Below are 44,295 nucleotides of genomic sequence, written 5' to 3' on the forward strand. Positions count from 1 at the left end.
TCTCCTGCCAATCCATGTTCCTGTTTCCCATTTTTCAGCGCAGCTGCTTCCTCAATTAGCTGTAAAATCTCTTCCTTAGACAAACTGCTCATTGTCGATAGATCATTCATTTTTCTTCCCCCTCTAGTTTTTCATCACTTTCAGGTTCAAAAAAACCCTAAGCCTTGGCAGCTTAGGGTTCTCCAAAAGAAGCAGCAGCACATTCTGCTCATTTTAGAACCCTTGTCAGCCTCACTGGACTTATTTTAAAAGGTTTTCTGTATTCGATTCATTTGACTCGTCTCCCTCTACCTTTTGATGCGGTAGGATCAGGTTTAACAGGACGCCCGTAATCGCAGCGAGTGCCATTCCGGATAATGTGAGATTGATTTGTTTCACCTCAATGAATGCCCCGCCAATTCCAATAACTAAGATGACAGATGCGATAATGAGATTGCGCTTTTCTTCAAAGTTCACTTTATGATCAATCAGGATTCTCAGGCCGCTCGAGGCAATGATTCCAAAGAGAAGGAACGAAACACCTCCCATGACTGCGGACGGAACTGTACTGATTAATGCTGAAATTTTCCCAACAAAGCCGAAGCAGATCGCAAACACTGCTGCTCCTACGATGACGAAGATACTAAACACTCTGGTGATGGCAAGTACGCCAATGTTCTCCCCATAAGTCGTTGTTGGTGGTCCGCCAATGAGTGAAGCGAAGATGGTCGCCGCACTGTCTCCTAAAATGGAGCGGTGAAGTCCTGGCTTTTGAATAAAATCTTGCCCTACGACCTTGCTTAATACCACTTGGTGGCCAATGTGCTCAGACATGGTCACAAAGGCAACCGGCACCATCACTGTGAGAATGCTCAAGGTGACAGCAGGTGTATAGTCGACAAATGGTACGACAAATTCTGGTACAGCAAACCATTTTGCGTCAATGACCGGCTGGAAATTCACGATGCCTTGTGTTAAGGCAAAGAGATAGCCGCTGATAATACCGATTAATACTGGAATCAGGCTAAGGAACCCTCTGAGAAAAATCATGCTGATAATGGTGACAGCCAGTGTAAAGCCGGCTACCATTAAGTGCTTTAGGCTGTAAACAAGCTCAGTCGCATTCGGATCAACATACATTGCCATGTTGACAGCTGTTCCAGCTAATCCGAGTCCAATAACCATAATAACTGGTCCGACAACGACCGGCGGCAGAAGCTTCATCAGCCAGCCTGTGCCTAACCATTTAATGAATAATGCAATGAGGGCATAAGCCACACCCGCCATGAAGGCACCAACCATTGCAGCTCCTGGGCCACCTGAGGCTTTGACATTCAGTATGGGGGCGATAAAGGCAAAGGACGATCCAAGATACGCCGGAATTTGTCCTCTAGTGATGATTAAGTAAACAATGGTTCCAACACCACTTGAGATGAGCGCAACGGCTGGACTCATGTCAATGATTTTTGGTACAAGAATGGTCGCACCAAACATGGCAAACAAATGCTGGAGGCTAAGTGATAGCCATGTGAACGGTTTTGGGATATCTCGAATGCCTAAATTGGCTTTTGGCTGACTCATGATTTTCCTCCTAGATGTGTCCTTTTTCATTAAAAAAGCCTCTTTGCGAGTATGCGCAAAGAGGCTGGCCTAGAAAAACCATACACGCCATGTAGCCGTGTGAGTGGTGTCTCTGTTATTGTCCTCTTTGCAAACTCTCTGGAATGCATTTAAAAAGGTTATTTTTCATATATAGCGACAAGATCGTTTTGATCTACTTCAACGAGCTGAACCATGACCTTTTCTGCTTTTGATGTCGGAATATTTTTCCCAATATAATCCGCTCGAATGGGCAACTCACGGTGTCCTCGATCGACTAGAACAGCAAGCTGAATGGAAGACGGTCTGCCTACATCCACGAGCGCATCCATTGCTGCTCTTACGGTTCTTCCCGTGAACAGAACATCATCCACGACAATCAGTGTTTTGTCATTAATATCAGCTGGGATGTCTGCACCCTTTACAAGCGGGTCTTGATTGTCTGTCTTTTTTGTCAGGTCATCACGGTATAGTGTAATATCAAGTTCACCTACAGTAACTGGATTTCCTTCAATTTGCTCGATGCGCTCTGCAAGGCGCTTTGCAAGATGAATGCCTCTTGTCTTGATTCCCGCAAGGATGACATCCTTCATCCCTTTGTTGCGCTCAATCATTTCATGTGCAATTCGGGTAAGCGCTCGTCTTATCGCTTGTTCATCAAGAATGACTGCTTTTTGTTCCATCTTTCACACCTCTTTTTGACAAATAAAAAGCCCCTTCTGCAAAGGGCAGAGAGGGGCTTTCATTTGTGCATACACGTGTACAAATGAATCCGTTATCCTTCTCAGCCTCTCTGGACTGTTTTAAAGAATCTCCATTTCTTCGTTTATTATTTCAGAAAAAGAACTGCCTGTCAATCGTTATTTCTTAACGAATCGATAAAAGTTTGCATATCAGCTGGAATTGGTGCTGTGAACTCCATGTATTCTCCTGTTCTAGGATGATCAAATCCTAAAACCCCTGCATGCAGCAGCTGTCCATTGAAATCGACTGTTTTTCTTGGACCATATTTCGGGTCTCCTGCAAGAGGATAGCCAATATATTTCATATGGACACGAATTTGGTGTGTTCTTCCTGTTTCAAGACGGCATTCTACAAGGGTGAAATCTTGAAAGCGTTCAATCACGTCAAAATGAGTGACCGCCTGCTTTGCGTTTCCTTTTGTAACGGTCATGCTTTGGCGGTCTTTTTTGTCTCTACCAATTGGTGCGTCAATTGTTCCTGTATCATGCTGGATGATGCCATGGACAACTGCGGTGTATTTTCTTGTCACACTCTTGGCAACCAATTGATTGACGAGTGATTCGTGCGCCATATCATTTTTAGCAACCATTAAGAGACCAGACGTATCCTTATCAATCCGGTGGACAATTCCAGGTCTCATGACGCCATTAATGCCTGATAAGTCATTGCAATGTGCCATGAGACCATTGACAAGCGTTCCTGACACATGACCTGGTGCTGGATGAACGACCATACCTCGTGGTTTATTCACCACTAGTACGTCTTCATCCTCATAATAAATATCAAGATCCATCGGTTCTGCTTCTACATCAATTGCTTCTGGATCTGGAATCTCCACTTTGATTTGATCTTCAGCCTGGACTTTATAATTGGCTTTTACTTGCTTCCCATTTACTTCGATCTGCCCGTCCTTGACCCACTGCTGGACTTGGGTTCTTGACCATTCTGGTTTTGTCGTGCTTAAAAATTTATCAAGCCGTTCACTCGTATGTTCTTCTGAAACGGCAATGTTTATTTGATTCATGTAGTTGACTCCTTATTTTTCTTTCCATCTAACAGCATTTGAATGAAGAGGAGAATAACCCCTACACATAAAGAAGAATCTGCAATGTTAAAAATCGGGTAATGATAATCCCAAAATACGAAGTGAGCGAAATCAACCACTTCCTGACGGAAAATGCGGTCGATAAAGTTTCCAATCGCTCCGCCAAGCATTAAGGCTAACGCTACACCAAGCAGCTTGTCCTTTTGTCCATGCTTTTGCAAGTAATAGATAATTCCCGTAATAACAACGAGTGTAATCACATAGAAAAACCACATTTGCCCTTGGAGAATGCCCCAGGCGGCTCCTGAATTTCGGTGAGACGTAATATAAAAAAATCCATCAATTACTGGAATAGAATCTCCAAGTATCATATTTTTGACAATGAGCCATTTTGTTAATTGATCTAAACAAATTATAACGAATGCGATTATGTAATAGAACACACACGTTCCTCCATCTTCATACTTTGATCTTTAAGCATTTTATCAAGAAAACAGGAAGGAGTAAAGAAACTTTCATTGACAGACAAAAACCTCCCTACATGTGGAAGGCTTCAAAATGAGAATCATTTGATTCATTAGGATAAGGGGTGAATGCTTTTTTCTCGTATTGCTTATAATATAAAAAGTCGTCAGTTGTGCGGGCTGTAGGAAGAATACGCATTTGTTCAAACGGAATTGTGTGACCTGTTATCTCACATATGCCATAGGTTCCTTGCTCTATTTTTGCAATAGCGAGTGAAACATCTTGCAGTTCTTCTTTTATGTGATAAAGAATCGTTGTCGTTTTCGCTTGATTTAATGTGATATGTTCAGCGGGTGAACGAAATGATGCATATTCAAACAATTTGGATTGCAGTTCTTCTTTCATTTGAAGGAGTTCCATGTAAATCGTGTCTAGATCGCCATTCATGTCGCTATTTCAACTCCTGCCCTGTCTTGATAATCATATTGTTGCCACGACTGTTCACTTTAAAGCCATAAGATTTTTCCTTTCGTTCTAAACACTGTCATTTTCTTAAATAAAAAACGCCCCACGTATTGCGGGGCGCTAGTTGGTGTTGTCACACTGTTAATTCTGGTAATATTTCTCCACGATTTCAGCATTTTTAAGCGACAATGTTGGGTATTTTGGATTTGCACCAACATCTTTTGAAATAATGCGAGAACGTTCGCACAGTTCTCCTTCTGCTTTTTGAACAACAATACGTCCTGATGTGTATTCATGCGCTGATGCATCTGCATTCTGCTCATCTTCTACCGTTAATTCTGATATGATAAAAAGCTGCTTGACATCTTCTTTAATGGATGCAAGAAGGTCTTTTACTTCATCTGTCGCATAAATCGTCACACTTGCTTCAAGTGAACGTCCAATGACTTTCTCGTTACGCGCATTTTCTAGTGCTTTAAGAACATCATCACGTACTTCCATAAAGCGGTCGAACTTCGTTTCTGTCGCTTCTGCTTGAGGAACTGTTACACCTTTTGGCATATCTGTTAACTGAACACTTGGCTCTTCAACAAAGCTTAAGTGACTCCATAATTCATCAGCTGTGTGCGGAAGAATTGGTGCAGTCAGCTTCACTAACGCCATTATTGTTTCGTAGAAAACAGTTTGCATGCTGCGGCGGTCCGGATGATCAGCATGCTCAATGTACACCACATCTTTTGCAAAGTCGAGATAGAATGAGCTTAGCTCAATCGTACAGAAATTGTGAATTGCATGATACACGACAGCAAATTCATAATCATCAAATGCTTTTTTCACTTTATCAATCAATTTGTTTAATTTGATCAAGATATATTGATCCACTTCACGAAGCTCTTCTACTGGCACTGTATTGACAGCTGGATCAAAGTCAAATAAGTTACCATGCAGGAAGCGGAAGGTGTTACGAATTTTACGATATACTTCTGCTACTTGTTTTAAAATATCATCAGATACTGGGTGATCGGCTTGATAGTTAACAGAGGACACCCATAGTCTAAGAATCTCCGCACCTAGCTGCTTAGCCACCTTCGTCGGATCAATCGTATTGCCTAATGATTTACTCATCTTGCGCCCTTCTTTATCAAGCGTGAAGCCATGGCTTAGGACACCTTTATATGGTGCTTTTCCAGTGATAGCAACCGCTGTTGATAATGATGAGTTAAACCAGCCGCGATATTGGTCAGAGCCTTCAAGGTAAAGGTCTGCTGGACGGACAAGGTCATCTCTTTCTTCTAAAACGGCTTGGTGAGAAGAGCCTGAATCAAACCATACATCCATGATGTCTTGTTCTTTTGTGAATTCGCCATTTGGACTACCTGGATGCGTAAAGCCGTCTGGCAATAATTCCTTTGCTTCTTTTTCAAACCAAATATTTGAACCGTGTTCTCTAAATAATTGAGATACGTGCTGAATCGTTTCATCTGTGATAATTTGCTCACCATTTTCCGCATAAAAAACCGGAATTGGTACGCCCCATACACGCTGTCTTGAAATGCACCAGTCACCTCTGTCACGCACCATATTAAATAGGCGTGTTTCACCCCATGCTGGCATCCATTTTGTTTTTTTAATATTGTCTAATAAAGCTTCCCTGAAATCTTTAATGGAAGCAAACCACTGAGCGGTCGCACGATAAATTGTTGGCTTTTTCGTTCTCCAGTCATGCGGGTAGGAGTGTGTGATAAAGTCGAGCTTTTTCAGTGCGCCTTTTGCTTCAAGCTGTTCCGTGATGGCTTTATTAGCATCCTCGTAGATTAGCCCTTCAAAACCAGACGCTTCTTCTGTCATGACACCCTTTTCATCTACTGGACATAACACATCAAGACCGTATTTCATACTGACAATAAAGTCATCTTCCCCGTGACCTGGTGCTGTGTGAACACAGCCTGTTCCTGCATCAGTTGTCACGTGGTCGCCGAGCATAATGAGAGAATCTCTACCGTAAATTGGATGCTCTGCCACGATATTGTCTAATTCTTTTCCTTTTAGTGTTTTCACGACTTCGTATTCATCAAAGCCAATTGTTTTTACCACTTGTTCAACTAGCTCAGATGCGACGACATATCGCTCAACTCCGACTTTGAGCACACTGTACTCTAGGTTTGGATGAACACAGATACCAACGTTTGCAGGAATTGTCCAAGGTGTTGTTGTCCAGATGATGAATTGTTCACCATTTTTAAGTACGCCTTTCCCATCTTTCACTTTAAATGATACGTAGATGGATGGTGAGCGCTTGTCTTTATATTCAATTTCCGCTTCTGCTAGTGCTGATTCACTTGAAGGTGACCAGTTAACAGGCTTTAGCCCTTTGTAAATATAGCCTCTTTTCGCCATTTCACCAAAGACAAGAATTTGCTGCGCTTCGTATTCAGGCTTTAATGTCACATATGGATTGTCCCAGTCTGCTCTTACGCCTAATCGTTTGAACTGATTGCGCTGACCTTCGATTTGTTTCCAAGCATACTCTTCGCATCGTTTGCGGAATTCTGCTGTAGACATTTCTTTTCGTTTCACTTTTTTATTTTTAGTGAGCGCTGTTTCGATAGGTAAACCGTGTGTATCCCAGCCCGGTACGTATGGTGCGTGGAACCCGTTCATTGATTTAAAACGGACAATAAAATCTTTCAAAATTTTATTGAGTGCGTGTCCCATATGAATGTCACCATTCGCATATGGAGGTCCATCATGCAAAATAAAAGTAGGGCGTCCTTTTGTCCGCTCTAAGACCATTTGATAGATATCTTTTTCTGCCCACTGCTCTTGAATTTCAGGCTCTTTGTTTGGCAAGTTCCCTCTCATCGGGAATTCTGTTTTTGGCATTAATAAGGTGTCTTTGTAGTTCATACCCATTCCTCCATATGCAAATTTGTATTAAAAAAAACAATAAAAAAAGCCCTCTCATCCCTAAGGGACGAGAAGGCTTATCTCGCGGTACCACCCTTTTAGACAAGCGATATGAAACAGTCGCTTATCCACTCTAAAATCGTAACGTGATCAGACGCCTTTTCTTACTGATTCATTTCAGAAAAGGAACTAAAGGGGTGATCTCATTGCAGCGCTTCGTAATTTCAGGCTTCCACCATCCCTGATTCGCTTTATTACACATACAACAACTGCGAGTGTCCCTATCAAACGTTTATCTCTTGTTAATTTATGATGGTATTATATGCAACATGAGCACATCATGTCAAGATGATGCGCTTATTCTTTTTCGTCAAAGACAGCGTCAACTTCATATTCCAGCAAATGATCCCAATCATCATTTTTCAGAAGATCAAGCTGAGCTTCGATGAGCATTTGGAAACGAGTTCTAAAGACCTTCGATTGTTTCTTCAGCTCTTCGATTTCCATCGCAATTTTTCTTGATTTTGATAGCGCTTCGTTGATAATACGGTCTGCATTTTTTTCTGCTTCACGAATAATCAATTTCGCTTCTTTGTCAGAATGACGTTTCACGTCTTCAGCTGCTTCCTGTGCAACAAGAATCGATTTGTTTAATGTTTCTTCAATTGTCGCAAAATGACCTAGTCTTTCATCAAGCTCGTTGACTTTGTCTTCAAGTTCGTTTTTTTTACGAAGCACGATCTCGTAATCTTTACGTACTTGGCTTAAAAACTCATTTACTTCATCTTCGTCATAGCCACGAAAACTTTTTGTGAACGTTTTATTATGAATATCATTAGGTGTTAATGGCAACCTCGCCACCTCCAGATTCAAGTTCGTTATGTCAGAAGCTCAAATGTTACTTTAAATTTATCTTTTTTTGTCTTCCCATCAATTGTTTTTAAGTTAAAGCGGCCATATCCCCGCAATGAAAGCTGATCGCCTTCGCCAATCGTGAAGGAAGGGTCCTCAGTGACTTTCCAGTTTACTTTTACAAGGCCATTTTTGACTAAAAGCTGTGCTTTTTGCCGAGATTGCCGGCTGACTGCGGCACATACAGCGTCAAGTCGCAATGAAGAAATGGTATCTTCTTTGATATCGATCTTGCTGATGACTGGCTTTAAATCCGCCTGGCTAATTTCCTCTAATGAAACGGATGCTCTGCCGACATGTGTCAGCTGCACTTGAACAAAATCGGCTACATCGCTTGTACAAATAAACTGCACAGCGTCCTCTGAAAATAACAGATCACCGAATTTTTGTCGCTTCAAGCCTGTCCCAATAAGTGAGCCAAGGAGCTTCGGGTGTTCAATGGAAATAAACTTTTTCGCATAGTTCACCTGAAAATAAGACAGCTCAGAATCCCGAATAGACGGTTCTAAATAATCGGGATAGATCAGGGCTCTTTTGCGCTCCGCTTCCTCATACCCGCCAAAAAACATGATCCCGAGATCATTAGAATGCTTGATCACGGAATGGGTAAGAAACTGCTCACGCGGATTAAGAAAGTCTGTTAATTTCAACCGATATTGATCCAGTGCAATTTTTTTCCAGTCAAACACTTGATCGACAAATGGCTGTTCGTCTTTTCTAAAATGTTGATAAATATCGCTCATTTTGTTCCCCTTTTATGTAAAAGAGCCTGGCAGTTGCCAAGCCCGGCAGCCTGTTTACATGATTCCGGAAATCATCTGATAAAGACCTCTTAATCCATAATCTGAGGCAAAACGGATCACAAGCAATGCCACAATTGGCGAGATGTCAATCATGCCAATTGGCGGAATAATTTTACGAAATGGTTCTAAATACGGTTCACAAATGGATGCCAAAAATCGGCCAATCGTTGTTTCTCTTGCAGAAGGCACCCATGACATAAAGATGTAAATAATAATCGCGAATGAATAAATCGTTAATGCACTCTGTAAAATCTTAAAAATGTAATATAGAATCACTTTGATTTACCACCTCTGAGGTTCTTCCTCTGTTAATAACTCTGATATTGTGCCAGATACATCCACATTATCAGGTGTGCAGAGAAATATATTCGAGCCAATACGTTGAATGTCTCCACCGATTGCATAAACCGTTCCGCTTAAGAAGTCAATAATTCGCTTTGCTTGATCATGCTGAATGCGCTGCAAATTTACGACGACTGCACGCCTGTTTTTAATATGGTCTGCAATCTCTTGCGCCTCTGCATAAACCCGCGGCTCACTTAACACCACTTTAGAGGATTTCTGCATGCTTTGCAAGCTGACGACATTTTGTTTTCCTGTCTGCGGACGCTCTTGAAATGCCGCTTTGTCTTTTGTTCCTTTTTCTTCTTGAGCTGGTTCTCTTTCTTCATCAATGTATTCGTACTCATACTCTTCGTCATCGAGTGTGAAAAAGCTTTTAAACTTATTTTTTATGCTCATGTCACGCACCTCCTGTTTCATTTCCAACAAGTGAAGAGCCAATCCGAACAAATGTCGCACCTTCTTCAATTGCGATTTCAAAATCGTTTGACATGCCCATCGATAAATGCTCACAAGGTGCATTTACTTGGTTAAGATGTTTCACCTCTTCTTGAAGGCTTTTTAATGTTTTAAAACAGTTTCGAATCACAGCCTGATCATCTGTGAATGGAGCCATTGTCATCAGGCCAGCAATTTCAATATGTTTGAAATCTGCGAGCTGTTTGACAAATGGAGTCACGTCTTCGCTTTGTAAGCCGTGTTTTGACTCCTCAAGAGAGGTGTTCACCTGTACAAAACAGCAAACGGTGTGATCCGCTCTTTTTTCAATTTCATTCGCAAGGGACATTCTGTCAAGCGAATGTAAATAGTCAATTGTCTGAATGACAGATTTCACTTTTCGCGTCTGTAGACTGCCGATGAAATGCCAGCTAATGTTTTCATCAGTTATCGCTGCTTGTTTTTCAAATAACCCTTTGTCACGGTTTTCACCAAAGTGCAAAATTCCAGCTTCCTTGGCTTCTAGTGCTCGTTCAATCGAGACATATTTTGTCACAGCGACGACCGATATCTCTGCTGGATTTCTACCTACTCTTTTACATGCTTCGTTAATTTGTTCATTTATTTGTCTGAAATTCTCTCGTACATTCAATTGCAATTATTATGCCTCCTTAAACCCGACATAAGACATCATACGTCCTGTTTTCCCTTGATCACGCCGGTGTGAGAAGAAAAGCTGATCGCTGCAGCTTGTGCACATCGAACTGACATGTATGTTTTCTTCTTTTATTCCTACATGAAGCAATACGTTTTTGTTTAATGTTTTCAAATCAATTTTGTATTGTCCTAGCGAAATCTCGGAATACACATAATCTGTTGAAAAAGGAAGCTTTTTTACTTGATCTATGACAACATCATCTACTATGTAGCAGCAGCTGCCAATTGATGGTCCAATGACCACTTGTATATGATCGACCTTGGCGCCTTCCTTACTGCACCATAAACCAATCATTTTTGCGCCAATTTGCTTGACGGTTCCTTTCCAGCCGGCATGAGCCGTTCCAATCAATCCATTTTGCGGAGCTAGAAAATAAAGCGGAACACAGTCAGCGAAGCAAAGAGCGAGCATCATGTTTAGTTCAGAGGTATATAAGCCGTCGGTTCCAGGCAGTGCCTCATGATAATGAAGACTTCCTCTTCCTCTTTGCTCTTTGGTGACTTTCATTATACGGTCCTCGTGTGTTTGGTCAGCAAACACCCAATCAGAGAGCGGCACAGCATTCGCATCTGCTATGACTTGACGATTCATTTGGACACTAGAAGCATCATCTCCTACATGGAGTCCAGTATTCATTGATTGATATGGAGAAAGGCTAAAGCCCCCATTTTTTGTCGTAAATCCGGCTAATACCTCTTTACCAGAACATGTCATGTTCGTCCAATCATGAATGGTCATTGCATAAGGTGATTTCTGCTGAAAGGGGTCATATTTGTATGTCAAAGCTGCCTCCCACCTTTCATTCATCTCTCTTTATATCGCTCCTATTTTACCACAAGACATGCATAGACAGTTAGTGGAATTCATTAAATATTACACTCAAATGTGCCCTTTCTACAGGATTTTTTTCAAATTGATATGAAAACGTAATCTTTTTATCCGAAAAAGACATTTGCTGAGAGTGGAGAGAAGGTTAATAAGGAAATTTCGATAGAGGGTTGGTATGAATTAAGAAGATAACCGGACAAGGATCACATCTTCGCCAATTTTTACTATATTTCGCCATGGGACGATCATTTCCTCTTCTTTTCCGAAAAATCCCATCATTTTACCTGTACCGCCTATAATAATCGCTTGTATTTTACCGCTCGTGACATTAATATCTATGTCACCAATTGTGCCTAGTTTTTTCCCGCTGGACACATCGACAACATCCTTAATTTGAAATTCAGAAATACTGATCATCTTTCCTTCCCCGCCTTTCGTTTTCTACTATAATATGTATGATGGAAAAGCAGGGATGCAGACCAATAGTTTCTCTTATCTACAATTTACATAAGTGAGGACATCCATTCCCCACATGACTTCAACAGGACATTCAAAAAAGGAAAAAAGCAAGTCAATCTCACCTGACGTTGGAAAGTAATACGAGCACAGCACATTTAATAAAGCGGTTTTCCCCGCACCATTTAATCCACAAAGCATCCAGTGTTCCTGCTTTTTCACCTCCCAGTCGACAGAGACAGAATGACGTAGCCATTTCCCAATTCTTTTTCAAGAAACATCCTTCAAGTCAAGTGATTTTCCCATGGTAAAAATTCTGAATATACAAATAATGAAAGTCTACAGCATATCGGCAAATGCTCATTTCGGTAAACCTTACATAAAAAAAGCTACTCCTTTTTAGGAACAGCTTTTCTGATCTCTTAAGAGATTTCTATACGTACGCCTTCTGTTATATCAGGATACGTATGCGGGGATGCAAAGACAGCTCCCGGTAATACATCATCAAACGGCTCTTGAAAGTAAATCGAAATATGACCAAGCTCTTTAAAGTTGTCATTTGCTTTTTTGCCAAGTGCTGTGATCGTGTAAGTTTGGTCTCCGACTCGAATGGTTCCTCCTAGTTTGAGCGGCTCTTCTTCTATATGTTCGAACTCATGAATAACGGACATGTCTTTTAATTCCTGCGGTGCTGCTGGTCCAAATAAAACAATCAGCTTTTCTTCTTTAAACTGCGGTACTAATATCCCAATTTCTTTTACAACAGATTGTGTGATCATGTATCTCGATTCCTCCTTTAAGACGTTTAATACATACCGAAGCTGGCAACATATGCGATCATAACAGATAGAATCCCTGTAATGAGACGGCTATACAAAACAGCTGGTACCCCATATTGTACCGTTTCCGGCTTCGCTTCACCAAGTGATAGCCCAACTGGAATGAAGTCACACCCTACTTGACCGTTGATAGCAAATAGTGCAGGAAGTGCAAATTGAGGCGGAATGTTACCTAGTGCAATTTGACTACCAATGAGTACACCGATGACTTGCGCAATGACTGCTCCAGGTCCTAAGACAGGTGATAGAAATGGCAATGTACACACAACAACGAGCAGTAAGAGCCCCCATAAAGATCCCGCCAAAGGTGATAGGAAATGAGCAATTAAATCCCCGATTTTTGTATAATTGATAATTCCTATTAACATACTGACAAATGCCATGAATGGGATGATGTTTTTCAAAAGCATATCAACAGAATCACGACCTGCTTGATAGAACGTGCCAGTTACTTTCCCTATTCCTCTTGAGAATCTCATGAGGAAATCACCTTTTTCCTGACGCTCGATATTTTCCTGTTTTAGCTTTGAATACGTTTCTTTAAAATTCTCTTTGTCAATGGACTCACTGCTTTCTTGACCTTCTGGTTTCGCCTCGCCATCTGATTCTTCCGCATAGGAAATATCTTTTTCTGTCACTCCTGATACGAAGATATCCTCTGTAATATGTTTTGCAAGCGGTCCAGAAGGAGAGGATGCCAAAACATCTACAGTTGGAATACGCTTCATCGGATAAAGTCCAATTCGTGCAGTTCCTCCGCAGTCAATGACAACACACATCATTTCATCTTCTGGAATGGAATTTTTAAAGCCATCACATGCTTCTGTCCCTGTCATTTCCGCGATTTTACGTGCAACTGGGTGAATACCTCCCCCTGTAATGGAAACGACCTTTCTTCTTTTACTGTTTGGTTCAAGCTCTAAGCCAGTTCCCCATCCGCCAGCACCTTTTGCAACAAATACTTTGTGGTTTGTCATGTCTAACCCTCCTCTATTATGAATCCGCTTTCATTTTTCCTGCTAAGTATTTTGTAATCCATTCAGTAATGATTCCTCGAAGTAAAATGACGACGATCCCAACTAAAAAGTAACGAACAGCAAGCTCTGACATTGAATATCCAGCTTCTTTAATCCCATTAGCAATTCCTAGGTAGACAAACAGTTCTCCTGCGTTAGCATACGGAAACAGTGATGTCACCGGATGAACAAATGAAACAGCTGAATCATAGAATGCTGGTTTTTGTTTTTCAGGTAAGAAGCGGCCAAACGTATAAGCCATTGGGTTTGTCAAAATAAGAACGGATAAGATCGGCATTAACGTATAGCGTAAAATGGTATATTTTGCTGCAAACTGGATCGCTCTATTCACTCGCTCTTCTCCAATAAACTTCATCACAGCATAGGTGAAAGTAAGCAACACAACAAGCGTTGGAACGATACCTGTGACAAGACCCATGAATTGCTTTCCGCCGGCTTCAAACATTCCGATAAAGTGCTCCCCAAACCATTGAATCCATTCCATGTTTTATCTCCCCTTTCTTTAGTTCACATTTGTTATATTTTTTTCGAAATCGAGACAAGTGCCTGCTCAGCTGCCATTGAGAGTGCTTGTATGACAGCTGATCCTTTTTTGCGTTTATTCAATGTTTGCTTCATCATATGGTGCTCATCTAGCACAGCACCTACATGCTTGCCTTCATATGAAGGGACTTCCTTAAATTTAGACAAAATCGAGACCCCGCCAAGCACATGACATTTTTGAATGATATACGATTCATCCACAATGATGAGCGCAATGGCCCCAGGACCAAATTTGCGCCGCTCCATTCCTGAAAACAAGTGATAGCCTTTCTTCCCTTTGTAGTCATCAATGAGTGTATCCATGCTTTTACGGTAGTACTTGATTTGAAAAAAAGATAAGCCATACTGCACAATGAGAATGATACAAAGTACGATTGCTAATTTTTCCATAGCCTCACGTCCTTATGATTGAAATAGATGATCTTGTAATGAACGCAGCTTCCAGACCGTTGTGTTTGAATCAAGTTCTACATCATCATGAGATAGGAATTGTCCTAATTTAATGTCTTTTTTTGCAACCACTTTCCCGCTGATTAAGCCAATTGGAATGTGACCGTTTGTTTTCATGTCTTGATGCGTTACAAGTACACCTCTTACAGAGTAACCACCAATTCCGTCAAGTGTTTCGCCTGCTTTAATATCTCTTTTCGCAACGGCTACCGTTTCTGAAACTGGTACACCAATTGGATGGATGGAAGAATCATGCTGTAAGACCGCTTTTGCGATGGTAACTGGTGTTTCAAGACTCGCTAAGTGGAACGGACGATAAAGCGTGTAGTGAGGACCTTTTCCAACTTTTAAGTAGCGAAGCTCTTCATCTACTGGCTCAAGCTCACTTTTGACGATGACAAAGACGCCTGGTGCAAGTCCATTTACATATTCAACAACTCCGAAGTTATCCAGCACGCCGCCCTGTTGTTTTTGATTCAATTTATCTGCTACATTCTCTAAATTCGCTTCTACTCCGTGCATGCCCACTTTATCTGGCAAAAGCCCTGTCGCATTACTCAATAAGTTCATTTCTGCCATTGTTTTTGTTCCGTCCTGGAACGCAGCCAACATATGCGTACTCATATGTTTACTATCTGCCTCTACTTTACACGTATCTGGATTCGCTTCTGGGAAGAATGGGTTGTTTTTACCTTTCCCAGCAACTAATACTTCAAGCCCCATTGTTTTCGCAAATTCATATAATTCTAGCGTTGCGGCTGGTTCATCTCCAGCTGATCCAGAGTAAACAAGTCCTGTATTCGTGAATAATTTATGCATCACCAAACCAATTGTAATATCGACCTCCACATTTAAAAGAACGAGATGTTTTTTTGAATTAAGCGCTTCCAAAGAAATGTTAGCTCCGACCTCTGGAACACCTGTTGCATCCACAACAACTTCCACGCCATCTGATTGAATCACTTCTCTGTAATCATTTGTGACAACCATTTGATGAGGCTTTGTATGCTGCTTGTAAAAATTCGCTGCCTTCTCTGCTGCATCAAGCTGAATATCACAGACACCTGCTACAATCATGCCTGGAATTTTAGAAATTTGTGAGATGAGTCCAAATCCCATTTGGCCTGCGCCGATAATCCCTACTTTGATCGGGTCGGCACTGCGTTCTCGTGCTATCAACTGTTGATAGATTGACATCTAAATCATCCTTTCAGTTTTTTATGCTTTACAATAGATTGCTAGAAAAAATCTGAAACTTTTAACAAATGTTATTAAAATTAACAAAAATCGATTTATTGTAACATTTGTTATTTTATTTACCATTTGTTATGAATTCAGTTTATATGATGTGTCAACTTTGTGTCAAGCTAAAATAGATGGAATTTTCATTCTTTTTGAGTCTAAAGACTTAAAAAACTACCTATCATATTAGGTAGTTACTTTAATAAGGCATCTCCAGTTCGTTCATCCGTAATTAATACATGAATTAATCCACCCTCTAATACCGCTCGGATGGCTTCTATTTTTGCTTCTCCTCCAGCGACACCAATGACAAGCGGAATTTCTTTCAGCTTTTGCGGGCTTATGCCCATCACCTGGTCGTTCCATGGATGCGGATAAATTTCTCCTTTATAATCAATAAAATTGTAGCAAATGTCACCGGCCACATCCTTCATTTGGAGTATATCCCCCTCGCCGTTTGTCATGTAAGATTTCACCATCGTTGAATGCTGCGGAACCCCGCCTATTCCGACAACGGCAATATTTGATGATTCTCCTAGCTCAATGACTTTTTTTATTGATGGCTGTCTAATCAATACTTCCTTCGCTTCTTTCGTATCAAGCATGACAGGAACATGTAAAAATTCACATTTTGACTTGAGTGCTTCTGTACATCTCGCAATAATATAATTGGCATGGATATCAACATCTTCATTCCCAACCCCTCCGACAAGCGGAACAAATGTAACGGATGGAAAGTGCTGAACAGACGTAAGCGCTTTCGCCATTTCATGTAAAGTTGTTCCTGATGAAAAGCCGATGACTTGTCCATCCTTCATAACTTTTAATAAAAAACCCGCAGCCGCAGCTCCGATTCGACTTTTTGTTGCTTCTTGACTGAGAGATTCAACACATACGACTTCTCGTAGCCCATATTTTCGCTCTATTTTTCTTTCTAACGACCCGTATTGTTGATTGACTTCATCATGAATAATGATTTCCACGATTCCTGCTTCCCGTGCTTTTGCCAAATATTTCGATATGAGCGAACGGCTAACCCCCACAGCTTCTGCAATTTTAGATTGGGTGGCGCCTTCTTCATAATACATATGCGCAACCTTAATAAGCACCCTTTTTTCATCATGGAATGTCATAATAACCCTTCTTTCCGTTTATGTGTTCCTTAACAAATGATATATGAAATAACATTTGTTAGAAACAGATTAAATGAAAAAAATAACAGAGTCAATACTAGAGGCGTGTTCTCTAGAAGAATGAAAAAAGCCGCACATCAAGTGGCGGCTTTAAAAAATGTTTTTATTCATTTGTTTGATGGCTGCTTTTTCAAGCCTTGATACTTGTGCTTGAGAAATCCCGATTTCTTCAGCGACTTCCATTTGTGTTTTGCCTTGGAAGAAGCGTTTTCGAAGAATCATTTTTTCTCGATCATTTAATCTGCGCATTCCCTCTTTTAAGGCCAATTCTTCCACCCATTGTGTGTCTTTGTTCCGTTCATCACTAATTTGATCCATCACATAAATCGGATCTCCTCCGTCATTATAGATCGGTTCAAACAAAGAAACAGGATCTTGAATCGCATCTAGGGCAAAGACAATTTCCTCATGAGGTACTTCTAGCACTTTGGCAATGTCTTCTGCCGTCGGCTCCTTGCTTGTCTCACTAATTAGCCTCTCTCGGACTTGGAGTGCCTTGTAGGCAATATCTCTAAGTGAACGAGACACCCGAATCGGGTTGTTATCACGCAAGTATCGACGTATTTCTCCTATGATCATAGGAACCGCATAAGTTGAAAATCTGACATTGTGGCTTAAATCAAAATTATCAATTGATTTCATTAATCCGATACATCCTACTTGGAAAAGATCATCAACATACTCGCCTCTGTTGTTAAAACGCTGAATCACACTTAAGACCAACCGCAAATTGCCATTGACTAGCTTTTCTCTCGCTGTATCGTCACCTTCATCTTGCAGCTGTCTGAACAATTTTCTCATCTCTTCGTTTTTCAGAACAGGCAGTTTGGAGGTGTCGACTCCGCAGATTTCAACTTTATTTTTGGACACTTTTTTCCCTCCCTACAGGAGCTGTTGTACAAAGTACAGTATCTCCTTGGGATGGAAAAATATGCACGAGCTATGACGAGAAACATGTGAAAAAATGATGATCCCTTTGACAGCACAGGGAAAGAGCTTTCAAAAATTTTTTTTAGACCATTTTATTAAATTCTTTTTGCAATCGTTTAATAATTCTTTTTTCGAGTCTTGAAATATAGGACTGTGAAATACCTAGCATGTCAGCGACATCTTTTTGCGTTTTTTCTTCACCGCCAACTAAGCCGAACCTGAGTTCCATGATCTGCTTTTCACGGTCATTTAATTGCTCTAACGCTTTTTTTAGTAATTTTTTATCTACATTTGCTTCAATATCCCTGGTGATAATATCATCATCTGTTCCAAGTACATCTGACAAAAGCAGTTCATTCCCGTCCCAATCAATGTTGAGCGGCTCATCAAACGATACTTCTGAACGGATTTTATTATTTCGGCGCAGGTACATCAAAATCTCATTTTCAATACACCTTGAGGCATATGTCGCAAGCTTGATCTTTTTTTCCGGATTAAATGTGTTGACTGCCTTGATCAGTCCTATCGTTCCTATACTAATTAAATCCTCAATATTAATACCAGTGTTTTCAAATTTCCTTGCAATATAGACCACTAATCGCAAGTTTCTTTCGATAAGAATAGCCCTTGCTGTTTGATCACCCTTCGGTAATTTGACAAGCAGTTCTTGTTCTTCATCCTTTGATAAAGGAGTCGGCAGTGCTTCACTTCCACCAATATAATAAATTTCATCACTCTTTAGACCTAGCTTCATGAGAAGTTTATACCAGTAGTAAGTGAGTTTAAATTTTAATTTTTTCATCTTCTTCTCCCTTCTAAAAGTCAAATTGACCTCGTAAGATAAAAGACATCACAAAAAACTACGACACCCCTTGTATGATTTTCCCGTCTAACATATCTGGATGAATGATGGATTGAAATTCCTGATCTACTGATAAGCCTCCGAGGCTCATCCCAACAAAACACTTCGATGGTTCGATGATATGCGTTTTTGAATAAATGACGACAGTATCTGGCTTTAAACATAGTAGAAACCCGTGATCATGACCGACGGCACGATATGGAACAAGTCTTAAACGATCGAGCAGTGGAAAACGATCATCAAGCTTCTGCATCACTTCAACAGGATGACACTGTTTCATCAGCTCTAAAAACGGCTCCCCGCAAATAGACGTTAGCTGATCAAGCTGAACGATCATAACAGGTGTTTTTGTCATAGGATCATACAGACGATTGCCAGAATCAACGAGTCCATTTAAGCGAATGGTCTCTCCATCAATGTGTATCTCCACAAGTACTTGTTCATCATACTGTCTTTTTTTCACACCAACCTCTCCTAATCTTTTCTTTGAAAACAGCCAAATGGCTGGAAAGCCAGTTAAAACGAAAAACCAGCTAACGGGATCACCAAATCCATCATTTTGTGAAATAAACAGTCCGTCTTGAATGATTGTATTTGTTTGCAAAAACGAATGAACCCCGATCATGCCTCCTCCCATTAAAAATGTGACAAAATAAAAAACAAACAAGTTTTGAAAAAAGGAACGAAATCTTTGAAAACCAAAGGTTGCAATCACGATCAAGACAGAAAAGAGTAGCTTGCCTAAAGGGTGTGACGCAAACATCGCAAATGGTGTAAAGAGCAAGAGAACCATACTCGATCCAATCAGAGCTCCTAACATATATCGCCATTTTTTCACTTCTCGTTTGAGAATAAATGCAGTGAGTAAGAGAAGCAAGAGATCAAAACAAAAGTTTAACAGCCCAATTACGTCTAAATAAATGACCACCTTCTGCTCCTTTCATCTGAACCAAAGAATCAAAAGCAGTACTTGCACTTGTTTGTACCAGTATAAAACAGTCATCACAAGGAAGTCTGTCAATTCTTGTTGGGGATGATGGAGAACTTTTGATGGATTGTTATTGTTTTTGTCGAGGAATGAGAGTGAGAGAATTGGGTGCAGTGTTCGGTACTAAAAAGACACGCTCCAAAGAGTCGTGTCTTTTGTTGATGGTTACTTCTCATTAATGTTTACTGTTCCTGATGCCTTTTGTCTTGTGACATTTCCATAATCATCTCGCACAATGACTTCAATCAGCACGCCTTTTGCTTCTGCGGTAGATGTGCCGTACAGTATCCTTTATATGTTCCTTCTGCTACTTCAAGCTTCGGCAGCTTTTTTGTTTTTTGGAGCTTTGATCTAGCGCGTGTCAGGGGCATGACAAAGGTTGCCTCTAGCTTTTTCCTGCTTTTAAATGAATCTTAACAGATTCTCCTGATGATAGCTTGACATCTGTTTTTGGGGTCAGCTCAGAAATGTCAGGTGCCTCGTATTGAACATCGATGTCAACTTTTCTAGTCGTTAGTTTCCTGTTACATCTTTCGCTATGACTTCGTATTCTTCCGTTCTTAAACAGCACTCTTGCGGAATACTTCCCATCTTTCATTGTAGCCTTCTTCCCATGGACTTTAACTTTATCAAGATGATCGTCCGCTACTTTTCCTTCCAAAGTGAGCAATTCTCTATTTGATTTTTCTCCATTTTTCAGTGTATCAATGGTCAAAGTTGGTGCTGTTTGATCGATGACAATCTTTACCGGCTTTGATTATTTCGTTGCACCTTTATCATTTTGACTAGGAAGGTGACCTTGTCTTCCTGTTGAAACTGTTTCATTAAACTAGATGAAATCTTTGCTTTTGTTTCTTAGAAGAAACGGCTTCCCCCTAAATGAGGTGGAAGTCGAATTTGCTTGAAACCATCCCAAAGCTTGTCATCGTTAACGTACCAATCATCAAAACACTCATAAAACGATAGACGGCGGTTTTACGAAACTTCACTTTTAATAAAATCCCTCATCCCCAAATGATAAAGCAGAGTATAATCCTCATGACAAGATTCATGGTGTTCTATTTAATGTAGTCAAACAAAGTTCATCATTTTGTCGTTTTTTGCAAAGGAATCCAAAAATGATTTTTTGTATTAATATGTATAAGTCAAAATACATATAATAGATTGAGTGACTCTCACATATTTAAGACTTTCCGATCAAAAAAACAACAGGCCACTTTATACTTTTAAACATTAAAAAATCCCCTTCCAATGAAAGGGGATGAGCTATGCTCAATTAGCTTTTGTTGCGGTTACGCAAGAACGTTGGGATATCCAGCGTATCATCGGTTGATTGTGTATTTTGTCTTGGCTGAGATGATGTTTGCTGATGTTCCTCACGTTTGAATTCGCGCTTTTGAGGAATGGATTGATTTTGCTGTAATCCTTGTGCTAATGGATTTCTTTGTGGTTTTGTCACTTCTGGCTCTTGCTCAATAAATCCAGTTGCGATTACTGTCACCACAATTTCATCCTTCAAGTTATCATTAATGACAGACCCGAAAATCATGTTTACATCTTCATCAGATGCAGATGCAACAATATCAGCTGCTTCTTGTACCTCATAAAGACTTAGGTTTGTACCACCCGTAATATTCATGATAACGCCTTGTGCTCCGTCAATCGCCGTTTCAAGAAGTGGTGAAGAAATCGCTTTTTTCGCTGCTTCAGCCGCACGGTTTTCACCTGTTGCCACACCAATGCCCATAAGAGCTGAACCTTTATTGGACATGATTGTTTTCACATCAGCAAAGTCAAGGTTAATCAAACCTGGTGTTGCAATTAAATCAGAAATTCCTTGTACACCTTGTCTTAACACGTTATCCGCTGCACGGAACGCTTCAAGCATCGGTGTGTTTTTATCAACGATTTCAAGTAAACGATCGTTTGGAATCACGATTAAGGTATCAACAGCTTCTTTCATAGAAGCAATTCCTTCAACTGCTTGAAGCTGCCGCTTTCTTCCTTCAAATGTGAAAGGGCGAGTGACTACTCCAACTGTCAAAGCCCCTGAATCTTTTGCGATTTTTGCAATAACAGGTGCAGCACCGGTACCAGTTCCACCGCCCATACCAGCTGTAACAAAAACCATGTCAGCTCCTTTTAATACTTCTTCAATTTGTTCCTTGCTTTCCTCAGCAGCCTTTTTACCGACCTCAGGATTCGCACCTGCTCCAAGCCCTCTTGTCAGCTTAGCACCGATTTGCATTTTCGTTTCTGCTTTTGATAAGTTTAATGCCTGTGCATCTGTATTCACTGCAATAAAATCGACACCCTGTACGTCATTTTCGATCATTCGGTTGACAGCGTTATTTCCGCCTCCACCTACTCCGATTACTTTGATTGATGCTAGGCCGTCTATATTTGTTTCAAACTCCAACATGCTGAATCCTCCTAATCCGTCAAAAATCTAATTCTATTCCCAGAACATATTAAATAGTTTTTTCATTTTGCCCTGTTTTTTATTTGTCTCTTGTTGTGCTTTTTGTTTTACTTTCGGTCTTGGCTGCGCTTCTTTTATTTGTGGTGTAGAAGAAACCGGCTCCATAGATGTGCCTACTTCATAAAATGCCTCATCCGGCATTTGGAATCCAACCTGTCTGCCCTGAATTTTTGCATTGCGATAAGCAAAATGGATCAGACCCACTCCTGTCATATATTGAGGCTCTCTCACCCCAATATAATTAGGACTTGCAATTCTTACATTGTTTTGTAAGACCGTTTGTGAAAGTGAAAGGATACCAGGTATGGCCGCCTGTCCACCTGTTAGAACAAAACCGCCAGGCAAATCATGGACACCCATATTTCTTAACTCTTCTGCCACAAACAACAGGATTTCTTCCAACCGTGCCTCAATGATATTGACCGCTTCAAGTTGTGTATACGTCTGTTTTTGGTCGGTACCAATGACGGAAACTTCAAATGTTTCCTCAGACGATGCCTCATCATAGAACGCATGTCCAAATTGTTTTTTGATTCGTTCAGCTTCTTCCGTTGAAGTTCTCAATCCTATAGACAAATCTTTTGTAATGTTCTCTCCGCCCAAGGGGATACTGTGAGTAGAATAGAGATGCCCGTTTTCAAATACTGAAATCGTTGTAGATCCGCCGCCAATATCGACAAGAGCTACCCCTAGATTTTTTTCATCTTTCGATAATGCTGCTGAGCCCGATGCGAGTGACTGCAGGCAAATATCCATAATTTCAATTCCAGCTCGCTCTACACATCGGAGCCAGTTATGTAGAATCGTTTTAGAACCTGTAATTAACGATCCGTCCACCTCTAGTCGAACGCCAAGCATTTTTTTGGGATCTGTAATCTCATCTCTTCCGTCGACAATAAATTGCCTTGGGATGACGTCTACTACGAGATGTTCTTGAGGAATAGATACTACCTGAGCAGCATCTAAGACACGTCTTACATCTTCAGCATGTATTTCTTTGTTTTCACTAGAAACTGCGACCACGCCGCTCGTATTCTGAATATGAATGTGGTTCCCGTTAATTCCAACAATCGCCTTTTGTAAAGGAAAACCTACCATTCTCTCAGCCTGTTCAAATGCTTGTCTAATAGAATGAACTGTCTCATCTATATCAACAATCGATCCTTTTTTTAACCCCTCTGAAGGGACATTTCCAACACCTATAATGTTAAGCGAATCATCCGCCATTTCTCCGACGATGACTTTTATATTGGATGTACCGATGTCAAGGCTGACGTAAATTTCATTGTTGTTCATTCTATGGCACCTCCTCACATATCAATACTTTCTATTCTATTATTTGCTGAACAACAATACAATGAATGTGTTTTTACAAGTGTGTAACAGAACTTAAAAAATCAACATTTTTTATTAGGATTACTGAAAATATTCGTTACATCATATGTATATCCTTTTTTATGACTCACTTTTTTTCTTTTTTTCTCTAGAAATTGTCCATTTAGTTAGTAGAATTCTTCGAATAACTGCTATATTTTGAAACAACCTAACGCCGAACGCAAACATTCCGACTAAATACAAGTCTACACCAAGATGGACGCCCAGAAAAGCTAAACTTATTGCTAGTATAATATTAAAGAAGAAGCCTGATACAAACACGAGTTCATCGTATGCCCCTTGCAGATGTGCTCGAATTCCACCAACCAAAGTATCAAGCGCAGCAAGCACAGCAAGGGAAAGATAGTTAGAATACTCATTCGGTATCGTAAAATTAGTTAAGAAACCGATCGCAACTCCTATAATTAAACCAAGTACAGGAAGCCACATTAAGATTTTCCCTCCTTTACATCATCAAGAGGCTTCAATTCGTTTAATTGAATTGCACCGTCATATGCTTTTAAGTGAATTTTTTTCTTCGGCTGACTAATACTCAAGCTGAAATTTTCTTGAGCGAACAAATCGCCAATATCTGTTACATTTAAACGGCTATACAATTTGTCGGCCTGCTGGCTAATCATCTTAATAGTGACGACATCTCCATCTAAGCTGTAGCCATCCATTTTCGTTGTACCATTAATATCTCGAATGACACTTGTATTAATCACTCTGTGGCCATTAATAGAGATATGTTTCGCCCCAAACATATTGGCTTCGTTTATTAATTTTTTGAAAAGGTCAGGAGGAATATTTTTGACTTCTTCTCCGGTCAGATCCTTGGAAAAGAGCTGAGTGATTTCAACTTCAATTCCTTCCCCCACTACCTCTGTAAAACCAGCCTTTTCTTTTAAATCCTTTAACGTTTTTGTTAGTTGTGCTTCTTTTGATTGATCTTCTTGCTTACCATACTTTTTCAGCATCTCGTCATATTTATCAATCTCTTTCAACAAATCCAATTCTTTATTTTTGGAAGCGGATAAATCCTCTCTTAATTCCCAAACATCGCGAGTATCACGAATTTCAGGCTTTTTTAATGAGTTAAATTGGATGGAGACCATCACGCCAAATATCACCATCAAAGCAGTCAAACTAAGTAAAGGCTTTTTTTTCCTCAACACCACTCACCTTTTCACTTTTAATCTTTGTTTCTTAAAAGAGGATTCATGCGAATATCCTTTTTTTCAATTGTCATTGAAATGTGATCACTTGTCAGTTGATCAACCACCCCACCTGCAATATTTAAAGCAGGTATTAATACAGCAGGATCACCGATAGCAGATATGACAAAAGGCGCTGGATGCTGAACTCCATCAACTGTGACAACTGGGCCGTTACAATGTATGGATGATTGGTGTGTAATTCTTTGTCCATTAATCGATACAGCAGATGCCCCTGATATAAACAATTCGTTTATCACATGAAAAATGTGGCTCTCATGAACAATGTAATTATTTACATTTTTTCCACTCGGGATATAAGATGCATCTTCAAGAGATACTTTTATTCCTTTCCCTTTTACACCTATTTCCCCAGTAAACATTCTATATTTTTCAACATCTTCCAAAACATTAAAATACTGCTCTTTTTCATTCTTTAAACTGGACTCTATCGCTTGAACCTTTGTTTGAAGGTTATATAGTTCTTTTTCGAGTTTCTGATTTTCCTTTTCTTGCTTTGTCTGCTGACTTTTCAATGAATATTCTTTTTTCCATTGTTCTGTTCGATTGACATCTGCCTGATGTTGCTTGGTATATTGATATGAAAAAGAAATCAGAAACCCAAGAACAAGCATCACAATTGAGAATATCACTGTTTTGCCTCTCAATGTTCATCTTCCTTTTTTCTAGACTTGAAAGCTTCAAAATACGTCGCTACTTCCATATGAATAATGCCTTTCTCAGATGAGGAAAGTTCTTTAACAATGGCTGGATAGGTTTTCATTTTATCGGCGAATGTTTTAATTGATGCGATTACAGTGTTTCCATCATTCATATAAAATTTCACAAGCCACTGATTTGAACTTGTTGGCACATAATACGCTTCTGAGATGAGTTCCTGAATAGAGACTGGCAGTTTATTCAAAGATCTAACTGTTTGCTTCAATTTCTCTTTATTGTCCCAATCGACAAAAATAGGTCCTGCCTGACTTGGCGTTACTTCATCTGGTAAAGTTGTCCCATTTTCAAGAAGCTCATAATATAGATTTCCCTTTTGAAGATACGCAATGTTTGAATATTCCTTTACATCAATACTGACCTTATTAGGAAAATGTTTTTTAATAGTGACACTTTTAATTAGTTGATTTTGCTTAATATGATCTGCTGTTACATCTTTATTTAAATTCCAAAACTCTGTCTCGCCTTCTTTAATTTGTGAAAGATTAGCAAGCTGTTTTGTTGATAAATGCTCGTTACCCGTAATGGTTAAAGAAGAAACTTTACTAATAGGTGTTTGCAAATAAATAATGATTAAAACCATGATAAAAAACAACAGAATAAAAGAAATCAGTCTCCGATTCGCTTTCTGCTTTCTTTGTTCTTTAATTTTAGGAATTCGCTCTTCTATATTGACGATCTTTTCATTTTCATGATCAGGCCGCATATATACTCTTCACCTCATTCAAAGCTGCTTGTCCACACCTTTGGGTCAATGCTTATCTCATTTTGATTAGAAAACAAACGGCATGAAAGAATGCCGTTTGTTTGCCTGCGATGCCATCATTCATAAAAACTAGCTTTTAATTTGCTTCACCAATAATCTCTACTTCTGTATGCATATCCACATTGTAGTCTTCTTTAATTTTGTTTTGAATGTACTGAATTAAGTCCAACACATCTTGAGCCGTTGCGCCACCAGCGTTGACAATAAAGTTTCCATGCATATCAGAAATTCTTGCTCCACCAATCTGATATCCTTTTAAATTCGCCTTTTCTACAAGCTGTCCTGCATATTCAGGTAATGGATTCCGAAAAATACTGCCTGCACAAGGTCGATTATAGGGCTGTGTTTCCTTGCGATAGTCTTTATTTTGCTGCATTTTTTTTGTAATTTTCTTGCGATCATTCTGTTTGAGCTTGAACACTGCTTCAAGGACAATGCCTGGTCGTTCTTTTTGAAGTACAGAAGTTCGATAGCTAAAGTTCATTTGCTCATTCGTTAACCATTCAATACTTCCATCTTCAAATAAGATTCTAGCTTTCACAAGAATGTTACTGATATCTGACCCATGTGCCCCTGCATTCATATAAACAGCACCACCAATCGATCCCGGGATACCGGCTGCAAATTCCAATCCTGAAAGACCCTGCTTACTAAGAGAAGTTGCAAGTCGTACAATAGAATATCCGCCGCCAACTGTAATTTCTTCTTCATGAACAGTTAAATGATCCAGTCCTGCACCTAACTTCAAAACCACACCACGAATTCCTTTATCAAGTACAAGTAAATTAGACCCTCTCCCAATGACCGTCCAATTCGCATGCTGTTTTTTTACATGATCCATAATCGTTTTGACTGCGTTAACATCTTTTGGGATAACCAATAGATCTGCTGGCCCACCAATTTTCATAGTCGTATGATTTGCAAGCGGCTCATTTTCAAGCACTTTACCAACCTGCGCTTCTAATAATTCATTCTTCAAGTTCTCCATATTACCCTCCGCTTTACCTATTATCATTCACTCATCTAGTCACAATTTCTTTTAACACATTATATAAACGTGTGGCCGCATCTGGAACTCCGAGTTCTTTCGTTAAACGGCTCATTTGGTTTAGTTTCTCTTCATTACCAGCAACTTCATCAATTGCATGCAACAATCGATTTCCTGAAAGCTCTGATTCTCTTAATACGATAGCAGCATCATGCTTTTCAAGTGATCTCGCATTGATTTCCTGATGATTTGCCGTCACGTATGGACTTGGAATGAAAATAGTCGGTATTCCAAGAGCTGTGACTTCAGCAATCGTTGTCGCTCCTGCTCTTGCAACAATGACATCAATTGATTTTAAATACTCCGGCATTTGATGCAAGAAAGGCTTTGTGATCATATTCGGTGCTGCACTTTTTTCTTTTAATTCGTTCAGCACTTTTTCATAATGAACCTCACCTGTAATATATAAAAGCTGGTAGTTCTTTGCCTTTAATTCATCTTGCATGTCAATCACTGCTTGATTGATTGGAGCTGCACCTCTGCTCCCGCCAAAAATGAGAACCGTTTTTTTCTTCTCATCCAGCCCGAACTCTTTAAGGGATTTCCCCTCTTTAATAGAGACGACTTCAGAGGCTCTTGGGTTTCCCGTAAAAACAACCTTTTCAGAAGGAAAATGTTCCTTTGCTTCTTCAAAGCAGATGGCTACCTTATTAACATATCTCGCCAGAAACTTATTGGTGATACCAGGCAGGCTATTTTGTTCGTGAATAATGGTCGGTATTTTCAGCTTAGAAGCCGCATAAACGACAGGACCACATACATAGCCTCCTGTTCCAATGACAGCATCTGGCTTAAACTCTTTTAAATAAGCTTTGCTTTTTTGAACTCCCTTTAGGAATCTCATCACCGTTTTTACATTATCAAAGGAAAGCTTTCTTTTAAAACCTGAAATTTCAATTGACTTAAAAGGTATATTTTCTCTTTCTACAATTTTCTTTTCAAGCCCATTCTCAGTACCAATATATAAAAATTCCACATCAGGATGCAGTCTTTTCACTTCTTTAATAAAAGCTAGCGCCGGATAAATATGTCCGCCTGTTCCGCCTCCACTAATAACTATACGCATTATACCATTTCCCCTCAATTTTTTTTTGCTCTGAACAAAGTATAAACCCTGTTTTAAACAACAGGGCTCCGTCAAAACCTGTAAAGAAGAGTCAAACATCATGTTTTCGAAACAGAAACTGCCATTTTCACTCTTCAAATCATTTTTTTATACTTTTGCAAAATAAAAGTCTATATGGTTTGATGAACTAGCAGCACATTAGTATCTAGCGTACCTGCTTACATTCAAAAGCACGCCAATGGCCATCAGCATTAATGTCAGTGATGAGCCTCCATAACTTAAGAATGGGAGCGTGATACCTGTCACAGGGATAAGACCAGTGACAACTGCGATATTAATCATTACTTGAATAGCAACCATTGAAATGATGCCTACTGCTAAGAAACTTCCGTATAAGTCTGGTGCTCCAAGTGCTATTCGTATGCCTCTCCATAACAGAACACTAAAGAGTAACAAAATGAGCGATCCGCCTATAAAGCCGAGTTCTTCAGACAATATCGCAAAGATAAAGTCCGTTTGAGGCTCAGGCAAATAGAAGAATTTTTGTCTACTTTGACCAAGACCCATTCCAAACAAACCGCCTGGACCAACAGCGTATAAGGATTGGATAATTTGAAACCCGCTGCCTAGTGGATCCTCCCAAGGATTTAAATAAGAAGTGATTCGTTTTATTCGATAGGGTGCTGATAAAACAAGTGCAGTAAATCCGCTAAGCCCTAAAAGACCGAGAAAGATAAAGTGAGCAATTCTCGCACCTGAAACAAATATCATAATAATACAGGTTCCAACCATTACCGTTCCTGTACCCAAATCTGGTTGCAGCATAATGATGGCAAATGCAGAAAATACAATGCCTAACGCTGGCGCAAAGCCTTTACGGAAAGACGTGATATTCTTTTGCTTTTCAGATAAGAATTTTGCAAGAAACGCAATCATCGCAAGCTTCATAAATTCAGAGGGCTGAATACTAAACGCACCGACACCGATCCAGCTTCTTGATCCATTTCTCTCCATACCGATCCCAGGAATGAGTACGAGCAATAGGAGAAGAAAACAAAAAGCAATCAATATCTTTGACCAAGTCCGCCACGTCCAATAATCGACTCGCATAATGAAAAACATCGCGATAACTCCGATTCCAGCAAACAAAAGCTGTCTTTTTGCAAAATAAAACGAATCATCAAATTTATACGATGCCCACACAGCACTTGCACTGTACACCATAATTAAACCAATCGTCAATAAAAGTAACGTAATGACAACAAGCAAAAAATCCGGAGAAGTTTTCTTATTCGTCAAGAGACCGACACCCCAAGCATAATTTCATTTGGGCTGTCAGTCATATGAGAGACAAGCCCTTATTTAAGCATATGCACGGCGTTTACAAACATGTCTCCACGTTCTTCAAATGTTTTATGTTGATCCCAGCTTGCACAAGCTGGAGACAATAAAATCACGTCTTCTTCTTCAGATATGCTAAACGCCGCAGGTACTGCTTGTTCAACATTATCGACATGTTTTACGTGATGTATTCCCAGCTCTTCACCAAGCTTCACAAACTTAGGTGCAGTCTCACCAAATGTGATAATTCCTTTCACATTATTCATAAAAGGTTTTAATTCATCAAATTCATTGCCTCGATCTAGTCCGCCCACTAGTAAAATGGTCGGCTGTTCGAAGGCTGATAATGCTTTACTTGTAGCAAGTATATTTGTCGCTTTACTATCGTTATAAAATTTTCTACTTTGAATCGTATCCACAAACTGCAAACGATGCTTTACTCCACTAAATGTTGTGAGAACGTGGACAATCGCTTCATTTGAACAGCCTGCATTTTTCACAACACAAATGGCTGCCAGAATATTTTCTAGGTTATGCTCACCAGGAAGGACAACATCCTTCAAGTCGATGACATGTTCATTCATATAGTAGATAGCACCATCTTTTATAAAAGCTCCATATTTTACTGGCTCTTTTACCGAAAAAAACATTTTTTTCGCTTTTGATCCTTCTGCTAATTTGACGACAGATGGATCATCTAAATTTATTACAGCTATGTCACTTTCATGTTGATGTGCGTACACTTTCTGCTTTGCTTTTTCGTATTCTTCACGAGTGTGGTGATAGTCTAAATGTGCGTCAAAAATATTTAATATTAAGCTGATTTTGGGTCTGAATTCAACTGTTCCCATTAATTGAAAGGAAGAGAGCTCAGTAACGATCCATTCATCACCTTCTGCATTTGCAGCGACTTCACTTGCAACCGTTCCAATATTACCTGCTACTAGCGTTTTTTGACTATCTTTTTTGAGCATTTCATAAATCAATGTGGTGGTAGTGGTTTTTCCATTCGATCCGGTTATTCCAATAAAAGGAGATGAGGTCAAATAATAAGCTAATTCTATTTCAGTCCAAACTGGAATTTGGCGGCGAATCGCCTCTTGGACCATCACATTCTCATAAGGAATTCCAGGGTTTTTAATTAAAACCGTAATTTCTTTATCATCGAACATACGAAGAGGATGAGAGCCACAAATGACATCAATCCCCTTTTCAGAAAGTAGCTGAGCAGGCTCATTTTCTTCAAACGATTTTTGATCATTTACCGTTACATTTACTCCGTATTCGTGAAGAATTGAGGCTGCCGCATATCCGCTTTTTGCAAGACCTAGTACTAGTACATGTTCGTTTTTTAACATTTGCATCTTATTCAATTATAACCACACCTCGATGTAAATTCCTAAAACAGCAAGCAATAAACCAGCTGTCCAGAAGGTGACAACCACTCTCCACTCAGACCAGCCAACTAACTCATAGTGATGGTGAAGCGGGCTCATCTTAAAGATTCTTTTTCCAGTTGTTTTAAAGGAGATGACTTGAAGAATAACGGATAACGTTTCAACAACAAATACTCCTCCAATAATGACGAGTAAAATTTCAAGTTTCGTTAAGATCGAAATCGCTACAATGGCACCGCCTAAAGCCAGGGATCCTGTATCACCCATAAATACTTTTGCAGGGTGCGCATTAAAGACAAGGAAACCAAGGACGGCTCCAGCGACAGCGACAGAAAAGATTGCCACATCATATTGAGATTGATTCCAAGCCAGTATTGCAAAAGCTCCGAAAGCAATAGCAGCTGTTCCAGATAATAGACCATCAAGTCCATCCGTTAAGTTCACCGCATTAGAACCACCGACAAGCATGAAAATAACGAGGATAAAGTAAGCCCATCCTAAATCAAAGCTCACATCCGTGCCTAGAATGCGTATCGTAGTTGCAAACTGATAATAATGGAAGACTGCATAAAATACCACGGCAATCACAATTTGACCGACCAATTTCTGTTTTGACGTTAATCCAAGATTCCGCTTCATCGCTACTTTAATATAATCATCTAAAAATCCTAATAAACCATAGCCAAGTGTGACAAATAGAAGTAAAAACATTTCTGGACTAATTTCAGAGAATTTGTTGATCATCACAATCGTTGTAATCGTGATAGAAAAGATAATCATAATTCCACCCATTGTTGGGGTACCTGATTTCTTTTGGTGAGACTGTGGGCCTTCTTCTCTAATACTCTGGCCAAATTTAAGCCTTCTTAAAAACGGAATAAAAATCGGGGATAAAAGAACACTGATTAAAAATCCCATTATAATTGTAAACAATATTACCTGTTCAAGCATCGTTCTTTACTCCTTCCGAATTTCCAAAGCCGTTTTCCATCAGAAAATAGCATTCATTTTTATGATATTCATTCGTGTCTTTCATATGTTGTTTTTGTACAAAATGCTCCATTACATTACACTCTTTTCATCATTTTAAGATTTGTTTAGATCTAAAATAGCGTCCACTGCAACCTTTGCATCATCAAAGTCGTAGACTTGATCGCCAATAATTTGGTACGTCTCGTGGCCTTTTCCCGCTATTAAGACTGTATCGCCTTTGTTGGCATTGGCAATCGCAAAAAAGATCGCTTGTTTACGATTCACAATGCTATGATAATATGCTTCTGGCACTCCATTTTCCATGTCTTTTAGAATAGCTGTTGGATCTTCACTTCTTGGGTTGTCTGATGTAAATACGGGCTCATCTGCATATTTCACAGCGATTTGGGCCATTTGTGGGCGCTTTGTTTTATCACGGTCCCCACCGCATCCTATCACGCAGAAAATTCTACCTTCTGTTAATTCTCTACACGTTGTGAGTACATTTTCTAAGCTGTCAGGTGTGTGCGCATAGTCAATGATGACAGGGAAGTCTTGATCACAGTTCACAAGTTCAAATCTTCCTTTGATTCCCTCCAGTTCTTCAATTGCACTGACGATCATATTAAATGATAAGCCGGATACAATGCCTACTGATACACAAGCCAGGATATTATACACATTGAACTTCCCAATGAGGGCAACTGTCACATTTTTTGTGCCAATTGGTGTGATCAAATCAAATTGTGTTCCCTTTGGCTTAATTTGAATATTCTTTGCCATCACATCTGCTTCTTGCTCTAAGCCATAAGTCATGATTTCAGCACCTGTGACTTTCTCAAAATAACTTGAAGCTTCATCATCGGCATTTAAAATGGCATGCTTTGGCTTATCATGCTGAAAGGCACTTCCTAGCTGGGAGAATAGCAAGCTTTTCGCGTGTTTGTATTCTTCCATTGTATTGTGGTAGTCTAGATGATCTTGCGTAAGATTTGTGAAAACGGCAATATCATAATCACATCCATGAACCCGGCCAAGATGCAATGCATGTGATGATACTTCCATAATAGCTGTGTCTACATCTCGATCAAGCATCTGTTTAAAGGTTTTTTGAAGGGTGACACTCTCTGGTGTTGTATTTTTGACTTCAAGGATTTCATCGTTCACCTTCATATACATCGTACCAATTAAGCCTGTTTTCTTATCGGCTTTTCTCATCATTTGCTCTATCATGTGTGTTGTTGAGGTTTTCCCGTTTGTTCCAGTGATACCTATTAGATTTAGTTTATGCGATGGCTGCCTGTAAAACGCATCAGCTATTCTTGCAAGTGCTCTTTGAGAGTGTTTCACAATAATGACTGGTACATCTGTTATATTAAGAGGGTGTTCTGCTACAATAGCAGCAGCTCCGCTTTTCACCGCTTTTTCAGCGTAATCATGTCCATCTACTGTATAGCCTTTTATACAGACAAAAAGGCTCCCTTTTTTTACCTCTCTTGAATCCATTTCAATGGAAGTGATATCGGGATTTTCGTTTATTGATTCGTTGTTTTCATTTTTAAAGTATGTAAGGAGTTCCTGTAATTTCATTTCATATCAAACCTCTCAAATTCGTTCACGTGCATGTCTTGTGAAAAAAACACACAGTCTATATTTTATCGTAAAAAAAAGGATACATCCAGCGAATTCCTTAAGTTTCTCTTGGAAAAAACACACTTTATGCTCATTTTTTAAAACTGTCCATCCCTTTCAACAGAAAGAGGTAGCCGAATGAGTGCGGCTACCCTCTGTTCATTCTTTATTATTCGTCGTTTAAGTATAGTCTGATCGTGGAGCCTTCTTTTACTTTTGTACCGGCAGCAGGCGATTGCTTCACAACTTTACTGCCAGTTCCTGACGCATCGATCTTTAAGTTAATGAGGAGTGATTCAAGGTCAGAAACAGATCCCCCTACAAGATTCGGTATCTCAATGGTTTTTGTGTCCAGCCACTGGTACTTCTTTTCAATTTGTCCTGTTCTTTTTTTTACACCCATCTCAGGCAGGCTATCGCGCATAATATGGCCGACGATTGGTGCTGTTACTGTACCACCAAATTGGATCGTGCCCTTTGGGTTATCAACGGCTACATATACAACGATGCTCGGATCATCAGCAGGGGCAAATCCGATAAATGACACAATGTGGTTATTTTCCATATACTTACCGTCTTTTACCTTCTGTGCTGTTCCGGTTTTCCCACCAACCCGATACCCTTCAACAAATGCATTTCGCCCAGTACCTTGAGCTACTACACTTTCAAGTGCATATCTGATTTCTTTTGAGGTCTCATTTGAAATCACTTTCTTCTTAGCAATAGGTGATTGCTTTTTCACTACCTCTTTTGTGGTCGGATCCATCCATTCTTTTGCAATATAAGGTGTGTAAAGCGTTCCACCATTTACCGCTGCAGCCACTGCGGCTACTTGCTGAATCGGTGTTACGGATACACCTTGACCAAAGGCAGTTGTTGCCTGCTCTACAGGACCTACACGATCAAGAGGGAACAAAATACCTCTCCCTTCTCCTTGAAGGTCGATTCCAGTTTTTTGTCCAAAGCCAAAATTTTTAATATAGGAAAATAATTTATCTTTTCCAAGACGCTCACCTAACTCTACAAATCCTGGGTTACAGGAGTTTTGAACCACTTCTAAAAATGACTGTGATCCATGCCCGCCTTTTTTCCAGCATCTGAGTCTTGCTCCATCCACTGTCACAGATCCGCTGTCAAAAAAATGGTCGCGTTTTAAATTTACTTTATTTTCTTCTAATGCTGCTGCGAGTGTAATGATTTTAAACGTCGATCCCGGCTCATATGTGCTCCAAACCGGTAAATTCCGGTTAAACACTTTCGGATCAACTGATTGATAGTCAGCTGGATCAAAATCAGGTCTGCTTGACATTCCTAGCACTTCACCATTTTTCGGGTTCATTGCAATGGCGATCATGCCATCTGGATTATATTTTGCCTGTGCATTGTCTAATTCTCGTTCAATGATGGTTTGTACTTTAGAATCGACCGTTAATTTCATATCAAGACCATCTTTAGGCGGTGTATAATCATCTGCTTCATCTGGCATTTTTTGTCCTTTTGCATCAGAATAGAATTTCACAGATCCTTTTTCACCTTTTAGGTCATCATCATAGTAAGCTTCCAGTCCAAGTAAGCCTTGATTATCAATTCCAGCAAAACCTAATACATGTGATAAGAAGCTTCCAAATGGATAATGTCTGATACTGTCTTCTGCTACATAAATCCCATCTAAATCAAGCTTTCTCACTTCTTTGGCTTTTTCATGAGATACTTTTCTACCCTCTGGAGAAATTCGCTCTATTGATGTTTTCTTGGTAACGTGCTTGTACGCTTTCTCCTCAGACATATTAAGCACGGCCGCTAGTTTCTTGCTTGTTTCTGCTGGGTCTTTAATTTGGCGAGGCACAGCCAAAATGGATGGAGCACTTTTGTTCGTTGCAAGCTCTACCCCATTCCGGTCCAAAATATCCCCTCGTTCGGGTTCAAATGGGAGGTTACGGCTCCATGAATCTTTTGCTAAGCTTGTCAGCTTTTCGCCCATAATAAACTGTACATAACCTAATCTAGTATCTATAATAAAAAAAATGATCACCCCAAACAGCAGCACGAAAAGCAATCGTTTTCTCACTGTTACACTTGACACTCGCACGCCCGGTTCACTCCTTACATATGGCTTGTTTCCATGATATGCAGGCCCGTCCTTTTATAGAACGGTCTAAGTGTCTCCCTACACAACAAAAGAAAAAACCTAGCAACGATTTGCTAGGTTTTGCATTTAATTTGGGCTTTTAAAAGTCACAGTGACGACTTTATCTGAAATCTTTGCTCCACTTTTCACACTTTGTTTGACAGCATATCCTTGACCATTTGTTTCTATATGCACACCGGAAATGGACGCATATTGAAGTACTTCCCTTCTGGACCAGCCCGTCATATCAGGCATCTTAATGGTTTTTCCTGCTGTTTTCAAAAAGACTTTCTGGCTTTCAGAGAATTCAGAGCCTGCACTCGGCCACTGGCGTTTAATGGATAGACCATCGCCAATGACAACAGGAGTTAAGTTTTTATTTTTGGCTTCGGTTTCTGCCTGCTTCACTTCTAAATCTAGGAATGAAGGCATTGTTTCTTGTTTTACCTTTTGTTCGCCTGATGTTTTATCGCCTGTTTTCGTTGGTGCGATATTTAAATAGAGCAGACTATTTTTCATAACAGGGTTAAAGATTTCCGAAACTGGGGCAGAGCCTGTTTGTGTTTCAGATAACTGAGGCTGTTGTACGGCCACATAAACAAGTAGCTTCGGATCATCCTTTGGCGCCATACCCATAAACGAAAAAACGTAATCGTTTCTGCCTTGGAGGTAACCGCCGGCCCCGCCAATTTGTCCTGTTCCTGTTTTTCCAGCGACGTCAAAGCCTTTGATTTGATACGGCTGACCTGTACCAATTTTCGATGAAACAACCTCACCTAAAATGTCACGAACTTGCATGGCTGTATCAGAAGAAATCGGTTTTCCAGCCACTGTTGGTTCGTGCTGCAAGATCGTTTTATTTGTGTTCGGGTCTGTAATATGGTCGATTACATATGGCTTCATCATCGTTCCGCCGTTTGCAATAGCTGTAGCTGCTTTAATTTGTTGAATTGGTGTAATGGCGGACGCTTGACCATAAGCAGTCGATGCTTTGTCATATTCATATCTGTAATTGATTTTACTAGACGCTTCGTTCGGCAAGTCTATTCCCGTTTTGTCATGAAAATGGAATTTTTGCAAGTATTGTTCGTATCGCGTGAAGCCTAACTTTTCCTTTGCCAGCTTCGCAAAGGCCACGTTTGACGAACGAAGAACACCTTCATGAAAATCAATTTCCCCCCAGCCATTTCCGTTGTTGTGGTCTCTTACAAGGTCGCCGCCTACTCTATAAGTACCAGATTGATAATTGTCACTTCCTTGGTATACCCCTTCTTGGATCGCTGCAGCGAGTGTAAAGATTTTCATCGTTGAACCAGGCTCAAACGCATATGAAATGACATCATTGTTATAATTCGTAATGTCGAGTTCATTTAAATTAAAACTTGGCCGCTGTCCCATAGCGAGAACTTTTCCAGTTTTCGGATCAACGACTGTTGCAATGATTTTCTTCGGCTTATATTTTTTAGCGACCTGCGTCATACTTTCTTCAAGAAACGCCTGAATTTTTTGATCGATCGTTAACGTGACGTTTTTCCCATCCTTCGGGGCGACAATGTCTTCTTTGCTATTTGGAAGAGCCCAACCGCTTCTGTCACTATTATACGTAACATAGCCGTCTTTTTCTTTTAAATATTTATTCAGCGCCTTTTCAAGACCCATCGCACCTGACATGTCCTTGGTTGCTTCATCTAATCTAGCATAACCGATTAAGTTAGAAGCAAACATGCCGTTTGGATAATACCGCTTTGTATCTTTTTCAAAGGCGATCCCAGGAAGCTTTAGCTTCTCAATTTTTTCCTTTGCTGAAAAACTAATATCCTTCCCGGCTCTGCCAAACTCGACTTGGAACGCATCCTTTGTATTCAGACGCTTTAAAATTTCACTTTCGCTCATATCAATTACTTTTGACAGCTCTTTTGCTGTCTTTTCTTTGTCGACGACATGCATCGGATGCTTTGGATCCACCGTCATTTTCTTGCTCATGATCGCAATGAGCTTATAAACAGATGTATCCTCTGCAATTACTTTTCCATTTCGGTCTAATATTGATCCTCTTTTGGCTTCAAGTGTTTTCTTCGATTGATATTGTTCATTTGCCTTTGCGGCTAACACTTGTCCATCAACCGTTCCAGTAATCTGAATATAAATAAAACGTGCAAGGATGATAAAGAAAAACAGGGCGAAGCAAATACTCGCAATTGCCGCGCCTCTGTTCATCATTTTATTCTTTTTGGGCATCGCCATGTTAATCGACCTTCTTAACATCTTTCGATATGCTTAAGCCTGCTTTTTTAGCGGCTTCAATAATTCTCTCTGGTTCACTCAGCAGGTCTTTTTCCTTTTGTAGCTCTGTAATCTTTTTCGATTCTAATGACACTTGCTGTTCTAATTTCTGCACTTCGATATTTGTGTGATAGACAGCAAAGGCTTTAGAAATGATGAGAATGGAGCTGCACATAAGAGCCATGACAAACATGACAAATAAGATTTTTTCACCAAGAGTAATAGGACCTCTTCTTCTAATGACAACCGATTGGCCTTGCTGCTCTGTTTGATATTGCTTTACTTCTCTTTGGTAAGCCAAATTACTCATAAGAAACCTCCTTTTTATTATCATCTATGGTGTCGTTTACTTTTTTTCTGCAATTCGGAGCTTCGCTGAACGGGCACGGTTGTTATGTTCCAGCTCTTGTTCTGATGCGACGATCGGTTTTCTTGTGATCAGCTTCAGTTTTGGTTCAAGTCCTTCTGGAATCACTGGTAGTCCGTGCGGAAGTTCTGGAAGAGAAGACATCTCTTTAAATGTACTTTTACATATCCGATCTTCAAGTGAATGGAATGTAATGACAGAAATTCTCCCCTTCGGATTGAGTAACTCTACTGCTTGTTCTAGTGCTTCTTCAAATACTTTCAATTCGTCATTTACGGCAATTCGGATCGCTTGAAACACCCTTTTCGCTGGATGTCCGCCAGTTCGTCTTGCAGGTGCAGGAATTCCTTCTTTGATAATGTCTACAAGTTGACCAGTTGTTTCAATTAGCGCTTTTTTTCTAGCTTCTTCAATTTTGCGTGCGATTTGCTTGCTGAATTTTTCTTCCCCATATTTGTAGAAAATCCGAATTAGATCTTCAAATGGCCATTCATTCACCACTTGTTTAGCTGACAATGCAGCTGATTGATCCATTCGCATGTCAAGAGGTGCATCATGATGATAACTAAAACCTCTCTCTGGGGTGTCGAGCTGAGGAGATGAAACCCCAAGATCAAAAATCACACCGTCTACGCTTGTTATGCCTTGTTCATTCAGGCGTTCTTTTAAATATAGGAAGTTGCTTTTTATGAAAAGAATGTTCGCTTTTGCATCCGCGAGCTTCTTTCGTGCATGATCCAGTGCAGCGTCGTCTTGGTCAAATCCAATAAATGTACCTTTTTCTGATAATTGAGATAGTAAGTATGAGCTATGACCTGCGCCACCTAGCGTGCAGTCCACATAAGTACCGTCTTCTTTGACATTTAAACCGTCAACTGTTTCTTTTAATAATACTGTCTCATGTTGAAACATGATGTTATGGTCCCACCTTTTTCAAATAAAAATGAATGTGTAGAAAGCTTGCTGCACAAGGGATTATTATATATCAAATCCAATCATGTTTTCAGCAATTTCAGCAAATGAATCTTCTTGCTCTTCTGTATATTGTTCCCAGATCGACTTACTCCACAACTCAATTCGATTTGAAACGCCGATGACCACACATTCTTTTTCGAGTTTTGCATATTGGAGTAGGTTTGATGCGATATTTATGCGTCCCTGCTTGTCCAGCTCGCATTCGACTGCGCCAGAGAAGAAAAACCGGGTAAACGCACGTGCATCTTTTTTCGTTAGCGGAAGTGCTTTGAGCTTCTCTTCGATTAGTTTCCACTCACTCATAGGGTAGCCAAATAAACATTGATCAAGCCCTCTCGTCAGCACAAACTGTTCTCCGAGACCATCTCTAAATTTAGCAGGGATGATCATGCGCCCTTTTATATCAATCGTATGTTGGTATTCACCCATGAACATGATTCAGAGCCCCACTTTCTCACCCTTACTCTCCACTATCCACCACTTCTCTCCACAAAACTTATTTTACACTGTTTCTACATAAAAAAAAACCCTGAACTATTCAGGGTTCATTAAAACTTTATTTCAAAGTTTGACAATTTGTTGCTTGTTTCGAAATGAAAATGGCAGATTTTTGAATGTTTTGAAGAATTCTGGACCATATTTGTTTAAAAAATACATGATATTCCAAATTCTTTCTTGTGGTGCGTCAAGAGGTTTTAAACTATTTTCAATCCGTTCAAAGTCGCGAAGGATATATCCTTCCTTCTCTTCAACACGCTGAGCGACCTTATGATAGACAAATTGAAGTTGGTCTTCAATAAATTGGGCATTTTTATCCAGCATCTGCTCAAAGCTCGGTTCAATCTCTAACGCTTCTTGTCTCATCGCCTCATGAACAATCGCTAATTCACGTTTCGCATGATAAACCGATTGAACGAAGCTGTCTGGAAGACTTTGCTGAAAGTGCGCGTCCTTCTTTTCTTTCACTCCATTTGTCAGCACTTCTTCTACCGACAGCTCTCTCATCGGCAGTTTCTTGTCAATGTGCCTTTCAAGAATGGTCACATGAAGTCTTGGAAGAACAGGTGCCATCTTTAACTCAAAGTGCTCAACGATTCCTTTTAGCTCTCCCCAATAGTTCACTTCACCGTGACCTGCCATAAAAGCTAGTGTTGGGAGGAGAGTTTCCTGCATCAATGGGCGCGTCACCACATTGTTGCTAAACCGCTCTGGGTGCTCCTCGACTTCCTGCAAAAGCTCTTCCTTTGTCCAAGTAAGACCCACTTCTGATACAGAAAACTGTTGCTGCTCTTTTTCAATCAGGAAACGCTCCTCATCATATTCGTAAAACAGGTTTGCCTGGTGGTCACCAGCTTCAATAATTGGATGATACCCCGCTTTCTTCATGGCAGCCTGCGTTTCATGTAAGCGAGTTGTGATCGCATCATTTGTCTGTACAATGTGCTTGAATAACATACGCTCAAGTGGTTTGACCCCTAAGTCTCCTGAATTAAATAGCAGCAGCCCATCTTCTTCAAAAAGCTCGGAAACAATCCATTCAAAGAAATCAGTAAACGTTTCTGATTTGCGTAAACATCGAAGAAGTTGATCAAGCAAGTCATTTGTGTAAGCAGATTCCTCATAGGTTGAAAATACATCACGAAGCCATTTCTCTGTTTTCTCTTGATCCAGCGGTGTTCTTTTCGCAGCAGTTTTTTTTACGCTATGTAAGGGCAGCTTTTGTTTGACTGGACCTTTTTCGCCAGACGTATACACAGCATTTATTTCGTCTACGTCATGATCTTCCCCAGCTACCCAAAAGACCGGAATCACAGGAACTCCAAGCTCTGACTCTTTTTCTTTTGCAAACTTAATTATCGAAATGATTTTATGTATGGTATAAAGCGGCCCTGTTAATAGGCCTGCCTGCTGCCCTCCAACCACCATGACACTCCGTTCATCACGAATCTTTTCAATGTTATACCTCATAGCTGCCGATTCAAACTTTGCATGATATGCACTCATATAATCGGCTAAAGCCTCACGAGGGAAGCTCCTTTCCATGAGATCGTCGTATCTCTTTTTCCATGTATGCTCAGAATGTATATTATAATCAAAAAAAGCCGTCATCTCTTTTTTTTCTTCTATATAATCACGTATGAATAAATTCTGACTTCGGATGGAAAGTTCAGTCAATTGCATGTTTAGAACTTCCTTTCTTCAATAAATAGTTAGTTTCCCGAAAAAAGTATAGCATGTAAATGAGCTCACTCAAAAGATTTTGTTTGCTTTTTTTCCAATACTTCCAAGATTCTATTGAAGAAAGTAAGATGCGGGGCATGAATCCCTTGAGCTTGAGCCTTTTCCAAAAGATAGCCAACGATGGCTTTTCTTTCCGTTTGGCGTCCTTTCACGACATCTTGAACCATCGATGAATGATTGGCAGCCGTTTTATCACATATAGAGATTACATGGGCCCAGAGCCGATCTTTCTCAGTACTATCTAGAATAGAAACCGCCTCATCAAATGCACATCGCATCATGTATTCATATGATGGATTTGAGATCAGCTCCCCATTTTTCACATGCAATAAAGCCGTCAGTGGATTTATACAGACATTGACAAGCAGTTTTTCCTCCAGCACCTTTTTCCATTTAGCTGTGTAGACCATTTGAAAGTGAGTTGATACTTCATTCAATTCATCACTAATATCTGCTGTTGCCTCATGATGAAATGCCCCCCATTTAATTACACCAATGCCTGTATGGTTAACTGCATGATCTGACATCTTCATCGCGCCATGCTCTACCACCCCTATATATAATTGATGGGCCACTTCCCAATTCTTTAAGTCTAATAGATGGGCCATCCCGTTCTGTAAAAATAAAATCCGCTGACGAGGTAATGTCGATAGTTCACCCAATACATCTTGCAGTTGATGATATTTCACCGTCACAATGAGTAAATCAAATATTCCTGTTACCCCTGTCTGTGCATCGACTATTGCTCGAAACGTTTCTCCTCTCACCGTTCGTTCAATTCCTGACGCTCGAATTTCTTCTGCCTGTTCTTTTCTTCTTGTAAATAGGGTGATGTCATGGTGCTGTGATAAATAACTGGCACAAAGCAGACCAATCGCACCCCCGCCAATGATTCCAATTTTCAACTGCCGCACTTCCCTTTTTCTGTTTACTTCATCATATCAACTATTTTACCAGTTATATGTCATGATGCAAAAAGCAGAAAGCGCAGCATGATTGAATTTTTTTAATTTAAAAACTATAATAATAAGTGTAAAAACTTTTTTAGGCGGATGGGGTGAAAACGCCTTCAACGACATCACTGTCGACATTATTGTGTGTAAGGGGGAAGATCACATGACACAAGTAAAGCGTCTTCTAATTAATTACAAAACATTAGAGGAATTTAAACAATTTAAGGAATATGGCATTCAAGAACTTTCAATGCTTGAAGACCTTGAAAGTAATATGATTGAAAATGACAGCAATTCTCCATTTTACGGGATTTACTTTGGAGATAAGCTTGTGGCACGTATGAGCTTATATCAAGTTGATGGCTCGACGACTACGTATTTTGACCATAATCATGATTATTTAGAGCTGTGGAAGCTAGAAGTGCTCCCTGGGTATCAGCGTAAAGGATATGGAGAAGCACTTGTTGAATTCGCAAAATCTTTCGGACTGCCAATTCGTACAAATCCACGCGTCAAATCTGCTGGTTTTTGGGATAAAATGGGCTTTGAAGCGGTGAAATATGATATGGAACGCGATAAAGGTGAAAATCCACTCATTTGGGAGCCTGCGCATATCCAAAAGAAAACAGGAGAGTCAGCTTAACGGTTGATGACAAAAAACGCCCCTCCTTTCATCTGCGAGGGGCGTTTTCTTATTTTGCATAGTCTTTTAAGCTGATATTCTGTTTGACTCTTTCAACAATACCAATGAGTGCCCGGTAATCTTCTTCTGTCATTTTCAATTGACGCTTCAAGTGTTCATTTTCTTCTGTGAGCAACTTTAATTGATGGTGTGCATCCTTTAGCTCCTCGCATAAATAAGCTGGACCAGACGGTTCTTTCTCAAGCTGCTCTAAAAACTGAATCACTTCTCGAAGGGTCAATTCAGCTTGATCTGAAGATGTCTTCTCCTCTATTGTTAACGCCTGCTGTGGTAAACCTGAGGAATGGATACCGATCTTTTTACGCAATTCTTTCCGCTGCTTTTTCGCCAGCTCAATTCCTGCTTGATACTGTTTTCGGACGTAAGAATTCCACCTGAATCCACATGCTGCAGCTGTTCTCGACAGTGCTTTCCCGACCTCCTCAAATGCGGAAAGCTGGGTCCCGCCATCTCGAATATGCCTTAAGACGACTTCTGCTAACAGTAAATCTTCATCTTGTGTCCATGCGTCCTGCCTTGTAATCGTCAATTGATCATCCCCCCTGAATCTGAATACCACATCATATGCGCTTACTAGAGTAGATAGACTATTTACAGGACATAAACCTAAAAAATAGACAAATAAAAAAAACGCAAGGGAAGGGGACTGACCCCCGTTTTTGAGACAGGGATCAAAACACCTTTATACAGCCAATTGCCGATAGTTTATCGGTGATTGGTTGTTTAGTTTTGTTTGAATACGAATGTTGTTATAATAATAAATGTATTCTTTGACAGTGCGTTCTACGATGTTGGTCGTAGTTCGATCAATCCTGTTAAGATAGAAC

General features: G+C 39.9%; 46 protein-coding genes, 1 pseudogene and 1 other annotated feature (1 of these 48 cut by a window edge). Of the genes and pseudogenes, 1 reads left to right on the forward strand and 46 read right to left on the reverse strand.

What is annotated here, in order from left to right; genetic code table 11:
* The 44 genes and pseudogenes from WAX46_RS01235 to WAX46_RS01450 form a co-directional block, all read right to left on the reverse strand.
* Nucleotides 1–110, reverse strand: partial view of an aspartate carbamoyltransferase catalytic subunit gene (locus WAX46_RS01235; protein WP_336493230.1) — the 5' portion only. 814 nt of this gene lie to the left of the window's left edge; 110 of the gene's 924 nt are visible here — the first part of the coding sequence; the start codon lies at nt 108–110; the stop codon falls past the left edge of the window.
* A gap of 130 nt (nt 111–240) precedes the next feature.
* On the reverse strand, nt 241–1,560 hold the full coding sequence (locus WAX46_RS01240) for a uracil-xanthine permease family protein (protein WP_336493231.1): 1,320 nt from the start codon (nt 1,558–1,560) through the stop codon (nt 241–243).
* 158 nt (nt 1,561–1,718) lie between these two features.
* Nucleotides 1,719–2,261, reverse strand: coding sequence for a bifunctional pyr operon transcriptional regulator/uracil phosphoribosyltransferase PyrR (pyrR, locus tag WAX46_RS01245; protein ID WP_226566913.1), 543 nt, complete (start codon nt 2,259–2,261; stop codon nt 1,719–1,721).
* A 170-nt stretch (nt 2,262–2,431) separates the two neighbouring features.
* Entirely contained in the window at nt 2,432–3,346 is a 915-nt protein-coding gene (locus tag WAX46_RS01250; protein WP_336493232.1) for an RluA family pseudouridine synthase, read from the reverse strand.
* Complete coding sequence (gene lspA, locus WAX46_RS01255) at nt 3,343–3,810, reverse strand: signal peptidase II (protein ID WP_226566915.1); 468 nt, start codon at nt 3,808–3,810, stop codon at nt 3,343–3,345. The genes WAX46_RS01250 and lspA overlap by 4 nt, the downstream gene beginning before the upstream one ends.
* A gap of 94 nt (nt 3,811–3,904) precedes the next feature.
* Nucleotides 3,905–4,279, reverse strand: coding sequence for a TraR/DksA family transcriptional regulator (locus WAX46_RS01260; protein ID WP_336493233.1), 375 nt, complete (start codon nt 4,277–4,279; stop codon nt 3,905–3,907).
* Between the two features lie 159 nt (nt 4,280–4,438).
* Entirely contained in the window at nt 4,439–7,204 is a 2,766-nt protein-coding gene (gene ileS, locus WAX46_RS01265; RefSeq protein ID WP_336493234.1) for an isoleucine--tRNA ligase, read from the reverse strand.
* Between the two features lie 60 nt (nt 7,205–7,264).
* Nucleotides 7,265–7,502, reverse strand: a binding site (T-box leader).
* A gap of 59 nt (nt 7,503–7,561) precedes the next feature.
* On the reverse strand, nt 7,562–8,056 hold the full coding sequence (locus WAX46_RS01270) for a DivIVA domain-containing protein (RefSeq protein WP_008344947.1): 495 nt from the start codon (nt 8,054–8,056) through the stop codon (nt 7,562–7,564).
* A gap of 26 nt (nt 8,057–8,082) precedes the next feature.
* A complete protein-coding gene (locus WAX46_RS01275) occupies nt 8,083–8,859 on the reverse strand; it encodes a YlmH family RNA-binding protein (RefSeq protein ID WP_226566918.1) in 777 nt (258 codons plus the stop codon).
* Nucleotides 8,860–8,913: 54 nt separating this feature from the next.
* Nucleotides 8,914–9,195, reverse strand: a complete 282-nt coding sequence (locus WAX46_RS01280) for a YggT family protein (protein ID WP_226566919.1) — start codon at nt 9,193–9,195, stop codon at nt 8,914–8,916.
* A gap of 6 nt (nt 9,196–9,201) precedes the next feature.
* Complete coding sequence (locus WAX46_RS01285; RefSeq protein ID WP_226566920.1) at nt 9,202–9,660, reverse strand: cell division protein SepF; 459 nt, start codon at nt 9,658–9,660, stop codon at nt 9,202–9,204.
* A 1-nt stretch (nt 9,661) separates the two neighbouring features.
* Nucleotides 9,662–10,351, reverse strand: a complete 690-nt coding sequence (locus WAX46_RS01290; protein ID WP_226566969.1) for a YggS family pyridoxal phosphate-dependent enzyme — start codon at nt 10,349–10,351, stop codon at nt 9,662–9,664.
* 9 nt (nt 10,352–10,360) lie between these two features.
* Entirely contained in the window at nt 10,361–11,224 is an 864-nt protein-coding gene (gene pgeF / locus WAX46_RS01295) for a peptidoglycan editing factor PgeF (protein WP_442895647.1), read from the reverse strand.
* 201 nt (nt 11,225–11,425) lie between these two features.
* The gene (locus tag WAX46_RS01300) at nt 11,426–11,662 is read right to left on the reverse strand and encodes a YlmC/YmxH family sporulation protein (RefSeq protein ID WP_008344958.1); all 237 of its coding nucleotides are present in this window, start codon (nt 11,660–11,662) and stop codon (nt 11,426–11,428) included.
* A 147-nt stretch (nt 11,663–11,809) separates the two neighbouring features.
* Nucleotides 11,810–11,965: pseudogene (locus tag WAX46_RS01305) on the reverse strand (ATP-binding cassette domain-containing protein); the annotation flags it as partial.
* A 158-nt stretch (nt 11,966–12,123) separates the two neighbouring features.
* Nucleotides 12,124–12,480: a PTS glucitol/sorbitol transporter subunit IIA gene (locus tag WAX46_RS01310; protein WP_226566923.1), complete on the reverse strand. Its 357-nt coding sequence runs from the start codon at nt 12,478–12,480 to the stop codon at nt 12,124–12,126.
* Nucleotides 12,481–12,506: 26 nt separating this feature from the next.
* Nucleotides 12,507–13,517 (reverse strand): PTS glucitol/sorbitol transporter subunit IIB, encoded by a 1,011-nt coding sequence (gene srlE, locus WAX46_RS01315; RefSeq protein ID WP_226566924.1) that lies wholly within the window; start codon nt 13,515–13,517, stop codon nt 12,507–12,509.
* Nucleotides 13,518–13,533: 16 nt separating this feature from the next.
* Nucleotides 13,534–14,061, reverse strand: a complete 528-nt coding sequence (gene srlA, locus WAX46_RS01320) for a PTS glucitol/sorbitol transporter subunit IIC (RefSeq protein ID WP_226566925.1) — start codon at nt 14,059–14,061, stop codon at nt 13,534–13,536.
* Nucleotides 14,062–14,093: 32 nt separating this feature from the next.
* A complete protein-coding gene (locus WAX46_RS01325) occupies nt 14,094–14,510 on the reverse strand; it encodes a transcriptional regulator GutM (protein WP_336493236.1) in 417 nt (138 codons plus the stop codon).
* A gap of 12 nt (nt 14,511–14,522) precedes the next feature.
* The gene (locus WAX46_RS01330; RefSeq protein ID WP_226566927.1) at nt 14,523–15,767 is read right to left on the reverse strand and encodes an NAD(P)H-dependent oxidoreductase; all 1,245 of its coding nucleotides are present in this window, start codon (nt 15,765–15,767) and stop codon (nt 14,523–14,525) included.
* A 239-nt stretch (nt 15,768–16,006) separates the two neighbouring features.
* Nucleotides 16,007–16,945 carry a sugar-binding transcriptional regulator gene (locus WAX46_RS01335; RefSeq protein ID WP_226566928.1) on the reverse strand — a complete coding sequence of 313 codons (939 nt, stop codon included), beginning with the start codon at nt 16,943–16,945 and terminating at the stop codon, nt 16,007–16,009.
* Between the two features lie 150 nt (nt 16,946–17,095).
* The gene (gene sigG, locus WAX46_RS01340) at nt 17,096–17,875 is read right to left on the reverse strand and encodes an RNA polymerase sporulation sigma factor SigG (RefSeq protein WP_226566929.1); all 780 of its coding nucleotides are present in this window, start codon (nt 17,873–17,875) and stop codon (nt 17,096–17,098) included.
* 142 nt (nt 17,876–18,017) lie between these two features.
* On the reverse strand, nt 18,018–18,737 hold the full coding sequence (gene sigE, locus WAX46_RS01345; protein WP_226566930.1) for an RNA polymerase sporulation sigma factor SigE: 720 nt from the start codon (nt 18,735–18,737) through the stop codon (nt 18,018–18,020).
* Nucleotides 18,738–18,795: 58 nt separating this feature from the next.
* On the reverse strand, nt 18,796–19,725 hold the full coding sequence (spoIIGA, locus tag WAX46_RS01350) for a sigma-E processing peptidase SpoIIGA (RefSeq protein ID WP_226566931.1): 930 nt from the start codon (nt 19,723–19,725) through the stop codon (nt 18,796–18,798).
* A gap of 445 nt (nt 19,726–20,170) precedes the next feature.
* Nucleotides 20,171–20,500 carry a hypothetical protein gene (locus WAX46_RS01355; RefSeq protein ID WP_336493237.1) on the reverse strand — a complete coding sequence of 110 codons (330 nt, stop codon included), beginning with the start codon at nt 20,498–20,500 and terminating at the stop codon, nt 20,171–20,173.
* Nucleotides 20,501–21,061: 561 nt separating this feature from the next.
* Nucleotides 21,062–22,207, reverse strand: coding sequence for a cell division protein FtsZ (gene ftsZ, locus WAX46_RS01360; protein WP_226566934.1), 1,146 nt, complete (start codon nt 22,205–22,207; stop codon nt 21,062–21,064).
* Between the two features lie 33 nt (nt 22,208–22,240).
* Nucleotides 22,241–23,563, reverse strand: coding sequence for a cell division protein FtsA (gene ftsA / locus WAX46_RS01365; protein ID WP_226566935.1), 1,323 nt, complete (start codon nt 23,561–23,563; stop codon nt 22,241–22,243).
* 159 nt (nt 23,564–23,722) lie between these two features.
* On the reverse strand, nt 23,723–24,091 hold the full coding sequence (locus WAX46_RS01370; protein ID WP_226566936.1) for a small basic family protein: 369 nt from the start codon (nt 24,089–24,091) through the stop codon (nt 23,723–23,725).
* Nucleotides 24,091–24,816, reverse strand: coding sequence for a DUF881 domain-containing protein (locus tag WAX46_RS01375; RefSeq protein WP_226566937.1), 726 nt, complete (start codon nt 24,814–24,816; stop codon nt 24,091–24,093). The genes WAX46_RS01370 and WAX46_RS01375 overlap by 1 nt, the downstream gene beginning before the upstream one ends.
* A gap of 20 nt (nt 24,817–24,836) precedes the next feature.
* Nucleotides 24,837–25,526 carry a DUF881 domain-containing protein gene (locus WAX46_RS01380; protein ID WP_336493238.1) on the reverse strand — a complete coding sequence of 230 codons (690 nt, stop codon included), beginning with the start codon at nt 25,524–25,526 and terminating at the stop codon, nt 24,837–24,839.
* Nucleotides 25,523–26,302: a cell division protein FtsQ/DivIB gene (locus WAX46_RS01385; protein ID WP_226566939.1), complete on the reverse strand. Its 780-nt coding sequence runs from the start codon at nt 26,300–26,302 to the stop codon at nt 25,523–25,525. Before WAX46_RS01385 ends, WAX46_RS01380 begins: the two co-directional genes overlap by 4 nt.
* A gap of 136 nt (nt 26,303–26,438) precedes the next feature.
* Nucleotides 26,439–27,350, reverse strand: a complete 912-nt coding sequence (gene murB / locus WAX46_RS01390; RefSeq protein WP_226566940.1) for a UDP-N-acetylmuramate dehydrogenase — start codon at nt 27,348–27,350, stop codon at nt 26,439–26,441.
* A gap of 31 nt (nt 27,351–27,381) precedes the next feature.
* Nucleotides 27,382–28,476 carry an undecaprenyldiphospho-muramoylpentapeptide beta-N-acetylglucosaminyltransferase gene (gene murG / locus WAX46_RS01395; protein ID WP_226566941.1) on the reverse strand — a complete coding sequence of 365 codons (1,095 nt, stop codon included), beginning with the start codon at nt 28,474–28,476 and terminating at the stop codon, nt 27,382–27,384.
* Nucleotides 28,477–28,674: 198 nt separating this feature from the next.
* Complete coding sequence (gene spoVE, locus WAX46_RS01400; RefSeq protein WP_226566942.1) at nt 28,675–29,775, reverse strand: stage V sporulation protein E; 1,101 nt, start codon at nt 29,773–29,775, stop codon at nt 28,675–28,677.
* Between the two features lie 59 nt (nt 29,776–29,834).
* Entirely contained in the window at nt 29,835–31,181 is a 1,347-nt protein-coding gene (murD, locus tag WAX46_RS01405; protein ID WP_442895650.1) for a UDP-N-acetylmuramoyl-L-alanine--D-glutamate ligase, read from the reverse strand.
* A 9-nt stretch (nt 31,182–31,190) separates the two neighbouring features.
* A complete protein-coding gene (mraY, locus tag WAX46_RS01410) occupies nt 31,191–32,165 on the reverse strand; it encodes a phospho-N-acetylmuramoyl-pentapeptide-transferase (protein ID WP_336493240.1) in 975 nt (324 codons plus the stop codon).
* Nucleotides 32,166–32,300: 135 nt separating this feature from the next.
* Nucleotides 32,301–33,776 carry a UDP-N-acetylmuramoyl-L-alanyl-D-glutamate--2,6-diaminopimelate ligase gene (locus WAX46_RS01415; RefSeq protein WP_226566945.1) on the reverse strand — a complete coding sequence of 492 codons (1,476 nt, stop codon included), beginning with the start codon at nt 33,774–33,776 and terminating at the stop codon, nt 32,301–32,303.
* Nucleotides 33,777–33,987: 211 nt separating this feature from the next.
* Nucleotides 33,988–35,907 carry a stage V sporulation protein D gene (locus tag WAX46_RS01420; RefSeq protein ID WP_226566946.1) on the reverse strand — a complete coding sequence of 640 codons (1,920 nt, stop codon included), beginning with the start codon at nt 35,905–35,907 and terminating at the stop codon, nt 33,988–33,990.
* A gap of 126 nt (nt 35,908–36,033) precedes the next feature.
* On the reverse strand, nt 36,034–38,184 hold the full coding sequence (locus WAX46_RS01425; RefSeq protein WP_226566970.1) for a penicillin-binding protein: 2,151 nt from the start codon (nt 38,182–38,184) through the stop codon (nt 36,034–36,036).
* A gap of 7 nt (nt 38,185–38,191) precedes the next feature.
* The gene (gene ftsL, locus WAX46_RS01430; RefSeq protein ID WP_226566947.1) at nt 38,192–38,539 is read right to left on the reverse strand and encodes a cell division protein FtsL; all 348 of its coding nucleotides are present in this window, start codon (nt 38,537–38,539) and stop codon (nt 38,192–38,194) included.
* A 36-nt stretch (nt 38,540–38,575) separates the two neighbouring features.
* Nucleotides 38,576–39,508, reverse strand: a complete 933-nt coding sequence (gene rsmH / locus WAX46_RS01435) for a 16S rRNA (cytosine(1402)-N(4))-methyltransferase RsmH (protein WP_226566948.1) — start codon at nt 39,506–39,508, stop codon at nt 38,576–38,578.
* 66 nt (nt 39,509–39,574) lie between these two features.
* Nucleotides 39,575–40,006 carry a division/cell wall cluster transcriptional repressor MraZ gene (gene mraZ, locus WAX46_RS01440; protein WP_226566949.1) on the reverse strand — a complete coding sequence of 144 codons (432 nt, stop codon included), beginning with the start codon at nt 40,004–40,006 and terminating at the stop codon, nt 39,575–39,577.
* A 126-nt stretch (nt 40,007–40,132) separates the two neighbouring features.
* Nucleotides 40,133–41,752, reverse strand: coding sequence for a bacillithiol biosynthesis cysteine-adding enzyme BshC (gene bshC, locus WAX46_RS01445; RefSeq protein ID WP_226566950.1), 1,620 nt, complete (start codon nt 41,750–41,752; stop codon nt 40,133–40,135).
* A 65-nt stretch (nt 41,753–41,817) separates the two neighbouring features.
* Nucleotides 41,818–42,717, reverse strand: coding sequence for a 2-dehydropantoate 2-reductase (locus WAX46_RS01450; RefSeq protein WP_226566951.1), 900 nt, complete (start codon nt 42,715–42,717; stop codon nt 41,818–41,820).
* Nucleotides 42,718–42,928: 211 nt separating this feature from the next.
* On the opposite strand from WAX46_RS01450, the gene WAX46_RS01455 reads away from it, so the two are divergent.
* Nucleotides 42,929–43,408: an N-acetyltransferase gene (locus tag WAX46_RS01455; protein ID WP_226566952.1), complete on the forward strand. Its 480-nt coding sequence runs from the start codon at nt 42,929–42,931 to the stop codon at nt 43,406–43,408.
* A 49-nt stretch (nt 43,409–43,457) separates the two neighbouring features.
* On the opposite strand, the gene gerR is transcribed toward WAX46_RS01455, so the two are convergent.
* Nucleotides 43,458–43,997 carry a sporulation-specific transcriptional regulator GerR gene (gerR, locus tag WAX46_RS01460; RefSeq protein WP_226566953.1) on the reverse strand — a complete coding sequence of 180 codons (540 nt, stop codon included), beginning with the start codon at nt 43,995–43,997 and terminating at the stop codon, nt 43,458–43,460.
* A gap of 153 nt (nt 43,998–44,150) precedes the next feature.
* Nucleotides 44,151–44,295: IS3 family transposase (locus WAX46_RS01465; RefSeq protein WP_336493244.1), on the reverse strand; the 145-nt coding region annotated here is incomplete at its 5' end.

It is taken from the genome of Bacillus sp. FJAT-53060 (genome assembly GCF_037104745.1).
Classification (GTDB): Bacteria; Bacillota; Bacilli; order Bacillales; family Bacillaceae; genus Bacillus; species Bacillus stratosphericus_B.

Excerpts from the sequence above, each read along its gene's own strand:
- WAX46_RS01240 (WP_336493231.1), bottom strand. The coding sequence starts at position 1,560 with ATGAGTCAGCCAAAAGCCAATTTAGGCATTCGAGATATCCCAAAACCG.
- pyrR (WP_226566913.1), bottom strand. The coding sequence starts at position 2,261 with ATGGAACAAAAAGCAGTCATTCTTGATGAACAAGCGATAAGACGAGCG.
- WAX46_RS01250 (WP_336493232.1), bottom strand. The coding sequence starts at position 3,346 with ATGAATCAAATAAACATTGCCGTTTCAGAAGAACATACGAGTGAACGG.
- WAX46_RS01260 (WP_336493233.1), bottom strand. The coding sequence starts at position 4,279 with ATGAATGGCGATCTAGACACGATTTACATGGAACTCCTTCAAATGAAA.
- ileS (WP_336493234.1), bottom strand. The coding sequence starts at position 7,204 with ATGAACTACAAAGACACCTTATTAATGCCAAAAACAGAATTCCCGATG.
- WAX46_RS01275 (WP_226566918.1), bottom strand. The coding sequence starts at position 8,859 with ATGAGCGATATTTATCAACATTTTAGAAAAGACGAACAGCCATTTGTC.
- WAX46_RS01285 (WP_226566920.1), bottom strand. The coding sequence starts at position 9,660 with ATGAGCATAAAAAATAAGTTTAAAAGCTTTTTCACACTCGATGACGAA.
- pgeF (WP_442895647.1), bottom strand. The coding sequence starts at position 11,224 with ATGAATGAAAGGTGGGAGGCAGCTTTGACATACAAATATGACCCCTTT.
- WAX46_RS01300 (WP_008344958.1), bottom strand. The coding sequence starts at position 11,662 with ATGATCAGTATTTCTGAATTTCAAATTAAGGATGTTGTCGATGTGTCC.
- WAX46_RS01310 (WP_226566923.1), bottom strand. The coding sequence starts at position 12,480 with ATGATCACACAATCTGTTGTAAAAGAAATTGGGATATTAGTACCGCAG.
- srlE (WP_226566924.1), bottom strand. The coding sequence starts at position 13,517 with ATGACAAACCACAAAGTATTTGTTGCAAAAGGTGCTGGCGGATGGGGA.
- srlA (WP_226566925.1), bottom strand. The coding sequence starts at position 14,061 with ATGGAATGGATTCAATGGTTTGGGGAGCACTTTATCGGAATGTTTGAA.
- WAX46_RS01325 (WP_336493236.1), bottom strand. The coding sequence starts at position 14,510 with ATGGAAAAATTAGCAATCGTACTTTGTATCATTCTCATTGTGCAGTAT.
- WAX46_RS01330 (WP_226566927.1), bottom strand. The coding sequence starts at position 15,767 with ATGTCAATCTATCAACAGTTGATAGCACGAGAACGCAGTGCCGACCCG.
- WAX46_RS01335 (WP_226566928.1), bottom strand. The coding sequence starts at position 16,945 with ATGACATTCCATGATGAAAAAAGGGTGCTTATTAAGGTTGCGCATATG.
- sigE (WP_226566930.1), bottom strand. The coding sequence starts at position 18,737 with ATGAAAAAATTAAAATTTAAACTCACTTACTACTGGTATAAACTTCTC.
- ftsZ (WP_226566934.1), bottom strand. The coding sequence starts at position 22,207 with ATGTTGGAGTTTGAAACAAATATAGACGGCCTAGCATCAATCAAAGTA.
- ftsA (WP_226566935.1), bottom strand. The coding sequence starts at position 23,563 with ATGAACAACAATGAAATTTACGTCAGCCTTGACATCGGTACATCCAAT.
- WAX46_RS01370 (WP_226566936.1), bottom strand. The coding sequence starts at position 24,091 with ATGTGGCTTCCTGTACTTGGTTTAATTATAGGAGTTGCGATCGGTTTC.
- WAX46_RS01385 (WP_226566939.1), bottom strand. The coding sequence starts at position 26,302 with ATGCGGCCTGATCATGAAAATGAAAAGATCGTCAATATAGAAGAGCGA.
- murB (WP_226566940.1), bottom strand. The coding sequence starts at position 27,350 with ATGGAGAACTTGAAGAATGAATTATTAGAAGCGCAGGTTGGTAAAGTG.
- murG (WP_226566941.1), bottom strand. The coding sequence starts at position 28,476 with ATGCGTATAGTTATTAGTGGAGGCGGAACAGGCGGACATATTTATCCG.
- murD (WP_442895650.1), bottom strand. The coding sequence starts at position 31,181 with ATGCAAATGTTAAAAAACGAACATGTACTAGTACTAGGTCTTGCAAAA.
- mraY (WP_336493240.1), bottom strand. The coding sequence starts at position 32,165 with ATGCTTGAACAGGTAATATTGTTTACAATTATAATGGGATTTTTAATC.
- WAX46_RS01415 (WP_226566945.1), bottom strand. The coding sequence starts at position 33,776 with ATGAAATTACAGGAACTCCTTACATACTTTAAAAATGAAAACAACGAA.
- WAX46_RS01425 (WP_226566970.1), bottom strand. The coding sequence starts at position 38,184 with ATGCCCAAAAAGAATAAAATGATGAACAGAGGCGCGGCAATTGCGAGT.
- ftsL (WP_226566947.1), bottom strand. The coding sequence starts at position 38,539 with ATGAGTAATTTGGCTTACCAAAGAGAAGTAAAGCAATATCAAACAGAG.
- rsmH (WP_226566948.1), bottom strand. The coding sequence starts at position 39,508 with ATGTTTCAACATGAGACAGTATTATTAAAAGAAACAGTTGACGGTTTA.
- mraZ (WP_226566949.1), bottom strand. The coding sequence starts at position 40,006 with ATGTTCATGGGTGAATACCAACATACGATTGATATAAAAGGGCGCATG.
- bshC (WP_226566950.1), bottom strand. The coding sequence starts at position 41,752 with ATGCAATTGACTGAACTTTCCATCCGAAGTCAGAATTTATTCATACGT.
- WAX46_RS01455 (WP_226566952.1), top strand. The coding sequence starts at position 42,929 with ATGACACAAGTAAAGCGTCTTCTAATTAATTACAAAACATTAGAGGAA.